55 protein-coding genes and 1 pseudogene (2 of these 56 running past the window's edge) are annotated in these 55,879 nt (G+C 62.3%); 28 read left to right on the top strand and 28 right to left on the bottom strand.

Annotated features, from left to right (window positions below; all coding sequences use genetic code 11):
* Together KVQ74_RS11780 and KVQ74_RS11785 are read right to left on the bottom strand one after the other, a co-directional pair.
* A protein-coding gene (locus tag KVQ74_RS11780; protein ID WP_217831244.1) for a NarK family nitrate/nitrite MFS transporter crosses the window boundary here: on the bottom strand, positions 1–400 show its beginning. 998 nt of this gene lie to the left of the window's left edge; only the first 400 of its 1,398 coding nucleotides appear in the window; it begins with the start codon at positions 398–400; the stop codon falls past the left edge of the window.
* On the bottom strand, positions 378–1,670 hold the full coding sequence (locus KVQ74_RS11785; RefSeq protein WP_217831245.1) for an MFS transporter: 1,293 nt from the start codon (positions 1,668–1,670) through the stop codon (positions 378–380). Before KVQ74_RS11785 ends, KVQ74_RS11780 begins: the two co-directional genes overlap by 23 nt.
* A 300-nt stretch (positions 1,671–1,970) precedes the next feature.
* Here KVQ74_RS11785 and KVQ74_RS11790 point away from each other — a divergent pair, with 300 nt between their 5' ends.
* The 3 genes from KVQ74_RS11790 to KVQ74_RS11800 all read left to right on the top strand — a co-directional run bounded on the left by KVQ74_RS11790 (position 1,971) and on the right by KVQ74_RS11800 (position 5,181).
* On the top strand, positions 1,971–3,773 hold the full coding sequence (locus tag KVQ74_RS11790) for a HAMP domain-containing protein (RefSeq protein WP_217831246.1): 1,803 nt from the start codon (positions 1,971–1,973) through the stop codon (positions 3,771–3,773).
* Positions 3,770–4,417 (top strand): two-component system response regulator NarL, encoded by a 648-nt coding sequence (gene narL, locus KVQ74_RS11795; RefSeq protein WP_217831247.1) that lies wholly within the window; start codon positions 3,770–3,772, stop codon positions 4,415–4,417. Before KVQ74_RS11790 ends, narL begins: the two co-directional genes overlap by 4 nt.
* Positions 4,418–4,503: 86 nt before the next feature.
* Entirely contained in the window at positions 4,504–5,181 is a 678-nt protein-coding gene (locus KVQ74_RS11800; protein ID WP_217831248.1) for a Crp/Fnr family transcriptional regulator, read from the top strand.
* Positions 5,182–5,210: 29 nt separating this feature from the next.
* Here the strand turns inward: KVQ74_RS11800 and KVQ74_RS11805 are convergent, their stop codons facing one another.
* Together KVQ74_RS11805 and KVQ74_RS11810 are read right to left on the bottom strand one after the other, a co-directional pair.
* Entirely contained in the window at positions 5,211–5,519 is a 309-nt protein-coding gene (locus tag KVQ74_RS11805; protein ID WP_217831249.1) for a cupredoxin domain-containing protein, read from the bottom strand.
* Positions 5,520–5,533: 14 nt separating this feature from the next.
* Complete coding sequence (locus KVQ74_RS11810) at positions 5,534–6,502, bottom strand: metallophosphoesterase family protein (RefSeq protein ID WP_217831250.1); 969 nt, start codon at positions 6,500–6,502, stop codon at positions 5,534–5,536.
* Positions 6,503–6,654: 152 nt separating this feature from the next.
* On the opposite strand from KVQ74_RS11810, the gene KVQ74_RS11815 reads away from it, so the two are divergent.
* The gene (locus tag KVQ74_RS11815) at positions 6,655–7,167 is read left to right on the top strand and encodes a sigma-70 family RNA polymerase sigma factor (protein ID WP_217831251.1); all 513 of its coding nucleotides are present in this window, start codon (positions 6,655–6,657) and stop codon (positions 7,165–7,167) included.
* Positions 7,160–7,903: an anti-sigma factor family protein gene (locus KVQ74_RS11820; protein WP_217831252.1), complete on the top strand. Its 744-nt coding sequence runs from the start codon at positions 7,160–7,162 to the stop codon at positions 7,901–7,903. Before KVQ74_RS11815 ends, KVQ74_RS11820 begins: the two co-directional genes overlap by 8 nt.
* A 6-nt stretch (positions 7,904–7,909) precedes the next feature.
* Here the strand turns inward: KVQ74_RS11820 and ubiT are convergent, their stop codons facing one another.
* The 7 genes from ubiT to norR form a co-directional block, all read right to left on the bottom strand.
* Positions 7,910–8,380 (bottom strand): ubiquinone anaerobic biosynthesis accessory factor UbiT, encoded by a 471-nt coding sequence (ubiT, locus tag KVQ74_RS11825; RefSeq protein ID WP_217831253.1) that lies wholly within the window; start codon positions 8,378–8,380, stop codon positions 7,910–7,912.
* Positions 8,374–9,264: a U32 family peptidase gene (locus KVQ74_RS11830; RefSeq protein ID WP_217831254.1), complete on the bottom strand. Its 891-nt coding sequence runs from the start codon at positions 9,262–9,264 to the stop codon at positions 8,374–8,376. The genes ubiT and KVQ74_RS11830 overlap by 7 nt, the downstream gene beginning before the upstream one ends.
* A gap of 10 nt (positions 9,265–9,274) precedes the next feature.
* The gene (gene ubiU / locus KVQ74_RS11835; RefSeq protein WP_217831255.1) at positions 9,275–10,270 is read right to left on the bottom strand and encodes a ubiquinone anaerobic biosynthesis protein UbiU; all 996 of its coding nucleotides are present in this window, start codon (positions 10,268–10,270) and stop codon (positions 9,275–9,277) included.
* 89 nt (positions 10,271–10,359) lie between these two features.
* Positions 10,360–11,595 carry a molybdopterin molybdotransferase MoeA gene (locus KVQ74_RS11840; RefSeq protein ID WP_217831256.1) on the bottom strand — a complete coding sequence of 412 codons (1,236 nt, stop codon included), beginning with the start codon at positions 11,593–11,595 and terminating at the stop codon, positions 10,360–10,362.
* The gene (gene moaB / locus KVQ74_RS11845) at positions 11,592–12,146 is read right to left on the bottom strand and encodes a molybdenum cofactor biosynthesis protein B (protein WP_217831257.1); all 555 of its coding nucleotides are present in this window, start codon (positions 12,144–12,146) and stop codon (positions 11,592–11,594) included. The genes KVQ74_RS11840 and moaB overlap by 4 nt, the downstream gene beginning before the upstream one ends.
* 98 nt (positions 12,147–12,244) lie before the next feature.
* Positions 12,245–12,892 carry a pyridoxamine 5'-phosphate oxidase gene (pdxH, locus tag KVQ74_RS11850; protein ID WP_217831258.1) on the bottom strand — a complete coding sequence of 216 codons (648 nt, stop codon included), beginning with the start codon at positions 12,890–12,892 and terminating at the stop codon, positions 12,245–12,247.
* Positions 12,893–12,971: 79 nt separating this feature from the next.
* On the bottom strand, positions 12,972–14,492 hold the full coding sequence (norR, locus tag KVQ74_RS11855) for a nitric oxide reductase transcriptional regulator NorR (protein WP_217831259.1): 1,521 nt from the start codon (positions 14,490–14,492) through the stop codon (positions 12,972–12,974).
* 155 nt (positions 14,493–14,647) lie between these two features.
* On the opposite strand from norR, the gene ytfE reads away from it, so the two are divergent.
* Positions 14,648–15,322 carry an iron-sulfur cluster repair protein YtfE gene (ytfE, locus tag KVQ74_RS11860; RefSeq protein ID WP_217831260.1) on the top strand — a complete coding sequence of 225 codons (675 nt, stop codon included), beginning with the start codon at positions 14,648–14,650 and terminating at the stop codon, positions 15,320–15,322.
* Positions 15,323–15,385: 63 nt separating this feature from the next.
* Here ytfE and KVQ74_RS11865 read toward each other — a convergent pair whose 3' ends face one another.
* Complete coding sequence (locus tag KVQ74_RS11865) at positions 15,386–15,823, bottom strand: hypothetical protein (RefSeq protein ID WP_217831261.1); 438 nt, start codon at positions 15,821–15,823, stop codon at positions 15,386–15,388.
* A 20-nt stretch (positions 15,824–15,843) separates the two neighbouring features.
* A complete protein-coding gene (locus tag KVQ74_RS11870; RefSeq protein ID WP_217831262.1) occupies positions 15,844–17,034 on the bottom strand; it encodes an NnrS family protein in 1,191 nt (396 codons plus the stop codon).
* 427 nt (positions 17,035–17,461) lie between these two features.
* On the opposite strand from KVQ74_RS11870, the gene KVQ74_RS11875 reads away from it, so the two are divergent.
* Positions 17,462–18,145 (top strand): Crp/Fnr family transcriptional regulator, encoded by a 684-nt coding sequence (locus KVQ74_RS11875; protein WP_217831263.1) that lies wholly within the window; start codon positions 17,462–17,464, stop codon positions 18,143–18,145.
* A 5-nt stretch (positions 18,146–18,150) separates the two neighbouring features.
* Complete coding sequence (locus tag KVQ74_RS11880) at positions 18,151–18,342, top strand: protein DnrP (protein ID WP_225929974.1); 192 nt, start codon at positions 18,151–18,153, stop codon at positions 18,340–18,342.
* A gap of 23 nt (positions 18,343–18,365) precedes the next feature.
* Here the strand turns inward: KVQ74_RS11880 and KVQ74_RS11885 are convergent, their stop codons facing one another.
* The 6 genes from KVQ74_RS11885 to KVQ74_RS11910 all read right to left on the bottom strand — a co-directional run bounded on the left by KVQ74_RS11885 (position 18,366) and on the right by KVQ74_RS11910 (position 23,872).
* On the bottom strand, positions 18,366–20,207 hold the full coding sequence (locus KVQ74_RS11885; protein ID WP_217831265.1) for a nitric oxide reductase activation protein NorD: 1,842 nt from the start codon (positions 20,205–20,207) through the stop codon (positions 18,366–18,368).
* Between the two features lie 79 nt (positions 20,208–20,286).
* On the bottom strand, positions 20,287–21,708 hold the full coding sequence (locus KVQ74_RS11890) for a cbb3-type cytochrome c oxidase subunit I (RefSeq protein ID WP_217831266.1): 1,422 nt from the start codon (positions 21,706–21,708) through the stop codon (positions 20,287–20,289).
* Between the two features lie 3 nt (positions 21,709–21,711).
* Positions 21,712–22,152, bottom strand: a complete 441-nt coding sequence (locus tag KVQ74_RS11895; RefSeq protein WP_217831267.1) for a c-type cytochrome — start codon at positions 22,150–22,152, stop codon at positions 21,712–21,714.
* A gap of 100 nt (positions 22,153–22,252) precedes the next feature.
* Positions 22,253–22,504: a cytochrome C oxidase subunit IV family protein gene (locus tag KVQ74_RS11900; RefSeq protein ID WP_217831268.1), complete on the bottom strand. Its 252-nt coding sequence runs from the start codon at positions 22,502–22,504 to the stop codon at positions 22,253–22,255.
* A gap of 11 nt (positions 22,505–22,515) precedes the next feature.
* A complete protein-coding gene (locus tag KVQ74_RS11905) occupies positions 22,516–23,103 on the bottom strand; it encodes a cytochrome c oxidase subunit 3 (protein WP_217831269.1) in 588 nt (195 codons plus the stop codon).
* The gene (locus tag KVQ74_RS11910) at positions 23,087–23,872 is read right to left on the bottom strand and encodes a CbbQ/NirQ/NorQ/GpvN family protein (protein WP_217831270.1); all 786 of its coding nucleotides are present in this window, start codon (positions 23,870–23,872) and stop codon (positions 23,087–23,089) included. The genes KVQ74_RS11905 and KVQ74_RS11910 overlap by 17 nt, the downstream gene beginning before the upstream one ends.
* 198 nt (positions 23,873–24,070) lie before the next feature.
* On the opposite strand from KVQ74_RS11910, the gene KVQ74_RS11915 reads away from it, so the two are divergent.
* The 11 genes and pseudogenes from KVQ74_RS11915 to KVQ74_RS11965 all read left to right on the top strand — a co-directional run bounded on the left by KVQ74_RS11915 (position 24,071) and on the right by KVQ74_RS11965 (position 33,083).
* Complete coding sequence (locus KVQ74_RS11915; RefSeq protein WP_217831271.1) at positions 24,071–25,756, top strand: nitrite reductase; 1,686 nt, start codon at positions 24,071–24,073, stop codon at positions 25,754–25,756.
* Positions 25,757–25,780: 24 nt separating this feature from the next.
* Positions 25,781–26,095: a c-type cytochrome gene (locus KVQ74_RS11920; protein WP_217831272.1), complete on the top strand. Its 315-nt coding sequence runs from the start codon at positions 25,781–25,783 to the stop codon at positions 26,093–26,095.
* Between the two features lie 16 nt (positions 26,096–26,111).
* A complete protein-coding gene (locus tag KVQ74_RS11925) occupies positions 26,112–26,438 on the top strand; it encodes a c-type cytochrome (RefSeq protein WP_217831273.1) in 327 nt (108 codons plus the stop codon).
* A complete protein-coding gene (locus KVQ74_RS11930) occupies positions 26,435–27,613 on the top strand; it encodes a cytochrome D1 domain-containing protein (RefSeq protein WP_217831274.1) in 1,179 nt (392 codons plus the stop codon). Before KVQ74_RS11925 ends, KVQ74_RS11930 begins: the two co-directional genes overlap by 4 nt.
* A gap of 1 nt (position 27,614) precedes the next feature.
* Positions 27,615–28,073 carry an Lrp/AsnC family transcriptional regulator gene (locus KVQ74_RS11935; RefSeq protein ID WP_217831275.1) on the top strand — a complete coding sequence of 153 codons (459 nt, stop codon included), beginning with the start codon at positions 27,615–27,617 and terminating at the stop codon, positions 28,071–28,073.
* Positions 28,070–28,573 (top strand): siroheme decarboxylase subunit beta, encoded by a 504-nt coding sequence (ahbB, locus tag KVQ74_RS11940; RefSeq protein WP_217831276.1) that lies wholly within the window; start codon positions 28,070–28,072, stop codon positions 28,571–28,573. The genes KVQ74_RS11935 and ahbB (KVQ74_RS11940) overlap by 4 nt, the downstream gene beginning before the upstream one ends.
* Entirely contained in the window at positions 28,566–29,009 is a 444-nt protein-coding gene (locus tag KVQ74_RS11945) for an Lrp/AsnC family transcriptional regulator (RefSeq protein WP_217831277.1), read from the top strand. The genes ahbB (KVQ74_RS11940) and KVQ74_RS11945 overlap by 8 nt, the downstream gene beginning before the upstream one ends.
* Positions 28,984–29,487: a siroheme decarboxylase subunit beta gene (gene ahbB / locus KVQ74_RS11950; protein ID WP_217831278.1), complete on the top strand. Its 504-nt coding sequence runs from the start codon at positions 28,984–28,986 to the stop codon at positions 29,485–29,487. The genes KVQ74_RS11945 and ahbB (KVQ74_RS11950) overlap by 26 nt, the downstream gene beginning before the upstream one ends.
* A gap of 23 nt (positions 29,488–29,510) precedes the next feature.
* Positions 29,511–30,689: a heme d1 biosynthesis radical SAM protein NirJ gene (gene nirJ / locus KVQ74_RS11955; RefSeq protein ID WP_217831279.1), complete on the top strand. Its 1,179-nt coding sequence runs from the start codon at positions 29,511–29,513 to the stop codon at positions 30,687–30,689.
* A 70-nt stretch (positions 30,690–30,759) separates the two neighbouring features.
* The gene (gene cobA / locus KVQ74_RS11960; RefSeq protein WP_217831280.1) at positions 30,760–31,599 is read left to right on the top strand and encodes a uroporphyrinogen-III C-methyltransferase; all 840 of its coding nucleotides are present in this window, start codon (positions 30,760–30,762) and stop codon (positions 31,597–31,599) included.
* Positions 31,596–33,083: pseudogene (locus KVQ74_RS11965) on the top strand (cytochrome D1 domain-containing protein). The gene cobA and the pseudogene KVQ74_RS11965 overlap by 4 nt, the downstream one beginning before the upstream one ends.
* 105 nt (positions 33,084–33,188) lie before the next feature.
* Here the strand turns inward: KVQ74_RS11965 and hemN are convergent.
* From hemN to KVQ74_RS11980, 3 genes are all read right to left on the bottom strand, one after another.
* Positions 33,189–34,577, bottom strand: coding sequence for an oxygen-independent coproporphyrinogen III oxidase (hemN, locus tag KVQ74_RS11970; protein WP_217831281.1), 1,389 nt, complete (start codon positions 34,575–34,577; stop codon positions 33,189–33,191).
* Between the two features lie 20 nt (positions 34,578–34,597).
* Entirely contained in the window at positions 34,598–35,914 is a 1,317-nt protein-coding gene (locus KVQ74_RS11975) for an oxygen-independent coproporphyrinogen III oxidase (protein ID WP_217831282.1), read from the bottom strand.
* A 108-nt stretch (positions 35,915–36,022) separates the two neighbouring features.
* Positions 36,023–36,466 carry a CopD family copper resistance protein gene (locus KVQ74_RS11980; RefSeq protein ID WP_217831283.1) on the bottom strand — a complete coding sequence of 148 codons (444 nt, stop codon included), beginning with the start codon at positions 36,464–36,466 and terminating at the stop codon, positions 36,023–36,025.
* Between the two features lie 249 nt (positions 36,467–36,715).
* On the opposite strand from KVQ74_RS11980, the gene KVQ74_RS11985 reads away from it, so the two are divergent.
* The 6 genes from KVQ74_RS11985 (at position 36,716) to KVQ74_RS12010 (ending at position 45,698) form a co-directional block, all read left to right on the top strand.
* The gene (locus tag KVQ74_RS11985; RefSeq protein WP_217831284.1) at positions 36,716–38,455 is read left to right on the top strand and encodes a dipeptidase; all 1,740 of its coding nucleotides are present in this window, start codon (positions 36,716–36,718) and stop codon (positions 38,453–38,455) included.
* 219 nt (positions 38,456–38,674) lie between these two features.
* Entirely contained in the window at positions 38,675–39,019 is a 345-nt protein-coding gene (locus tag KVQ74_RS11990) for a DUF4190 domain-containing protein (RefSeq protein WP_217831285.1), read from the top strand.
* A 19-nt stretch (positions 39,020–39,038) separates the two neighbouring features.
* A complete protein-coding gene (locus KVQ74_RS11995; protein WP_217831286.1) occupies positions 39,039–39,491 on the top strand; it encodes a DUF805 domain-containing protein in 453 nt (150 codons plus the stop codon).
* Between the two features lie 328 nt (positions 39,492–39,819).
* Positions 39,820–41,073 (top strand): multidrug efflux RND transporter periplasmic adaptor subunit MexE, encoded by a 1,254-nt coding sequence (gene mexE / locus KVQ74_RS12000; protein ID WP_217831287.1) that lies wholly within the window; start codon positions 39,820–39,822, stop codon positions 41,071–41,073.
* 15 nt (positions 41,074–41,088) lie between these two features.
* Complete coding sequence (locus KVQ74_RS12005) at positions 41,089–44,280, top strand: efflux RND transporter permease subunit (RefSeq protein WP_217831288.1); 3,192 nt, start codon at positions 41,089–41,091, stop codon at positions 44,278–44,280.
* Entirely contained in the window at positions 44,277–45,698 is a 1,422-nt protein-coding gene (locus KVQ74_RS12010; RefSeq protein ID WP_217831289.1) for an efflux transporter outer membrane subunit, read from the top strand. Before KVQ74_RS12005 ends, KVQ74_RS12010 begins: the two co-directional genes overlap by 4 nt.
* A 193-nt stretch (positions 45,699–45,891) precedes the next feature.
* Here the strand turns inward: KVQ74_RS12010 and KVQ74_RS12015 are convergent, their stop codons facing one another.
* Genes KVQ74_RS12015 through KVQ74_RS12025 form a run of 3 tightly spaced genes read right to left on the bottom strand, consistent with a single transcriptional unit; the run spans position 45,892 to position 49,169 of the window.
* Positions 45,892–46,839, bottom strand: a complete 948-nt coding sequence (locus KVQ74_RS12015) for an HlyD family efflux transporter periplasmic adaptor subunit (RefSeq protein WP_217831290.1) — start codon at positions 46,837–46,839, stop codon at positions 45,892–45,894.
* A 4-nt stretch (positions 46,840–46,843) separates the two neighbouring features.
* A complete protein-coding gene (locus tag KVQ74_RS12020; RefSeq protein ID WP_217831291.1) occupies positions 46,844–47,044 on the bottom strand; it encodes a DUF1656 domain-containing protein in 201 nt (66 codons plus the stop codon).
* Positions 47,034–49,169, bottom strand: a complete 2,136-nt coding sequence (locus KVQ74_RS12025; RefSeq protein WP_217831292.1) for an FUSC family protein — start codon at positions 49,167–49,169, stop codon at positions 47,034–47,036. The genes KVQ74_RS12020 and KVQ74_RS12025 overlap by 11 nt, the downstream gene beginning before the upstream one ends.
* 232 nt (positions 49,170–49,401) lie before the next feature.
* Between KVQ74_RS12025 and KVQ74_RS12030 the strand changes: the two genes are divergently transcribed.
* The 3 genes from KVQ74_RS12030 to KVQ74_RS12040 all read left to right on the top strand — a co-directional run bounded on the left by KVQ74_RS12030 (position 49,402) and on the right by KVQ74_RS12040 (position 53,766).
* Entirely contained in the window at positions 49,402–50,457 is a 1,056-nt protein-coding gene (locus tag KVQ74_RS12030) for a tetratricopeptide repeat protein (protein WP_217831293.1), read from the top strand.
* A gap of 139 nt (positions 50,458–50,596) precedes the next feature.
* Entirely contained in the window at positions 50,597–52,099 is a 1,503-nt protein-coding gene (locus tag KVQ74_RS12035; RefSeq protein ID WP_217831294.1) for an ATPase domain-containing protein, read from the top strand.
* Entirely contained in the window at positions 52,096–53,766 is a 1,671-nt protein-coding gene (locus KVQ74_RS12040) for an ATP-binding protein (protein WP_217831295.1), read from the top strand. Before KVQ74_RS12035 ends, KVQ74_RS12040 begins: the two co-directional genes overlap by 4 nt.
* 48 nt (positions 53,767–53,814) lie before the next feature.
* Here the strand turns inward: KVQ74_RS12040 and KVQ74_RS12045 are convergent, their stop codons facing one another.
* The 3 genes in view from KVQ74_RS12045 to KVQ74_RS12055 are tightly spaced (at most 44 nt apart) and all read right to left on the bottom strand, a layout consistent with a single transcriptional unit that may run on beyond the window.
* Positions 53,815–54,192, bottom strand: coding sequence for a response regulator (locus KVQ74_RS12045; RefSeq protein WP_217831296.1), 378 nt, complete (start codon positions 54,190–54,192; stop codon positions 53,815–53,817).
* A gap of 44 nt (positions 54,193–54,236) precedes the next feature.
* Positions 54,237–55,451, bottom strand: a complete 1,215-nt coding sequence (locus tag KVQ74_RS12050; protein ID WP_217831297.1) for a hybrid sensor histidine kinase/response regulator — start codon at positions 55,449–55,451, stop codon at positions 54,237–54,239.
* Positions 55,445–55,879 carry the 3' portion of a chemotaxis protein CheB gene (locus tag KVQ74_RS12055; RefSeq protein ID WP_217831298.1) on the bottom strand. It continues 159 nt past the right edge of the window, so the window shows 435 of its 594 coding nt (coding positions 160–594); its start codon lies off the right edge, out of view — the gene reads right to left on this strand; the stop codon is at positions 55,445–55,447. The genes KVQ74_RS12050 and KVQ74_RS12055 overlap by 7 nt, the downstream gene beginning before the upstream one ends.

Raw genomic sequence — 55,879 nt, forward strand, 5'->3', positions numbered from 1 at the left:
TCATCACGAACACGCTGTACGAAGTACTGGTGTCCTGCACGGCGAAGCCCATCCAGATCGACGGAATCAGCAACGACGCGGTGCTCAGCGCGGTCCAGCGGCGGCCGCCGAAGATCGGCACCATGAACGAATAGAAGACCCGGAACGTCGCCCCGGACAACCCCGGCAACGCCGCCAGCCAGAACAACTGGTCGGTGCTGAAGGTGAAGCCGATGGCATTCAGGCGCACGATCACCGTGCTCCAGACCATCCACACGGCGAAGGCCAGCAGCAGCGCGGGAATCGAGATCCACAGGTTGCGGGTGGCGGTCTGTTTGCCGCTACTGCCCCAGAACGCGGGGTCCTCGGGGCGCCAGTCATGAATGACCGGGCCTTGGTCAGGCTTTTGCAGAACGGACATGGTGTTCTCCTTGGGCAATGCTGGAATTCGGGGCCGGCGCTTTACCCAGCACCGGGCTTTTGCGGATCTCGCTGAAGTACATCCAGGCCAGGGACACCCAGACCACGCCGTACAGCAACATGAAGCAGGAGGAGCGCACGCCGGTCAGGTCGACCAGGGCGCCAAACAGGATCGGCAGGATGAAACCGCCCAGGCCACCGGCCAGGCCGACGATGCCCGACACCGCCCCCATGTTTTTCGGATAGTCATTGGCGATGTATTTGAAGACCGAGGCCTTGCCGAACGCGAAGGCGATGCCCATCACGAACAGCAGCACGGTGAACAGCGCAGGATTGAGGCCGATGTGGAAATCCACCGGGCCATTGATGGTCTGCACTTGCAGTTGGGTTTGCGGATACGAGAGCAGGAACAGGCAGATCCAGCTGACCCACAGCACCCACCAGGTCACGCTCTGCGCGCCCCAGCGATCCGACATCCAGCCGCCCACCGCGCGCAGCACGCCACCGGGCAGGGAAAAACAGGCCGCCAGCAGCGCTGCGCTTTGCAGGCTGAAGCCGTATTCCTGCACGTAGTATTTGGTCATCCACAGCGCCAGGGCCACGTAGCCGCCGAAGACGATCGAGTAGTACTGGCAGTAGCGCCACACCGCCGGGTCTTTCAGCGAACGCAGTTGCTCGCGCAGGCTGGCGCCCGATGCGCTGCGGTGGGCCTGGTTGTCGGCACTGAGGAACCAGAACAGCAATGCGGTGATGAACAGGATCGCACTGAAGACCTTTGGCACCAGTTGCCAGCTGCCGGCGGCAATCAGCGCCGGAGCGAGAAACTTGGTCACGGCCGACCCGGCGTTACCGGCGCCAAACACGCCCATGGCAAAACCCTGGCTGTCCTTGTCGAACCACTTGGCAACGTAGGCGATCCCCACCGAAAACGAGCCACCGGCCAGCCCGACGAACAGGCCCAGTACAAGGAATTGCCAGTAGGCGGTGGCGTGGCTGATCAGATAGAGGGGCGCGACGCAGGACAGCATCAGCACGAAGAACACGCTGCGACCGCCGAACCGGTCGGTCAGCAAACCCAGCGGCAGACGTGACAACGAGCCGGTCAACACCGGGGTGGCGGCCAGCAGGCCGAATTGGGTTTCGTTGAGCTGCAGCAGTTCCTTGATCGGCACGCCGAGCACCGCAAACATCATCCAGACCATGAAACAGACAGTGAAGGCCAGCGTGCTCATGCCCAGCACCAGGCCTTGGCGTACACGGGGTGTGGTCACAATGCTCTCCAGTCAGTTAGCCATGGCGGCAGACTAGAGAGAGCAACCGCGCAAAAACTTGATCCACATCAAAGAGGGCCAATGGGCCTCGGGCCTATGCTTGTGCTACCTACCTCCAAGGAGGTAGTCCGGAAAACCGCTGAAACCCTTTGTTTATCAGTGTTTTGGATTTTTCCGGCCAGTGTTCTGTCGACACGGAGCTGTCGGCAACTCTTTAGAGGTAGCGAGCCCGGGATAGGCCGTCATGCCGATCCTGGAGCCTTGCATGCCCGGTTTCCCTGTCTTTTGCGGAGCAGCCAGATGATTGGCTGGCTGCGCAGCTCCCTGCCCGCTCGCGCCGGGCTGGCAGTGATTCTGATCGCGATGCTGGCCCTCGCTAGTTCGCTGAGCGCCGGTCTGATCGCCTGGTTCAGTCAGGGCGATGCCGCTGCCATCAACACCGCAGGCTCGGTGCGCATGGAGACCTACCACCTGAGCTGGAGACTCGCCTCCGGCGCCGGCAACGAAGAAATCACAGAGATCGCCCACAGCCTGCAACGCCGCCTCGACAGCCAGTCCCTTAAAGCCGTGCTGGAGGATGGCCCGAGCGCCGCGCTGCAAGTCAGCTACGGGCAGATCCAGCAACAGTGGAGCGACGTCCTGCGTCCGGCACTGGAACGTGGCGATGCAACGGCGTTTCAGGCCCAGGCCCAGCCGTTCGTTGAGCAACTGAACCAGTTCGTCAGCCTGTTGCAGCGCCAGAGCGAACAAAAACAAGGCTGGCAGCAAGTGATTCAGGGCCTGGCCCTGTTCACCACCATGATTGTCTTGCTGATTGGCTTGTACGAATTGCAGTACGGGGTCATTGCGCCGCTCAAGGAACTGGTGGAGGCGACCCAGCGTTTTCGCCGTGGTGATTTCCAGGCGCGGGTCAACCACCAGTCCCAGGACGAGTTGGGTCAGTTGGCGATGAGCTTCAACGCCATGGCCGAGACCATCGAAGAATCCCATCGCACCCTGGAAAGCCAGGTCCAGCAGAAAACCCTCAACCTGCAACAGGCCAACGCCGCGCTGGAGCTGCTGTATCAAAGCAGCCGCAGCCTCGCCACGCGTCTGGCCAACGCCGAAGGACTGGACAAGTTGATCCAGCGCTTCCAGCAGCGTCTACCCGGCTTGCGCCTGTCGCTGTGCCTGCAAGGTCAGTTGCAGGCCCCCGCTCCCCAATTGCTCGCCCTGCACGGTGCCGACAGCCGCGATGTCTGTGCCAAAAGCGATTGCGCCAACTGCCAGCGGCATCACGGCAGCAGCTCGCAATCGTTCAGCATCAGCAACCAGGGCAGCGAGCTGGGTGAACTCAAGGCGCACTTTGTCGATGGCCACCCGCCGCAAGCCTGGGAAACCCAATTGATCCAGGCCCTGGCCAACCTGATCGGCACCTCGCTCTCGCTCAAGCGTCAGCGCGAGCAGGACCATCGCCTGCTGCTGCTCGAAGAGCGCGCGATCATCGCCCGCGAACTGCACGACTCGCTGGCCCAGGCGCTGTCCTACATGAAGCTGCAAGTCAGCCGCATGCAGACCCTGATGCGCCGGGGCGAACCGGTGCAGACCCTGGAATCGGTCACCGCCGAACTGCGCGAGGGCCTGAACAACGCCTACCGCCAGTTGCGCGAACTGCTGACCACCTTTCGCTTGCAGATTCACGATGCCGGCCTGGTGCAGGAACTCAAGGACACCGCCGCCGAGTTTTCCCGGCGCGGGGAGTTCCAGGTACACCTGCACGTCGACACCCTGGCCTTCGAGCTGTCGGCCAGCGAGCAGATCCACATTTTGCAGATCACCCGCGAAGCGCTCTCCAACTGCCTGCGCCATGCCCACGCGCAGAACGCCTGGCTGGAGCTGCGCCAGGACGGCGAGAACGTCCGGCTCACCGTCGAAGACGACGGGCGCGGTTTCAGCGGCAACGTCGATCAACGCGAACACCACGGCCTGAACATCATGGATGAACGGGCGCGCAGCCTGCGCGGCCAGTTGCAGATCGTTTCCCGGGAGCCTCAGGGCACCCTCGTCCACTTGCAATTCCACCCGGAATTTCTCGGGCGGCACACAGAAGGTAACGTCGCATGAACCCGTCCCCACAACATCGCATCTTGCTGGTCGACGACCATCCGATGATGCGGCGCGGCATCCGCCAGATGCTCGAACTCGAAGATGATTTTTTGATCGTCGGTGAAGCCAGTCATGGCGAAGAAGCCCTGAGCCTGATCGAACCGCTGCAACCGGACCTGCTGCTGCTCGACAACAACATGCCGCAGATGAACGGCATCGAAACCCTGCGTCGGCTGCGGGCCATGCACTTCACCGGCAAGGTATTGCTGTTCACCGTCTCGGACGCCGAAGACGATATTCGCGATGCCCTGCGCCTGGAGGCCGACGGCTATCTGCTCAAGGACATGGAGCCGGAACTGTTGATCCAGTACATTCGCGATGCCCTGAACGGTGCGCTGGTCATCAGCCCCGGCCTGACCCGCGTCATGGCCCAGGCGCTGCGCACGCCGCCGCGTCAGGCGGCCGTGGAACTGACCGAGCGCGAACGTCAGGTGCTCAAGACCATCGCCGCCGGCCTGAGCAACAAGGTCATCGGCCACAAACTGGGGATCACCGAAGGCACGGTCAAGGTTCACGTCAAGAACCTGCTGCACAAGCTCGGGCTGCGTTCGCGGGTCGAGGCGGCCGTGTGGGCCATGGAGCATCTGCGCAGCGCCGGCTGACACGCATGCCTCCTTGGAGGTAGGCCGGCAGAGGCATAGGTCTGGCCGCCCGCGCTCTTTACTATAAGCGTCAGCGGAGGTACGCCATGCTGACCCACCCTTCCATCGTTTTAACGTTGCGCCGTCATCACCTGTTCAGCCAGTTGCCGGAGAAGGTCTTCGAGGAAGTCTGTGCCCTGGCGGTGCTCAGGCGCCTGAGCTGTCATGGCACGCTGATGCATCAGGGCGATCCGGCCAAGCGCTTTTTCCTGCTGGTCAGCGGCCAGATCAAGTTGTACCGGCTGACCGGCGAAGGCCAGGAAAACCTGGTGGAGATCATCCAGCCCGGCCAGACCTTCGCCGAAGCCCTGCTGTTCAGCCAGGCCCGGCTGTACCCGGTGACGGCCACGGCACTCAAGGACAGCGTGCTGGTCAGCATCGAGGGCCATCACTACCGCAATGCCCTGGAGGATCAGCCGAAAGTCTGCCTGGCGATCCTCGCGAGCATGAGCGTTCACCTGCACCTGCGCCTGCGCGACATCGACACCCTGACCATCGCCAGCGCGAGCCGGCGGGTGGTCAACTTCCTGCTTCAGGAACGCCATCCCGTGACCGGGCAAATCGTCCTGCAAGTGTCCAAACGGCTGGTGGCGTCGAAGCTGGGAATCCAGCCGGAGACCTTTTCGCGGATTCTGCATCGGCTGGTGGAGTGCGGACTGATTGCGATGGAGCGGCGCAATATCCGCATCCTCGCCGACGAAGACGCGCTGGTGGCGTTTCAATAGACGAATGGGTCGTACAGGTCCGCGCAAAGCTATTGGGTCACCACGATCTTGCCGGTCATCTGCGGGTGCAGGACACAGAAATACTCGAACTCGCCGGGCTTATCGAATAACCAGGAAAAACTGTCATTCGTGTCTAATGCCCCGGAGCGAAACACCTTGCGGGTTTCCGCCACCGTATGCGGGATCTGATCGTCATTCACCCACGTCACTTTGGTGCCCACGGACACGTTCAGCACCACCGGCATGAACATGAACTCCTTGATATTGATCTTCACCTCCTCGGCCCACACCGGCATCGACAACATCAGGCACAACAGCGCCAACAGTCGCGTTTTCATCTGACCGCCCTCCCCTAGACCAATGTCGAATCAATCAGCGCCAGCGGGTGATCGCCCTGCGTCGCCCGCACATCGGTGATCCCCAGATAATTGCGCAACTGATCGGCCGCCACGGTCATCGGTCCCGGTGACGGTGCCGTGCCCGGCGCCGGTTGCGGATAGGCGGTGCCGCGTGCGGTGTGGAAGGTGATGTTGCCTTCGACCTTCTGGATGACCTGATGAATGTGCCCGTTCAGTACCGTCACCGAGCCGTACTTGCGCAGCATCGCAATGGCATGGTCGCCATCCTCGGTGCCCCAGCCCCACGGCTGATAAATCGTCCACAGCGGAATGTGGGTGAACACGACAATCGGCGTACTGCTCGATACCGCCCGCAGATCATCGGCCAGCCAGGCCAGCTGATCGGCGCCCAGACTGGCCTCATGGCCGGCTTGGAAGTTGAAGACATTGACCAGCGCGATGAAATGCACGCCGTGGTCATCGAAGCTGTACCAGCCGTTACCTCGGGTGCCCTTGCCATAACGTTCCAGGTAGAGCTTGCCGCCACCCTCATCGAGGGTGTCGTGCTCGCCCGGCACGTAATGCACGGTGGACGGCAGGCCCTTGAGCAACTGTGCCGCGGTGTCGAACTCTTCGGCCTTGGACAGGTGCGTGATGTCGCCGGTGTGCAGGATCAGCGATGGCCGTTGCGGCAGCGCGACGACCCTGTCGATCGCCACCTGCAGGGTTTTCACCGGTTCAGGGTTGGCTTCCTTGTTGAACCCGATGTGCGAGTCGCTGATCTGCACGAAATGAAAGCTGCTGGCCAATGCCCTGGGGTCGGCGACGTTGCCCGTCTCATCCAGGGCAAAGGCCCTGGGAATCCCGCCGCTCATGGCCCAGATCACCCCGGCCCCGGCCCACGCCGAGCACTTGAGCAGTGTCCGCCGATCAGGGTTGAGCAATTCGTCGGTGCGTTGCGGGCGTTTTGATCGAATGTCCATCGGTAGGTCCTCGCTGGCGAACTACAGTGATGTAGCGACACCAGGTAAACCTTGCGCGACGAGCGTTTATTCCGCGCCGCAAAATAAATTCTTTTCCGGGAATAAAACCGCACGCCTCGCAGTTACAGGAGTGTGACGCTGCGGAAATCACTATGAAGCGATTTGAGGAACTGATTGCGCCCCATCTGGACGCTGCCTACAACCTCGCGCGCTGGCTCACGGGCAATGACAGCGCCGCGCGCGACGTCGTGCAGGAAAGCGCCCTGCGCGCTTTCAGGTTCTTGCAGCGATTCGCCGACGGCAACCCCAGGGCCTGGTTCCTGACCATCGTGCGCAACGAAAGCTACACCTGGCTCAAAGCCTCGGTCGGACACCCTTGGGTGGCCATCGATGACGACATGGCTGATGACCACCCGACGCTGAGCCACAGCCAGACCCCGGAACTGCTGGCGATCCACACGGAAAACGCCGCGTTGCTCCAGCAAGCGCTGGGCGCCCTGCCCCCGGCGTTTCGGGAGGTGATCGTGCTCAAGGAACTCGAAGACATGCCGTACAAGGACATCGCTCTGGTGGTGGATATTCCCATTGGCACCGTGATGTCGAGGCTGGCCCGGGCGCGCACCATGCTCAGGCTCGAACTGATGAAGTTGCACGATCATGAATGAACTCGACTGCACGACTTGCCAGACCCGACTGCACGGTTACCTGGATCAGGAACTTGATCCAGCGATGGCGGCGGATGTCGCGACGCATCTGAGCGCGTGCGCCGAATGCGCGCGCCTGCATGCCGAAATGACGTTACTCAAGGGCAGCGTAAAGCGCTGTGCGCCGTATTACCCGGCGCCAGCGTCACTGGCGGCCGGCGTGTTTGCCGATGCGGCGCCCCGGCCACGGGTCTTTGAGCGCTGGCGCACGGTGTTCGCTCCAGCATTTTGTGCTGCGGCACTGGCCTTGTCGGTGGTGCTTTATGTCGCGACGCCCGGCAGCGAACAACCGTTGATGGACGAGGCCGTCTCCAGTCATGTGCGCTCGTTGATGGGCGAACACCTGAACGATGTGGTGTCCTCCGACCGCCATACCGTGAAACCCTGGTTCACCGGCAAACTCGACTTCTCGCCCCCCGTGCTCGACTACACGGCGCAGGGTTTTCCATTGCTCGGTGGACGGCTGGATTATCTGCAACATCAGACCACCGCAGCCCTGAGTTACGGCCGAGCCAAGCACATCATCAACGTGTTCATCCTGCCTACCGCACAAAGCGACAAGCCGAAACAGAGCCAGACGATTCGCGGCTTCAATGTGGTGTCCTGGCAGGCCAACCACATGCTTTTCGTGCTGGTTTCCGATGTGGAGAAAAGCGAGCTGGAGGCGTTCAGTCAGTTGCTCATGCACGGCACCTGACACGGGCTATCGAGTTGCCAGCCCCTTGCCCGCGCGCTCCAGATTGCGCCACAACCACACAGGCAGAACCTCGGGATCGAGGCTGTCGATCAGGTTTTTCAGGGCCAGGCCCAGTTCGGTGTCGCCTTCGATGACCAGGCGGCGGCGGAAGAACAACGTATCAGGATCTTCCTGGCGACTGGCGAGCAGCACGAACTCGCGCCAGTTGCCGCTGATGGTCACGTGCGCCGTCTCGCGCTCGGCAATCCGCAGGCCCTCGCGGTTGAGGGTCAGGAACCACGACAACCGCAGATCCGGAATCCGCAGGCACAACCAGCGCCCGCGCAGCATTTCAAACTCGCCAGCGCGTAGCGGCTCGGCGAGGCAACGGTTCAGTGCCTGTTGCAACGCCAGACGCTGCACGGCAAACGGCACGCGCCGCACCAGCGGCAGCAAGCGGTCGGCCCCTTTGAGCAACCATTTCTTTCGATTCAACACAGGCCAGCCTCCTCCACCCGCAGCATCCCGGCCTCGCCGTGCCAGTAGCCATTGCAGCCTTCCACATACAGCGGCGGCGTTTCCCCCGAACGCACCCGTTGATAGGCGGCGATGATCTCGGCCATGCCCTGGGCACGCGGACTCAGGCGCAACAGATCGGCGCCACAGGCCACCAGTCCCGAGTAATCGGCGAGCAGATTAGTCACCTCGGCAGACATGGTCTGAATCCCGTTGAGGGTGAACAGCGGCTGCCCTTCCTGACTGGTCAGGGCCAGTCCATCGGGGTAGTTGATGCAGCAGAACCGGCAATCGTCCTTCGGCCGGTTTTCCGCCCGCGCCGTGAAGCAGCGCGCGGAATACGCCAGCGGCAGATGGCCGTAGGCGAAGATTTCCACTTCCGGCACCTTGTGCCCCAGCGCTCGCACCTGCTCGATCACATCTCGGATCAGCGCTGCCGAACATTCCACCGGTGGCACCCAGCGGACCATGCCGCTGTCGAGCAACTGCGCCAGCGCATGGCCGTTGTACAGGTTCAGCGCCGGGCCGCCCACGAACGGCAACTTACGCTCGGCCAGAAACTGCACCGCGCCCAGGTCATTGGCTTCCACCAGCAACTGGCCGTTGTCGCACAGGCGCTTGAGGCTGGAGAGCTCGGACGCCGCTTCGATCAGGGTCAGGCTGGAAATCACCAGTTGCGCCTGGCTGCATTGCTGCAACTCGCGGCCCAGCCCCAGCCATTGATCGAGGGAAAACGCCCGGCGTTTCGAACACACGGTTTCCCCGAGGTAAATCACATCCAGAGGCAACGCCGACATCTCGGCGTAAAAATTGCCAAGTTGCGCCTTGTCCCAATAAAACAGGACCGGTCCCAGGCTGAGCTTCATGTTCCGTCCCTCATTGCCACGATCGATGATAAGCGCCCAGCGTGGTCTGGCTGCCCTCGGACAAACCGGCCAGCACCTGGCGCCATTCCTCCTTGACCCGAAAACTGCCCGGCGCGCCACGGTGGGCGTCCAGCGCCGCGCGCCAGACGCGGGTGACCTGTTCGACATACGCCGGGCTGCGCTGCCGGCCCTCGATCTTCACCGCTTCGACACCCATGGCCGAAAGCTCCGGAAGCAAGTCCAGGGTGTCGAGGCTGGTGGGTTCTTCGAGGGCATGGAAGCGTTTGCCGTCGACCAGAAAACGGCCCTTGCACAACGTCGGATAACCGGCGGGCTCGTCAGGGGTGTAGCGGTCGATCAGCACTTCGCTCAGGCGCGCGCTCAAGCCCTGGGCATCTTCGCTCCAGCGCACAGCCTTGGCCGGCGAGCAGACCCCGCACAGGTTCGGCGACTCGCCGGTAATGTAGGAAGACAGATGGCAGCGCCCCTCGGCCATGATGCACAGGCTGCCGAAACCGAAGACTTCGATCGGCACCGGGCTGCTCGCGGCCACCTGGCGCACCTGGGCCAGCGACAACACCCGAGGCAGCACCGCGCGGCGAATGCCGTAGCGCTGCGCATAAAATTCCAGCGCGGCGGCATGAGTCGCCGAGCCCTGCACCGACAGGTGCAACGTCAGCTGCGGATGACGCTGGCTGGCGTAATTGAGCACGCCCGGATCGGCGGCAATCAACGCATCCACGCCGAAATCGGCGGCGCGATCCACCGCCCGCTGCCAGCGCTCCCAGCCCTTGGGCTGCGGATAGGTGTTGACCGCAACGTAGAGTTTTCGCTGGTGCTGGCGGATGTGGGCGACGGCGGAGTCGAACTGTTTGTCGTCCATGTTCAGCCCGGCGAAATGCCGGGCATTGGTGTCATCGCGAAAACCGACATACACGGCATCGGCGCCTTGGCGCACCGCGGCTTTCAGCGCAGGCAGGTTCCCTGCCGGGCAGACCAGTTGCATGGTTGATCCTCATGAAAAAACGCCGTCCTGAAAGGCGCTGCCAGTCTAGCCAGACCGTCAGCCACAGCCTTGACGGCAATCAAGTGCCGTCACTGCATCAGGTCGGCGAAGGACAGGAACATCACGTTGTCGTGCCTGTGTACTTGCTGCTCACGCTCGACCACCGCCAATCCGTCGGCCCAACAGGCCGCCGTGAGCATCGCCGAGCTTTGCTGCGGGTGCAGTTCCACGCTCAACCGGCCGTCGACGGCGGCTGTCAACTTCGCCCGCAGGTACTGGCGCCGCTTGTTGCGCTGCAACCAGTCGAACCCTGCCGGCACGGCCAATGGTTTCGGCAACACGTCGGTCATGCCTTGTGCCCGCAGCAGAAACGGCCGCACCACCACCAACGCGGTAATCAGTGCCGCCGAGGGATTGCCCGGCATGCCGATCCAGGGTTTGCCGAGCACTTCACCAAAGGCCAGCGGCTTGCCGGGCTGAATCGCCAGCCGCCAGAAATCCACGCTGCCCAGTTCCTCGATGGCCTGTTTGAGATGGTCTTCCTCGCCGACCGACACGCCGCCGGAGCTGAGCAGCAAATCGCACTCCGAAGACGCCAGGCTCAGGGCATGGCGGCTGGCCGCCAGCTCATCGGCCATGACCCCGTAGTCGTGGACTTCAACACCCCAGCCCCGCAACAACGCGGCGATGCAATAACGATTGCTGTTGTAGATCTGCCCCGGCGCCAACGGATCACCCGGCTCACGCAGCTCATTGCCGCTGCTGAGCAGGCACACGCGCAGCGGTCGGTAGACCTCGACGCGGGCCACGCCGGCACCGGCGAGCAGCCCGAGTTCCTGGGCGCGCAGACGCTTGCCAGCCTTGAACAACAGATCACCCCGACGAACTTCTTCGCCTTCCTTGCGTACATGTTCGCCAAGATTCACGGGCGGCAACCAGACGCCCTCGCCCTCCACCCGGCAGCGCTCCTGCGGCACCACCGTGTCAGCGCCTTCGGGTAGCGGCGCGCCGGTAAAAATCTGCACCGCCTGCCCGGCGAACAACAGCGGCCCTGGCTGATCCCCCGCCGCGATGCGCCCGCCGATCGGCAGGTAACCACCGTCCGGGGACAGGTCAGCGGCGCTCAGCGCATAGCCGTCCATGGCGCTGTTGTCCCAGGCCGGCAGGTTCACCGGGGAATGAATGTCCGCCGCCAACACGCAGCCCATGGCCTGATCCAGTGGAATCACCTGCGCCGCTGGCGGCGGCGGTGCCTGATCGAGCAAGCGGCTGATGGCCTCGTCCACGGGCATCAGGTTGCCCAAGTCGCACACCCGGCCGGTCATGACCGGGTCCCGCAGGCATCGATGATTCGTTGCGCCAGGGGTTTGAGATGCGGGGCAAAGTTGCACGGGCCGGTGCGGCTGTCCAACTGCTCGACGAGGATCCTGTTCCAGGCCGTGCGGCAGGCGCCCGGCGAACCGGGCACGCAGCACACCAGCACGCCGTTACTCATCCCGGCCAGCGCCCGGGATTGCAGGCTGGACATGCCGATTTCCTCCAGCGACACCTGGCGGAACAACTCGCCGAAGCCTTCGACATGCTTGTCGAGCAACGGGATGACCGCTTGCGGCGTGTTGTCCCGCGCGGTGAAACCGGTGCCGCCGGTCATCAGCACCACTTGTACTGTTGGGTCGGCGATCCAGCGCGAGACACTGGCGCGGATCTGGTAGATGTCGTCCTTGACCAGATCGCGGTCGATCAACACATGCCCGGCGGTCTGCAGCAGATCCGCCAGGGTCTGTCCCGAGGTGTCGGTGTCAAACGTCCGCGTATCACTGATGGTCAGTACGGCAATGTTCAGGGGTTCAAACGTGCGTTGCGCCAGATGGGCCATATTCAAGCCTCCCGTAGCTGAGGGTATGCCCAAGCCTGAACCGGATTGACGACCCGGCCTATTCCTCCATGGAGGTATCTCCACCGGGTCAATGCGGCTCAAGGCGCCAGTCGGGTGCGACACCAGAGACCGTTTTGCCGGCGGTAATCGAGGCGATCGTGCAAGCGGTCGCTACGGCCCTGCCAGAATTCCACACGCTCGGGATGCAGGCTGTAGCCGCCCCAATGTTCAGGGCGCACAACGTGCTGTTCGGCGAAATGTTCAGTGGCATCGGCCAGCCGCCACTCCAGTTCTTCACGGTTGGCCAGCGGACGACTTTGCGGCGACGCCCAGGCACCCAGTCGGCTGGCGCGCGAGCGGGAATCGAAGTAGGCATCCGACAGGTGCGCATCGAGCTTCGACACCTGCCCTTCGATCCGCACCTGGCGCTCCAGTCCCGGCCAGAAAAACGTCATGGCCGCGTGAGGGTTGGCCGCCAGTTGCTGGCCCTTGTCGCTCTGGTAATTGCCGAAAAACGTGAAGCCGTCATCGCTCAAGCCCTTGAGCAACAGCACCCGGCAATGGGGCCGACCGTCGCTGTCGACGGTCGCGAGCAGCATGCTGTTGGCCTCGACCGGCGCGCGCTCGGTTTCGCGGGCCTGTTGCAGCCACTGACGGAACAGCGCCAGCGGATCGTCCGGCGCCTGAGTCTCTTGCAGGCCATCGAGGGTGTAGTTGCGGCGCATCTCAGCCAGGGAAAGCGGCATGACGGTGATCTCCTGTGGGTTTCAGCCAGTGTGCGAGGCCCCGCGCTCTGCCACCTTGATCGCCATCAACCCGCATCGCTTACTTGAGACGCAGACGCCGGGCCAGCTTGTGCAGGTTGCTCGGGTCGACCTGCAACAGCCGTGCGGCGCTGGCCCAGTTCTCCCCGCAAAGGCTCAGGGCCTGGACAATCCGTTGCCGCTGGCAATCGTCGACCGCGCTGCTCAGGGCCTGGAACGGTACGTCGGCAACCATCGCCTGCGGCCGCTCGACGAGCACCCCTTGCGTGCTGTCCAGGTCCAGAACCTGCTGCTCCAGGGTGATGATCGACGCCCGATTCACGCCGCGACTCAGCGCCTTCAACGCAGCACGACTGATGACATGCTCCAGCTCGCGCACATTGCCCGGCCAGGCATACGCCAACAGCGCCCGCTCGGCTGCCGGCGACAGACGCAAGCCTCGCAGCCCGAGCCGCGCCCGATTCAGTTCAAGGAAATGCCCGGCCAGCAGCAACACGTCGTTGCCGCGCTCGCGCAAGGCCGGGATCGGCACCGGGTACACCGAGAGCCGGTGATACAGATCGGCGCGAAACAGACCGTCGCGGATGCTGTCCGGCAAGTGCCGGTTGGTGGCGGCGATGATCCGCACGTCGACGTGCAGCGGCTTGTCGGCACCCAGGCGCTGGATCTCACCGTTCTGCAAGGTGCGCAGCAGCTTCGCCTGCACGCTCAAGGGCAACTCGCCGACCTCATCGAGAAACAGCGTGCCGCCATTGGCCGCGTCAAAGCGCCCGGCGCGGTCACTGGTCGCGCCGGAAAACGCACCTTTGACATGCCCGAACAACTCGCTTTCCGCCAGCGACTCCGGCAACGCGGCGCAGTTGACTTGAATCAGCGGCTTGTGGCTGCGCCGCGACAGACGATGCAGACGCCGGGCGAACAGTTCCTTGCCGACGCCTGTCTCACCGAGCAGCAACACCGGCAGGTCAGCGTCGGCCAGCACGTCCAGTTCGTTGAGCAAATGCTCCAGCACCTCACTCTGGCCGAGGATCTCGCCGTCCTCGAGCGGCCTGCGCAAATCCTGCGGATCGCTGCGCGACAGGCGCAGGCTGCGGTTTTCCTGCTCCAGACGGGTGACCCGCACGGCGGCTTCGATCTGCAAGGTGCAGCGTTTGAGTTCCTCCCGCGCGCGGCTGTCGAAGGTGCCGGCGCGCAGCGCATCGAGCGTGATCGCGCCCCAGATCCGCCCTTCCACGTACAGGCTCACGCCCATGCAGTCATGCACCGGCAGCGAGTCGCCGACGTGGTTGTCGAGCAAGCCGTCGTAAGGGTCCGGCAAACGGCTGTCGGGCTCGAACCAGGTCGGCTCCCGCGAGGCCATGATCGCCGCCAGACGCGGATGCTGCGCGATGACGAACCGACGGCCCAGGGCTTCATGCACCAGGCCGACCGTCGCCACCGGTCTGAGGCTGTCTTCATCCAGACGCAGCAAACCCACGGCGCCGCTGTTGAAGTATTCGCGCAAGGTCTGGACCAGTCGTTGCAACCGCACGGCATTGGGCAACTCGACAATCAGGTCGGCCGCCAGGCTTTCACGCAACATGGTAGTTATCACCCTCCAGGGTTGAATTCACCCCGACATTTCAGGGTGGTTGTGACCACAAGCGACCAACAGTCCTTGTTTATCAGGCCCCGGGCGCTGGCATGGCGGATGCAATGAGCCAGGGGAACCGTTGTCATCCCAACAAGGAACCCCCGATGAGCCAGAACCTGCTGGAACAAAGCCTTGGCCAATTGGCCTGCGACATTCCCGGTGCCACCCGGATCTTTCACTCGTTCAAACTGGACTTCTGCTGTGGCGGGCACAAAAGCCTGCGTGACGCCGCCCTCGGCAAGGAGCTCGATCCGGTGCAGATCGCCGAGGCCCTGCACAGCCTGCAAGACAGTGGCGAAACCCAACCCGACTGGCGCAACGAACCGGCGCAACAGTTGATCGCCCACCTGCTGACCCGCTACCACGCCCGTCACCGCGAGCAACTGCCGGAGCTGATCCGTCTGGCCCGGCGTGTCGAGCATGTCCACGGCGCGCGCAGCAGTTGCCCCAATGGCCTCGCCGATTTGCTGACCGACCTGCAACAGGAACTCGAAGGCCACATGCTCAAGGAAGAGCAAGTGCTGTTCCCGCTGCTGCAACACGGCGTCGGCCCACAGGCGGCGCCGCCGATCCAGGTGTTGCGTTTCGAGCACGATCAACACGGCGAAGCCCTGGAAAAACTGCTCACCCTGACCAACCACATCACCCCGCCGGCCGACGCCTGTAACACCTGGCGCGCCCTGTATCGCGGGCTGCTGGAATTTCGCGACGACCTGATGCAGCACATCCATCTGGAGAACAACGTGCTGTTCATCAACGCCCTCAAACCCCGGCACTGATCGACGACCCGCCCGACAAAACCCGCCTCAGTGCGGGTTTTGTCGGTCAGTGCGTGTTCGCTTTCAAAACGACCAATAGAACATGGCCTTGGCGAGGATCACGATCAACAGCATGTGCCCGAGGATGCTGCGGCGAATCCAGCTCGCGCGGCGCTCGCTCAGGCGACCGTGGGTCAGCCAATAGGCCAGTAACAAGTAGTGGCCGATGATGCTCAGGGCCAGCAGGATCTTCAGGCTCAGCAAGGTGCCGAAACTGCTGGCGAGCGGCTGACTCAAGGCGCTCCGGTGCTGCCACGCCAGGCCGATGCCGGCGCCGTAGAGCAACACCACCACGCCATGCAGGACTTTGCGCGAACGCCCGGCAATCGCCTGATCCGCACCCGATTGCGCGGTGTCCGGCAACTGCTGGCGGGCGCGATACCAGATCACCACTTCGAAAAACAGCGTGCCGATAAAGGCGATGGCCGCCAGCAGATGGGTCACCAACAGAACGAGATACATCAACGACTACCTCCATGGGCTCAGCCCGGATGACCATCCACCCGCGCCCGCAGCAACATCGGGCCGTAGCGCCAGGCGTATAACCCGAAACCGAGCGCCCAGCACACACCGGCCAGCCACAACGCCGGCAACGGGAACAGCAGAATCAATCCGACGCGACTGAGGCAGGCCAGATTGAGCAGAATGAATGCCAGGGTCATTCCCGCTGGCGGCTCCAGTTTCCGACCGGTATGCCCGAGGCTGACCCGCGCAATCATCGCCAACACCAGGCCGCCCATGGCGCCGATAGTCAGGCAATGCACCGCCAGGCTCGGGTTGATCGACACACCGAAATGCCACAGCGCCATGCCCAGGCACGCCAGCGCCAGCCAGCCGTACGCCAGGTGCAGCGACCACAACAGCGGCACGCGCCACATGGCCCGATCATGCCAGCGCAACAGGCGTACCAGATGCCCCGCGCCCAGCACCGCGAACAGCGCACCCACCCCGACATTGGGACTGAGCGCAGGTCCGATGGCGTACAACAGCGCCACCAGCGGCGAGCCGATCAACAGCAGCCAGTCCAGCCACGCCCATGGCGCGACGGCCTCTTTGCGCCCGAGGCCGCGCTGGGTAAAGAACGGAATCACCCGTCCACCGATCAGCCCCATCATCGCCGCCACCAGCCAGATACCACTCAACACACCCTGACGCTGCCAGCCTTCATGCCCTTCAAGCAGACCGTACAACGACAAACCGTCAGCGGCGGCCAGCAACAGCAGGACCACCACAATCGGGTAGTTACGCTTCTGCCGCACCTTCCACAGGGTAAAACCCATCAACCCCGCCACCGCCAGCGGGAACGCCAGTTCGAGTACCGCGAGCACAGGCCACGGCGCGTTGACCAACCACGCCACCCGCGCCAACAACCACACCAGCGCCAGCGCGGCCAATGGCTTGCCGCTGAGACCGGGGCGACTGGTCCAGGTCTGCACGGCGGTCAGCAGAAACCCGGCAATGATCGCCAGACCGAAGCCGAACAGCAGTTCATGTCGATGCCAGCCCAGCCAGCCACCGGCCGGTTGCCAGTTGGCCACCGCGCCGCTGAATGCCGCCAGCCACAGCGGAATCGCCACCACCGCCAACAGACAGCCGGCGAGGAAAAACGGCCGAAACGCCAGCCGCAACAGCGGCGGGATCGCCAACGCCTTACTGCGCTCAAGCACTTGCATGAAGCCACTCCTCTGCATTTGCGGGTTCGATCATCCGGTATCGGTGAGCGAACGCCTTTGTCACAGATCAAGAGTGCAAGGGCCGTGCCTCCACGGCACGACCCGAGGGCGCGTGGCTTGTGTGGAAAAGGCGTCGGGCTTATCAGGGTCAAAATGACCCTTTGTGGTCACTTTGACCCCTTATGGAATGGTCATTTTAACCACACAGATTGATGAGGTCCGCGTAGACAAGGCCTTTCAGGCATGGCCCGTGTCTTGCTGAGCAGGCTCAGTCCTTGCCCCTTTCGATTAGCGGAGTCGTCATGAAAAAAGTCATCCAGCCATTGGCCTGGTTCGTGGTGTTGAGTTCGGTCGTGGCCGTGGCCAGCAGCCTCTCCCTGGGCCTGGTCTGACAGGTTCCTGATCAATTTTTTAAGGATGAATGTTCATGGTGCTGCATCGTGTCCACCACCAGATTCTGCGCAGTCATCATTTGTTCGAGCCGCTGAACGACGAACAGATGGATGAACTGATGAGTACCGGCCACTTGTTGAGCATCGACAAGGGCGAACCGTTGTTCCGCCAGGGTGAGCCGGCGGATGCGTTCTATTTCGTCATCGCCGGGGCGGTGAAGATCTACCGGTTGACGCCCGACGGGCAGGAGAAAGTGTTCGAAGTCATCGGCGACCGGCAGACCTTCGCCGAAGCGATGATGCTGATGGACACCCCCAATTACGTGGCCTCGGCGGAAGCCGTCTGCCCGACGCAGCTGTACCGGTTGTCCAACCACACTTACATGCGCCTGCTGCAAAACAACAGCCGCCTGACCTTTGCCTTGCTCGCCAAGCTCAGTGTTCGTCTGCACCAGCGGGTCAACGAAATCGAAACCCTGTCGCTGAAAAACGCCACCCACCGCGTGGTGCGCTACCTGCTGACGCAATTGGTGCGCCAGCAAACCGTGGACAGCCAGTTCGAATTGCCCATGGCCAAACAACTGATTGCCGGGCACTTGTCGATCCAGCCGGAAACCTTCTCGCGGATCATCCGCCGCCTGATCGATGAAAACATCATCACCCAGGACGGCCGGCAGATCGCGATTCTCGATCGGCTGCGCCTGGAACAGTTCGAGTGAATGCCATGCCTATCTGCCTGTATTGCCAACATGCCAACCCGGATGACGAAACCGAATGCAGTCAATGCGGCATGCCCCTGCCCACGCTCGCTGCACGCGCCGGGGAACGGCGCCAGCGACGGTTCATGGGGTTCTGCATCGGATTGACGCTGTTTTGCGTGGTCATGTTTTTCTGGCTGCCACGCGGCATCGTTTGATGCCACGTGGTGGGTGCCCGGCCTCAAGCCTGGGTCAACTGCCGGTATAGCTGCGGCAAGCGCAGCGGCAGTTGTTCGGGCTGGCGGATCAGGGTGTAGCCGTTGGCGCCGAACATGTATGGCAGATAAGCCCCGGCCTCGCGATCGATGGTGATGCAGAACGGCGTCAGGCCTTGCCGCCGTGCTTCGCGCACCGCTTCGCGGGTGTCTTCGACGCCGTAGCGCCCCTCGTACACATCCAGATCATTCGGTTTGCCATCGGTCAGCAGCAACAGCAATTTGCTGCGCCGTTTGCTCTGCCCGAGCAGTTGCGTGGCCTGGCGGATCGCGGCGCCCATGCGCGTGTAATAGCCGGGTTTGAGCCCCTGAATGCGGCCGCGTGTCTCATCGCCATAGCGCTGGGTGAACGCCTTGAGTTCCTGCATCCGCACCTGCTGGCGGCGCAACGACGAAAACCCGTAGAGGGCGAAATCATCCCCCAGCCCCGACAGGGTTTCGCCGAACAGCAGCAGGCTGTCGCGAATGACGTCGATCACCCGATGCTCATCGTTCAGGTGAGCATCGGTGGACATCGACACATCCGCCAGCAGCAGACACGCCAGGTCGCGGCGAGTCTGCCGCCGCTCCATGAACAGGCCTCGTTCGGCGCATTGCCCCTGTTCGCGTTCAACGTGAAAATCCAGCCAGGCCGACAGGTCCAGTTCCGACCCCTGGGGCTGCTGACGCAACCACTGCCGGTCATTGCGCAAATGCTCGAACTGACGCCGCAAACGCAGCGCCGAGGCCTTGAGCCGCACCGGCAGCGCCTGCGCCGCGCAGTCCCGCGGCAGCATCATTTGCAGATTGACGAAACCGGCCTGCATTTGCTGTTTGCGGTAATCCCACTCCGGCAACTTGATCCCCTCGCCCAGCGGCACGTCATCGACATCCACGGGCGGCAGATCCAGATGCAATTTGAGGCCGCCGCCCTTGCGCAACCGGGTGCGCGACAGGGTCAGCTCGTCGAGATCGTCAGCCACTCGGGCGGCGTCCGGATCTTCGCTGTCGTCCGACCAGCGATCCAGATCGACGTGTTCTGTCCAACTGAACAGATTCTCCAGACGCACCACCAACAGTCCGCCCTCGCGGGTGCTGTCATCGATACGCCGGGCACGCTTGCGCCCGGCCTTTTGCTCACCGGACGGCGTGGTCAGCGACTCTTCGGATTCATCGCCCAGATCCGCCGCCTGCGGACTGGCGAGGTTCTGCGGCGGGTACAACCACAGCGGCAACGGCCACGCCGCGCGCTCGCTACGGGGGAAATGCTCGACGCTGCCGGGTTCGCGCAGCGCCTGACACAACGCCCGCTCCAGCGCCGCTTCGCTGTGGCTCAACGCAGCCGGATCGGGGCGCAACGCCAGATGCGCCGCCACCAGCCGCTCATACCGGGCGCGCAACGCCGGATAGCGCTGCAGCAGTTGTTGCGTCCAGCGCTGATTGTCCCGTCCCCAGTGACGCATGCGCCCGGCCTGCGCCGCCAGCAGCGCGAGCCAGCGATAGAGTTCTTCATTCAGCGCAATCTCGGGAAACACCGCCAGGCTCGACGGCAGCCGCAGACTGGCCGCGTCACACCACGCCAGCGGCACTTGCTTGCAGGTCCCGGCGATCTGCTGCAACACATTGCGCCGTAACAGCAGATCGCGGTCGCTGGCGGCTTCGACACCGATGCCACTGGCGCCGCCCATGGCGCGGAACAGCAGCCCCAGCGAACGTTGCTGACGGCTCAGTTCGACCCGCGCCTCGGGGAAATCCGGACTGGCGCGGCGGGTGATGAAGCGGTGCCAGGCACTGCCTACCCACTCTTCCAGTTCCACGGTGAAAGCCATGCAATCCGCCCCTTTTTCAAAACAAAAAAACGGCCCGCTGTCTCAGCCGGGCCGACCTTTTTCTAACCGTGGCGCAGGCTCACGAGGGCACCACCGGCGCCGGTGCGCGCAAAGCGGCGCGACCACGCTGGCGGAAACTGAGCAAGTAGCAGAGCAGTCCGGCGAAGAAGCCCAGACCGGCTCCCAGCCGCGCCCAGAACAGCACTTGCAGATGCTCGACCGTGCCCATGAACGGCAGTGGCTCGACCTGCCAGCGTTGCAGATAGACCTGCACCGCACCGGCGGCGGTGAGGAACAGCGTGATCGCCACCATCGACAGGGTCATCAGCCAGAAACCCCAGATTTCCAGGCTCTGCGAGCGCTCGTCACCGGCCTCACCCAGGCCACGCAAGCGCGGCATGGCGTAACTGATCAGCGTCATGACGATCATTGCGTAAGCGCCGTAGAACGCCAGGTGACCGTGGGCCGCCGTCAATTGCGTGCCGTGGGTGTAGAAGTTGACCGGTGCCAGGGTGTGCAGGAAACCCCAGACGCCCGCGCCAAAGAACGCGGTGACCGTGGTGCCCTTGGCCCACAGCGTGGCGGCACGGTTCGGGTGCTGGCGGCGACGCTTCTTCACCATGCTGAAGGCGAACATCACCATCGCCAGGAACGGCAGCGGTTCCATCGCCGAGAAGATCGAGCCGACCCACAGCCAGACCTCCGGCGCACCGATCCAGAAGAAGTGGTGACCGGTGCCGATGATCCCGGTAATCAGCGCCATGGCGATGATCACGTACAGCCACTTCTCCACCACTTCGCGGTCGACCCCGGTGATCTTGATCAGGACGAAGGCCAACATCGAACCCATGATCAGTTCCCACACACCTTCCACCCACAGATGCACCACCCACCACCAGTAGAACTTGTCGCGGGCCAGGTTGCCGGGGTTGTAGAAGGAGAACAGGAAGAACACCGCGAGGCCGATCAACCCGGTCATCATCACCATGCTGACCGTGGTCTTGCGCCCTTTGAGCAGGGTCATGCCGATGTTGTAGAGAAAACCCAGGCACACCACCACGATGCCCATCTTGGTGATGGTCGGCTGCTCAAGGAACTCCCGGCCCATGGTCGGCAGCAGTTCGTTGTGGGTCAGCCGGGCCAGGCCGGCGTAAGGCACCAGCAGATAGCCGAGGATCGTCAGCACCCCGGCGGCGGCGAACACCCAGAACAGCACAATCGCCAGTTTCGGGCTGTGCAGCTCACGGTCGGCCTCTTCCGGAACCAGGTAGTAGGCGGCGCCCATGAAGCCGAACAGCAGCCAGACAATCAACAGGTTGGTGTGCACCATCCGCGCCACGTTGAACGGGATGACCGGGAACAGGAAGTCGCCGATCACGTATTGCAGGCCCATGATCAAACCGAACAGCACCTGGCCGAGAAACAGCATCAGGGCAAACACGAAGTACGGTTTGGCGACGGCTTGCGAGGCGAATTTCAGATGTGGATTAGCCATGCTCATCTCTCAGCCCTCCTTGTTTGGCGGCCAGCCATTGGTGTTGATTTTCGAGCTCCACTTGAGGAATTCGGCGATGTCGTCGACCTCCTGCTCGCTCAAGTTGAACTGCGGCATCGCGCGCCGCCCCGGGACGCCCAGCGGCTGCATCTTCATCCAGGCATGCAGGAACGGCTTGAAGCCCTCCTCGCCGCCGCGCCGCTGCACCACGTTGCCCAGCTCAGGCGCAAAGTAAGCGCCCTCGCCCAGCAGCGTGTGGCAGCCGATGCAGTTGTTCTGCTCCCAGACGCTCTTGCCGCGAATCACTGCATCGGTGAGTTGCGCTTCGTTGCTGCGTTGGGGAAAGGTCTGTTCGGTGTGATAGGTCAAAGCCAGGAATATCAGGAAGAAAAAGATGCTTCCCCCGAAGTAGATGTTCCTGGCCATGCCTTTGGTGAAGGTCTCTGACATCGTCGCTTCCTCTTGGCTTGGCCCGTCCATGATAGGAAGCGCGGGGGCGAAATCCGCTTGATGGCAATCAAGAAAGTCAGATGGTTTTACTCAGGTTTTCCTAGCGCGAAAGCACCAGCGCAACCCCCACCAGCATCGCCAGCACCAACGCCCAGCTCAGCATCAACCGACGCCACAGACGTGGCGCACGGCGCAGCTCCATGAAGCCGTCGGCGATCAGCCAGGCCTTGCCGACCGCCACCAGCAAAATCGCTATCGACAGCGACGCACCGGCATGCGCCAGCAACACCGTGCAGACGCTCAGCGTCACCAGCGCAGCCCAGCAAAGAATCAGCAATCTGGAAACCGGCATGACGCCTCCCGTCAATCGAGCACGTAGACCAGCGGAAACAGGACCACCCAGACCAGATCGACCATGTGCCAATACAGCACACCGGACTCCAGACCACTGCGCTTGTCCGCGTCGAACCCGCCACGACGACAACGCTCGGCCAGCCATCCAAGGATGACCATGCCCAGCAGGACGTGGAGAAAATGAAACCCGGTGAGGATCCAGTAGAGGGTGAAAAACGTGTTGTGCTCAAGGCCCAGCCCCGACGCCAGCAAGTGCCGGTACTCGCTGAGTTTCAACACCACGTAGACACTGGCCGCGAGCAACGCCCCCAGCAACAGCGCCGCGCCGCGACGGGGCCGTGAGTGCCTGACCTGCTCCAGGGCCAGCGCGGCGAACAGGCCGGCGGTGAGCAAACCGAGGGTCATCGCCAGGCCGGTGGAGGTGTCCAGCAACAAGCGACTGTCGCTGAACATCTGCGGTTTGATCGCCTGGGTCACGGCGAACGCCAGAATCAACAGGGCGAACACCGACAGCTCGGCGAGCATGAAAAACCACATCGCCAGATCGCCCGGCAAGTGGCCGGGCGCAGCCGCTGCGGACTCAGCCGAAGTGGACATCGACCACGTCCATCAGCGCCGCAACGGTCTGCTGATCGTCGCTCAATGGTTCGGCCAGACAGGCCATGCAGGCCTCACGCGGGGTCATGCCGGAGCGGATCATCCGCGCGGTGAAAATCAGCAACCGGGTCGAAGCGACCTCTTCCAGATCATGTTGATCGAGCCGCCGCAACGCCTGCCCGAGCCTGACCACTTGCGTCGCCAGCGCCGTGTCCACCTGCGCCTCCCGGGCGACGATGCGCACCTCTTCGTCTTGCGGCGGATAGTCGAAACGCATCGCCACGAAGCGCTGGCGGGTGCTGGGTTTCATGCCCTTGAGCAGGTTCTGGTAACCGGGGTTGTACGACACCACCAGCATGAAACCCGGCGGTGCCTTGAGCACTTCGCCGGTGCGTTCGAGGAACAGCTCGCGGCGATCATCGGCCAGCGGATGCAGCACCACCACGGTGTCCTGGCGCGCTTCGACCACTTCGTCGAGGTAGCAGATCCCGCCCTCGCGCACCGCACGGGTCAGCGGCCCGTCCTGCCACCACGTGCCCTGGGCACCGATCAGATGTCGGCCTATCAGGTCGGCCGCGCTCAAATCGTCGTGGCAGGCCACGGTGTACAGCGGCCGCTTCAGACGATGAGCCATGTGCTGGACAAAACGGGTCTTGCCACACCCGGTCGGCCCCTTGATCAGCACCGGCATGCCATGGCGCCAGGCCTGCTCGAACAGCGCCTGCTCGTTGGCCTGGGGTTGGTAGAAGGGTTCGTTCACAAGCTCCATGGGACACCTGATTCGGCAGCGGGATTGAAAATCACGCTACTGACCCCTGCGACAAACTGGCAAGTGGCACGGCCGGCAAACTTGATCGCCGTCAAGCCGCCATCGACCTTCCCGGGCATAGCCTTGCAACGCACTAAGAACCTGCGTCCCGTGCTGCCGCGTGGCACGTCGCAAAGGTCTTGCCTGAGGAGAAATGGAATGCTGATCAGCAACAGAAAAACGTTTGCCCTGACTGTCGCCACACTCTGTTCGACGCTGGTGATGAGCCACGCCACCGGGGCCGAGGAGCCTGCCCCGGCGACGGCCGGCCCGGCACTGATGAAAACCGTCGGCGCCCCCGACATGAGCCAGGCCGAGTTCGACTCGTCCAAGGAAATCTACTTCCAGCGTTGCGCCGGTTGCCACGGTGTTCTGCGCAAGGGCGCGACCGGCAAGCCGCTGACGCCGGACATCACCCAGTCGCGCGGCCAGGCCTATCTGGAAGCCCTGATTACCTACGGCTCACCGGCAGGCATGCCGAACTGGGGAACGTCCAATGCGCTGACCAAAGAACAGATCACGGCCATGGCCAAGTTCATTCAACACACGCCGCCGACACCGCCGGAATGGGGCATGGCCGAAACCCTGAAGACCTGGAAAGTGCTGGTCAAACCCGAAGACCGGCCGAAAAAGCAGCTAAGCAAACTCAACCTGCCCAACCTGTTCTCGGTGACCCTGCGCGACGACGGCAAGATTGCCCTGATCGACGGCGATAGCAAGAAAATCGTCAAGCTGATCGAAACCGGTTACGCGGTGCACATCTCGCGGATTTCCGCCTCGGGTCGCTACCTGCTGGTGATCGGCCGTGATGCACGGATCGACATGATCGACCTCTGGCCGGTGGAGCCAACCAAAGTCGCCGAGGTCAAGGTCGGCATCGAGGCGCGCTCGGTGGAAACCTCCAAGTTCAAGGGCTACGAGGACAAATACACCATCGCCGGCTCCTACTGGCCGCCGCAGTTCACCCTCATGGACGGCGAAACCCTGGAGCCGAAGCAGATCGTCTCGACCCGTGGCATGACCGTCGACAAGCAGGAATACCACCCGGAACCGCGCGTCGCGGCGATCATCGCCTCCCACGAATGGCCGGAGTTCATCGTCAACGTCAAGGAAACCGGCAAGGTCATGCTGGTCAATTATCAGGACATCAAGAACCTCAGCATCACCTACATCGACGCCGCGCCGTTCCTGCATGACGGCGGCTGGGACAGCACCCACCGCTACTTCATGACGGCCGCCAACAACTCCAACAAGGTCGCCGTGATCGATTCCAGGGATCGCAAGCTGACCGCATTGGTGGACGTCGGCAAAACCCCGCATCCAGGGCGCGGCGCCAACTTCGAGCACCCGACCTACGGCCCGGTGTGGGCTACCAGTCACCTCGGCGATGACGGCATCTCGCTGATCGGCACCGACCCGCTCAAACACCCGCAATACGCCTGGAAACAGGTCGCCTCGATCAAGGGCCAGGGCGGCGGCTCGCTGTTCATCAAGACCCACCCCGACTCCCGTCACCTGTACGTCGATACCACCCTCAACCCGGATGCAAAACTCAGTCAGTCGGTGGCGGTGTTCGACATCGACAAGCTCGACGCCGGCTACACCGTGCTGCCGATTGCCGAATACGCGGGGATCAAAAAAGGCGCGATGCGCGTGGTGCAACCGGAATACAACAAGGCCGGCGACGAGGTCTGGTTCTCGGTGTGGAGCGGTCAGGAAGACGAGTCTGCACTGGTGGTGATCGACGACAAGACCCTGAAGCTCAAGACCGTGATCAAGGACCCGCGCCTGATTACCCCGACCGGCAAATTCAACGTCTACAACACCCAACACGACATCTATTGAGCTTCATCAATACAAGGACGCGTCATGAAAAATACTCTGTTTTCACTGTTCGCCCTGGGCACTGCACTGAGCGTGCAGCCGGCCATGGCCCAGGACGGGCTGGAACTGTTCAAGAGCAAACCCTGCGCCGCCTGCCATGCCATCGACGCCAAACTGGTCGGTCCGGCACTCAAGGAAGTGGCGGCGAAAAATGCCGGTGTTGCCGGCGCCGCAGACACCCTGGCCGGGCATATCAAGAACGGTACGCAAGGCAATTGGGGACCGATCCCGATGCCGGCCAACCCGGTGACGGATGACGAAGCGAAGACGCTTGCGACCTGGGTCCTGAGCCTCAAATAGCCAACTGGAGGGCGCCATGACGATCCATCGACACGCTGTCGTTCTGGCGACCCTCCTCCTTTTTTGCGCAACCTCGGTGGCCGCGCCGGACGCCACGCGTCAGGCGCAACTCGAACACCTGCTGGCCCAGGACTGCGGCGCCTGCCACGGCCTGCACATGACCGGCGGGCTCGGTCCCGAACTGACCCGCGCGGCGCTGGCCGGCAAGTCCCGGGACAGCCTGATCGCCACCGTCACCTTCGGCCGTCCCGGCACCGCGATGCCGCCCTGGGCCCCGCTGCTCGCCCCGGATGACATCCGCTGGCTGGTCGACCTTCTTCTCAAGGGATACCCCGCCTCATGATCCGATCCATTCTGCTGACTGCGGCGACCGGCCTGTTCCTGTCCGCCTGCGCCCAGCCGCCCTTGCGCGGCACCGGTGACCTCGGCGTGGTGATCGAACGCGCCAGCGGCAGCGTGCAAATCATCGAAAGCGACACCCATACCGCACTGGCCCGCCTCGAAGGCCTGGGGGATCTGTCCCATGCCTCAGTGGTGTATTCCCGCGACCAGCGTTACGCCTACGTGTTCGGCCGCGACGGTGGGCTGAGCAAGATCGACCTGCTGAGCCAACGCATCGACCGGCGGGTGATCCAGGGCGGCAACAGCATCGGCGGCGCCATCAGCCAGGACGGCAAACTGATCGCCGTGTCCAACTACGTGCCCGGCGGGGTCAAGGTGTTCGATGCCCATAGCCTGCGACAAGTGGCGGATATTCCAGCCACGCCGCTGGCCGATGGCAGCAAGCGTTCGCGGGTCGTCGGCCTGGTGGACGCGCCAGGCCAGCGCTTCGTGTTCAGCCTGTTCGATACCGGCGAGATCTGGAGCGCCGACTTCAGCCAGGGCGCGTCGCCGAAAATCAATCGTTTCAACAATATCGGCCAGCAGCCCTACGACGCACTGATTACCCCCGACGGTCGCTATTACATGGCCGGGCTGTTCGGTGAAGACGGCATGGCGCAACTTGACCTCTGGCATCCCGAGCGCGGGGTGAAACGCGTGCTCGGCGATTACGGACGCGGTCAGGAAAAATTGCCGGTGTACAAGATGCCTCACCTGGAAGGTTGGGCGGTGGCCGACAACCAGGCCTTCGTGCCGGCGGTCGGTCGCCATCAGGTGCTGGTGATGGATGCGCGCACCTGGCGACAGACCGCTGCGATCCCAGTGGCCGGGCAACCGGTGTTCGTCACCTCACGGCCGGACGGTCGGCAGGTATGGGTCAATTTCGCCTACCCGGACAACGATCGGGTGCAGGTGATCGACACGGAAACCCATGCCGTGGTCGCCGATCTGCGACCGGGACCGGCGGTGCTGCACATGGAATTCACCGCCCGGGGCGATCAGTTGTGGCTGTCGCTGCGCGATGGCGATCAGGTGCAGGTCTGGGACCCGTACAGCCTGAAGCCGGTCAGCACCCTTCCCGCTGCCGCGCCGAGCGGTATTTTCTTCAGCAGTCGCGCGCAGAAAACGGGTTATTGAAATGGACCTCGACCTGCTCAGCCGGCAACTGATCGACCGCTTCCAGCACGGCATGCCGCTGTGCGCCGAACCTTATCTGGAGATGGCCCGGGTCCTGAGTTGCAGCGAGGCGCAGGTGCTGGCCTGCCTGCAACGCCTGGAACTGGCCGGCGCCCTGTCGCGGGTCGGCCCGGTGTTCGAACACAGCCGCGCCGGGGCCAGCACGCTCGCCGCCCTCGCCGTGCCCGCCGAGCGCCTGCATCAGGTGGCCGAACGCGTCAGCCAATACCCCGAGGTCAATCACAACTACGGGCGCGAGCATCACTACAACCTGTGGTTTGTGCTGACCGGGCCTGATCGCCGGCACATCGAGCGTGTCCTTGAGGAACTGGAGCGCGACACCGGTCTTGCGCCGCTGGACCTGCCGATGTTGACCGCCTACCGCATCGACCTCGGTTTCGCCTTGGGAGAAAACCCATGACAGCCGCGCAGGCGCTGGCCCTGCGTCGCCTTCTGGAGCAAGGATTGCCGCGCGTTTCGCGGCCCTATCAGGCGCTCGCCGAGCAGATCGGCACGGACGAAACCCAGGTGCTCGGGCAAATGCGCCAATGGCATGCGCAAGGCCTGTTCCGCCGGATCGGCCTGGTGCTCAACCACCGCGCACTGGGCTTCACCGCCAACGCCATGCTGGTGCTGGATGTGCCGGACGCGCTGATCGATGAAGTCGGCCAGCGTCTGGGCCACGCGCCCGGCATCAGCCTTTGTTATCAGCGCCCGCGACGCTTGCCGCAGTGGCGTTACAACCTGTTCTGCATGGTGCATGGCCGGCAACGTGAGCGGGTCGAGGCGCAGATTCGGCAAATGCTGGAAGCCCATCTGCTCAGCGACCTGCCGCACCAACTGCTGTTCAGCAGCCACGCCTTCAAACAATGCGGCGGGCGTTTCGCCCCGCTGCCGAGCGGAGTGCCCGCCCATGGATGACCTCGACCGTCGCCTGATCAATCGCCTGCAACTGGGTCTGCCGCTGGTGCGCCATCCGTGGCAGGTGCTGGCCGATGAGCTGCAAAGCAGCGCCCGCGAACTGCTCGACCGCGTCCACAACCTGCTGGAAGACGGCGTACTGACCCGTTTCGGCCCGATGTTCGATATCGAGCGGCTGGGCGGCGCCTTCACCCTCGCCGCGCTGAGCGTGCCCGAAGTGCGTTTCGACGAGGTCGCCGGGCAACTGCATGCCTTGCCGGAGGTGGCGCACAACTATCGCCGCGAACATCCGTGGAACATGTGGTTCGTCCTCGGCTGTGCCTCTGAACAGGACCTGAGCGACACGCTACAGCGCATCGAGACCCTGACCGGTCTGCCGGTGCTCAATCTGCCCAAGGAGGAGACTTACCATGTCGGTCTGTATTTCCCGGTCTGAATCATCGCTCGCCCAACGTCTGGTGGTACTGACCCAGGCCGGTTTGCCGCTGGTGGAAGATCCCTGGGCCTGGCTCGCCGGAGAACTGGAGCTGAGCGTCGAATCCACCCTGGATCTGCTCAAGCGCTTGCAGGCCGAAGGCGCGATCCGCCGGATCGCCGCCGTCCCCAACCACTATCGCCTGGGCTATTGCCACAACGGCATGACCGTATGGGACGTGCGCGACACCGACATGCCGCGCCTCGGCGCCCTGCTCGGCGCGCAGCCCTTCGTCAGTCATTGCTATCGGCGCCCGCGTCGGCCGGGATGGCGCTACAACCTGTTTGCCATGGTTCACGGCCGCAGCCGCGAGGAAATCGACAGTTATCGCGAACACCTGCGTTACCTGCTGGGCGATGCCTGTGCCGCCGACGACATGCTGGTGAGCAGCCGCATCCTGAAAAAAACCGGGCTGCGCCTGTCACCCGCCGCACGCTGAACACACTGCACAAGGAGAGTGGCATGTTGAGGATCAGCCAATACCTGAAAGCCCTGGCCGGCCAGGCTCCGGCACCGAGAACCAGCCCGCCGGGCAGCCTGCGCCCGCCAGTGGTGATCTGGAATCTGTTGCGGCGCTGCAACCTGACCTGCAAACACTGTTATGCGACCTCGGCCGACAGCGTGTTTCGCGATGAGCTGGATACCTCGGCGGCACTGATGGTGATCGATGACTTGCACGACGCTGGCGTCAAGGTACTGATTCTTTCCGGCGGTGAACCGTTGCTGCGTGATGACCTGTTTGTGTTGAGCGCCCACGCCCGCGCCAAGGGTTTCTTCGTCGCCTTGTCCACCAATGGCACGCTGATCGGCTCGCACAACATCGCGCAGATACATGCTGCGAACTTCGATTATGTGGGGATCAGCATCGATGGCCTGGAAGCCACCCATGACGCGTTCCGCCAGCTCAAGGGCAGTTTCGCCAGCTCCATGCAGGCGATCCGTTTGTGTCGCGAGCACGGTATCCGCGTCGGCCTGCGCACCACGCTGACTCAGGAGAATCATGCGCAACTCCCGCAGTTGCTGGGGCTGATGCACGAATACGACGTGCAGAAGTTTTACCTGTCGCACCTCAATTACAGCGGTCGTGGCAAGCGCAGCCGCAAACTCGACGCCCGGCAACAGATGAGCCGCGATGCGATGAGGCTAATCTTCGAGCGTGCCTGGGACGATGTAATGCTGGGCCGCGACAGCGATTTCGTCAGCGGCAACAACGATGCCGATGCGGTTCTGCTACTGCAATGGGTCAACGAACATCTACCCGAACACGCTGCGCAACTGGAACACATGCTGCGCGCCTGGGGTGGCAATGCCTCGGGCAGCGGCATCGCCAACATCGACAACACCGGTGAAGTCCACCCGGACACTTATTGGTGGCAGCACTCGGTGGGCAACGTGCGGCGCACGCCGTTTCGGACCCTGTGGCTGGAGCAGCCCGACGCCCTGCTCCAGCAACTGCGCGCCCATCCCCGCGCGGTCGGCGGCCGTTGCGGTGAATGCCGCTGGTTGAGCCTCTGCAACGGCAATACGCGCACCCGCGCCTGGGCCGAGGGCAACCTCTGGGGCCAGGACCCCGGTTGCCACCTCAGCGACGAAGAAATCGGCCTGCCGCCGCTCGCCACCATTGCTTGCGTCACGCACTGAACTGCCCGTCCGGCCACCCCTGTGAAAAATGCGGGAGCCGGTCAACCTGATGAAGCCCCAAGGACGTCCCATGCCTCCATCGATTGTTCTTCCGTCCACTCTCGAATCCCCGTTCCGTCCCGGCGAAGTCGCCCTGGTCGGCGCCGGCCCCGGTGATCCGCGCCTGTTGACCCTGCGCGCCTGGAGTCTGTTGATGCAGGCCGATGCCGTGGTCTACGACCGTCTTGTCAGCCCTGAACTGCTGACACTGATCCCGCTGACCTGCGCCCGGCACTATGTCGGCAAGGCCAGTGGTTGCCACAGCCTGCCGCAGGAGCAGATCAACGAACTGCTCGCCGACCTCGCCGATCAGGGCCAGCGCGTGGTGCGGCTCAAGGGTGGCGACCCGTTCATTTTCGGCCGTGGCGCCGAGGAGCTGGAGTATCTTCTGCGCCGCAACATCGATTGCCAGGTCGTACCGGGCATCACCGCTGCCTCCGGGTGCAGCGCCTACGCCGGCATCCCGCTGACCCACCGCGACCTGGTCAACTCCTGCCGATTCGTCACCGGCCATCTGCAACATGACGGCGAGTTGAAACTGCCCTGGCACGATCTCGCCGACAGCAGCCAGACCCTGGTGTTCTACATGGGTTTGTCGAACCTGGGGATCATCGCCCAGCGCCTGATCGAGGCCGGACTGTCGGCCGACACGCCGGCAGCGCTGGTCAGCAACGGTACGCGGGTCGATCAGCATGTTGTGCGTGGTTTCCTGCATCAGTTGCCGACCCTGGCGCTGGAATGCCCGCCGGGCATTCCGACGCTGACGGTGATCGGCAAAGTCGTGGGTCTGTTCGCCGCGCAGCCGATGGAATTCCCGGCGCGCTTCTACCCGACGCAGGCGCTGCAACGCCACGGCAAGGTGGCGGTATGAAACGGGTGATGCTTGTCCCGCTGTTGTGGGTGGCCGCGCATGCCGGCGCGGCGACCTCTCTTGAAGAGGCGGCGAACAACTACCGGCAGCATTGCCAGAGCTGCCACGGCGCCAACCGTTTCGGTGCGAGCGGGCCGGCGTTGCTGCCGGAGAGCCTGAGCCGGATCAAGCCGGATGAAATTCGCAATGTGATCCGCGACGGTCGCCCCGCGAGCCAGATGGCCGGGTTTGCCACGCTATTGAGCCCGGCGCAAATCGACGGGTTAGCGGACTACCTCTAGCAACCGCCCGCCACCCCGCCGACCTGGAGTGATGACGAGATTCGCGGCAGCCATGCGCTGCTCGCCGATATCGGCAAACTGCCCGCCACACCCCAGCATGGCGCCGATCCGCTGAATCTGTTCGTGGTGGTGGAAGCCGGGGATCACCACATCGACATTCTCGACGGTGATCGCTTTGAGGTGCTGGCGCGGTTCAAGTCGCACTTTGCGGTGCATGGCGGGCCGAAGTTTTCGCCTGACGGGCGCTTTGTCTATGTAGCATCGCGCGACGGCTGGATCAGCCTCTACGACCTGCACAACCTGAAACTGATCGCCGAAGTTCGTGCCGGTCTCAACACCCGCAATCTGGCGGTGAGCAAGGATGGGCGCTGGGTGCTGGTGGGCAATTATCTGCCGGGCAGTCTGGTGGTGCTGGATGCGCGGGATCTGTCGCTGGTCAAGACCATTCCCGCTGTTGGTCTGGACGGCAGCGCATCGCGGGTCAGCGCGGTCTACACCGCACCGCCACGGGACAGTTTCATCGTCGCCCTCAAGGACGTGAAGGAAGTCTGGGAGTTGTCGAGCGCCGGGATACCGGACTTCGAACCCCGGCGAATCCAGGCCGGAGACAGGCTCGACGACTTCTCGTTTTCACCGGATTACCGGCAGCTCCTGGCCACCTCGCGCAAAGCCAAGGGAGGTCAGGTGATCGATCTGGACAGCGGCAAGGTCGTCACCGACATACCACTGCCAGGCATGCCGCACCTGGGTTCCGGGACATACTGGAAACGCAACGGCCAGTGGGTGTTCGCCACGCCGAACATCAGCAAGGGGCTGATTTCGGTGATCGACTTCAAGACCTGGAAACTGATCAAGGAGATCCCGACGCTGGGGCCGGGATTCTTCATGCGCAGCCACGCCAACTCACGCTATGCCTGGAGCGACGTGTTCTTCGGCCCCGACAATGATGCGATCCACCTGATCGACAAACAGACCCTGGAAATCGCCCACACCCTGCGCCCGATGCCGGGCAAAACCGCCGCCCACGTCGAATTCACCCGAGACGGACGCCACCTGCTGTTGAGCATCTGGGCCAGCGACGGCGCGCTGATCGTCTACGACAGCAACACCCTCCAGGAGATCAAACGCATCCCGATGAACAAACCGTCGGGCAAATACAACGTCGGCAACAAGATCGAATTCGCCGAGGGGACGTCGCACTAGCCCCGCCTCCTGTGGGGCTTGGCCATGCCGGCCCCTTCGTGGGCAAGCCGCCGGGGCGTCGGGAAAGTGGCCGGGTGGCAGGCGTTTGCCGAGGTTATCGGCGACTCAAACCGTGCGGGAAAACCGTCCGTTTTGCTCGGCCCCCAGATAGGCATCGAACGCCATCGCGACGCTGCGCATCAGCAAATGCCCCTGGGGCAACAGACGCAATTGGTCGCGGTGAATTTCCAGCAGGCCGTCACCCACAGGCTCATTCAATGCCGCCAGCGCCCCGGCAAAGTACTCGCTGAAACAGATGCCATGACGCGCCTCGAACTTGCCGAAGTCGATCCGCCCATGACACATCAGGTCGCTGATGACCTCGCGGCGCAACCGGTCATCCGCGCTCAAACGGTAACCCCGATGCACCGGCAACAAGCCCTGATCGATGCGCGCGTAATACTGCGAAAGTTCCTTGACGCTCTGGCTGTAGCTGTCGCCGACCTTGCCGATCGCCGACACGCCCAAACCGATCAGATCGCAATCGGCATGGGTCGAGTAACCCTGAAAGTTGCGCTGCAAGGTGCCGTTGGCCCGGGCCAGCGCCAGCTCATCGTCCGGCAAGGCAAAGTGATCCATGCCGATGTACACATAACCGGCCTCGGTCAGGCGGAGAATGGTCAGTTCGAGCAATTCCAGTTTGCGCTCCGGCGGTGGCATGTCTTCGGGGCGAATCAGGCGTTGCGCGCGCACCAACTCGGGCAAATGCGCATAGCTATAGGCCGCGATGCGGTGCGGGCGCAGGGCAATGATCTTGCCGAGGGTGACGTCGAAGCTGTCCACTGTCTGCAGCGGCAGGCCGTAAATCAGGTCGACACTGATTGACTTGAACTGCGCCTCCCTGGCTGCCGCAACCAGCGCGTAGATCTGCTCTTCACTCTGCTGACGGTTGACTGCCGCCTGCACCTGCGGATCAAAGTCCTGCACACCGAAACTCAGCCGGTTGAAGCCCAGATGGCGCAACGACTGGATCTGTCCGGCGCTGATGGTGCGCGGATCGACCTCGATGGAAAATTCGTGGTTATCGCTGTCGTCCATGTCGAACGACTGGTGCAGACAAGTCATCAGGTCAGCCAGTTGTTCGTCGGTCAGATACGTCGGGGTGCCGCCGCCAAGGTGCAATTGCGTGAGCCGGCGCGAGCTGTCGAACAAGGACGCCTGCATGGCGATTTCACGCTTGAGGTAGCTCAGGTATTCCACGGCACGATGGGTCTTCTGGGTGATGATTTTGTTGCAGGCGCAGTAGTAACAAAGGCTTTTGCAGAACGGGATGTGGATGTACACCGACAACGGTTTCGGCACCGCGACCTGGTTGCTGTCGCGGGCGGCACGCTGATAGTCATCGACGGCAAACGCCTGATGAAACTGCGGGGCGGTCGGGTAAGAGGTGTAGCGCGGCCCCGGGCGGTCGTATTTTTCGACCAGGGCTCGATCGAAATCGCAGGCAGGCTTCATGATCAATTCACTCAAAAATGTTAATGCCGCGCACTGCCCGATTCCTTTTCAAACAGACTGCAAATGGCGTCCACTTCCTGCCGGCCGGCGGGAAGAATGCTGATAAAGCGCTCCGACAGCTCGATCAATCCGTCGCGGTTCAACTGCTCCAGCACCGGCCAGACCGATGAGAAATAGCGGTGGAACATCAGCCCATAGCGGCGCTCGACGGCGCGGATATCCAGCTCCTGATCGCACGCCAGGCGCTCCATTACCATGTGCCTGATCTGCTCGCCCTCCTCGAAACGCCAGCCACGGCAGGTCGGCAACTGATCGCAGTCCAGTTGCTGCTGATAGTGCTCGATCACTTCCGCGTTTTGCGTATACAGGTCGTCGATCTGACTGATCGCACCGACGCCCAGGCCGATGTGATCGCAGTAGCCGTGACGGGTGAAGCCTTCGCAGGTGCGACGTAACCGGCCCCGCTCCTGGGCGATCGCCAGGTCATCATCGGGCCGGACGAACTGGCCCAGGCCGATGTAGTGATAGCCCGCCGCATTCAAATCCTCGAAGCAGATCCGACGCATCGCGGCTTTGTCGTCCTGACTGCACAACGCCCTGCCCGTGCCACCAATCATCGACCGGTAACGGCGTGGTGGCCGTGCGTAATCGAATACCGTCAGCCTGTCCGGCTCCAGCTCGATGATGGTCTGCAGCTTCAGCGCGAAGCTCTCCGGCGTCTGCCAGCCGTGGCCGAAACCCAGATCGACGTTGACCGAGCGATAGCCGAACGTACGCGCGGCATCGATCAGCGAATTGATCGGTGCCGGGTTCTGGTAGCAGGCCACCGACATCCCGCAGTCGCTGTCGATGTCCGGAACGCCGATGCTGACGTGGTTGAACCCCTGCTCGCGCAATGCACCCATGGTCGACCAGTCGGTGTGATGCAGATCGACCTCGATGCCGAAGTCGCCGCCGTCATGTTCCAGAAAACGGAACCGGCTGCGCAGATGGCCCATCAATCGCTGCAGGTGGCCGATGGAAGGTGTCCCACCGCCAAGCTGAAACTGCTCGACCCGCTGCTCCGGGTGCAAATGACAGCCGACCAGATCGATTTCATGCTCCAGTCGCTGAAGGTAGTGCTCGACGTTGCAGAAGGCCGGGGTGAGGTTCGAAGGCAGGCGCACGCTCAGCGACAGCGGCCGACGTTTCTGTCGACTGACGCGCAGGCCACGCAGCAAATCCAGGGAGCCGATCCCGGCGTGAAATTTTCGCGTGTCGACATGACAGTTGGGGTCGAGGATGCCCTGATCGCACCGCGCGATCGGCTCGCCGGGACTGTGAAAGAAATTGAGCATGGCGCTCTCCGAGACTGGCTGCGGGTGATCAGTGTCCGGAATTGGCGAGGGGCGCTCCTTGATTTGCATCAAGCGCAAACCGAGTGTCTGCGCGGGCCGGACCATCGGTCACCACGTCAGGTAAAACATTCCCTTGGCCAGCAACACAATGGCGACCATGTGACAAAACACACTGGCGTGGATGAAGTTTTGATAGCGAGCGCTCATGCGTCCGCTTTTGAACAGCAACATGGCCGCCAGAAAATGCACGAGCACACTCACGGCCAAGGCGATTTTCAGCGTCAACAGCGTCCCAAACGACGAGGCCAGCGGCTGGGCCAGCACCGGCACATAACGCAGCCAGACCATGCCCGCCCCCGCGCCGAACAGCACCAGCAACACCCACGGCATCAGCGTCCTGGCCCGACGACCGACACCCTGCTCCACCAGCAGCATCACCCTGGCGGGCAGTTGCTTGCGGATGTGCTCCAGAAACAGGACTTCGAAGAACACCGTGCCGATGAAGATCAGCGCGGCAAACAGATGCAAGGTCAGACACAGCAGATAGAGCATGGGCTTGGCGCTCTCGGTTTGCTCCCAGACTACCGGCCCGGCCCCATCATGCAGTTGATATCAATCAAGAAACGCTCAACACGGCGAGGCGAGTGCCACTGTCGAAAAACAGTCACTTTTGCCGGACTGTGCGACAGATCCCGTTTCAGGGCTCCCGCTTCGCGGTCTTGCGGTGTTAGTTTGTAAGTGCATGTGTCTCAGTACTGAAACACTTCTTATCAACTGCCTTGCAAAGGAATGCCATTACCCATGGACTTTTCCCTCAAACAGCTCGCCGTCACTACCCTGATGCTGGCTGGCCTTTCGACCTTCGCGATCAATGCTGAAGCCAATGTCACCGCGCAGCAGAACGCGGCGATCATCAAGACGTTCAGTGACACTCCGGTTACCGATTTCCGCCAATTTCTGGGAAGCCTGGCCAAGAGCGATCTGGCGAAAACCGCCGACATCGGCCCGGCCATCAGCGCGTTCCTTGATAACAAAACCCTGACCGCCGAGCAGCAGAACGAGATCAATCGCCTGCTTGGCGTTTATGCGCGGGTGAAATACGGCGCAGCGGCGAAAGAAACCCTGCGTGAACTGGTGGAAATCCCGACCTATCGCAAGGAAGGCGTTGCCCAGCACGACAACCCGGAATTCATCAGGATCGCCGAAAAGATCAAGAGCCTGGCGCAATCCTTCAATCTGAACTTCCGCAACATCGACAACCGCGTCTACGAGATTTCCCTCGACGGCAGCGGCAAGGAAGTCGTGGGGATCCACGCCCACGCCGACGTGGTGCCGGTGACGCCGGAAAACTGGGTACTCGAGGACGGCACTCGCCTCGATCCGTTCAAGATCACGCTGATCGGCGACCGCATGTACGGCCGAGGCACTGAAGATGACAAGAACGGCATCGTGGTCACCCTGTACGCGATGAAAGTGATCAAGGAAGAAAAACTGCCGCTGGCGCGTCATTTCAAACTGCTGGTGGACACCACCGAAGAAACCACCGGCGACGCCATCCCGTATTACTTCGAACGCAACCCGACCCCGGAATACAACCTGGCGCTCGACGGCGGATACCCGGTGGTGATTGCCGAAAAAGGCTACGGCACGATCATGGCCAACTTCCCCAAGCGCAAGGCTGAAGGCAAAGGCGCACAAATCATCTCGTTGACCGGCGGTCTCGCCGCCAACCAGATCCCGTCGGCATCGGTCGCCACCCTGATCACCAACAAACCCGCCGAACTGGCGGCCAGCCTGCAAAAGGCCGGCACCGAGTTTGCCAACAACAACGGCGGCGATTTCTCGGTCAGCGCCAAGGTTGACGGCAAAGACGTGAAACTGACGGTGACCGGGGTTTCCGCGCACTCCTCCGAACCCGAATCCGGGGTCAATCCGGTCGCACGGATGCTGGTCTTCATCAATAGCATTGATGGAAAGGTGGCGCTCAAGCACAACCAGATCACCGACGCCGCGCGTTATACCGCCGACAACTGGGGCCTGGATTACCTCGGCAACACACTCGGCGTAGGTTTTTCCGACGCCTTCATGGGGCCTCTGACCACCTCCCCGACTTACGTGGGCGAAGACGACAAAACCTTCAAACTCGCCGTGAACCTGCGCGTACCGAAAGGCAAGTCGCCAGAAGTGCTCAAGGCCGAAATCGCTGAAAAGCTCGCGGCCTGGAGCAAGAAAAACCACGTCGCTGCGGTGTTCAACTACTCGATCGCCGAACCGATGTATCGCAATCCCGAGGGCGAGTGGGTCAAGGCGCTGCTGGCCGTCGCCACCGAGAACCTGGGCATGAAACACGAATTCGGCACCTCGGCCGGCGCCACCTCGGTGCATGAACTACCGAACGGCGTGCAATTCGGCCTGGCGATGCCTGACGTGAAATACACCGGCCACACCGACGGCGAATTCAAGACAGTGGAACAATTCATGCTGGACTTGCAGGTCGTCACCGAGATGATGGGCCGGATCGGGCAGTTGCCGAAGCTGTAAGCACCCTGTCAGATCTGTGGTGGTGGAGCTTGCTCCATCGCCACTTTCTCCAGCGTTCTCTTCTCAGTGTTACGCTCCCTCATCTGTCATCTTTCGCTATCAACAGCGAAGAACGCCTGATGGCAAAGTGCTTAATGACATTTTTTGTAATACAGATTAAATTACCCCCGCGCTGACCGGAGCAGGGTCGGCGCGTCTTGCATTCAGTTAAGGATAACGATGGCAATGGTCTATTGTCGTGCTTGCGCCAGGGAGCTTCACGAAACGGCGCTCACTTGCCCCCAATGCGGGGCGCCCCAACAGGCCTCAGCGCCCTCCTCGCAAGTCGACTCACCCTGGCTGGCCATCGTTTCGTTGAGCATCGGCATCATCTCGGCACTCACGCTGTTTGATGATTCCGAATGGGACAGGGAAACAATCGCCGGTGTCGGTATTTTCGCGCTTGCAGGTCTGGCCTGCGGCATTGTCAGCCTCAACCAAAAACACCCGGGCAAGAATCTCGCCATCGCCGGCATCGTTTTGTCAGGCATTGTCGCGTTCCTGATGTCCGTCTCCATCGAATAAACAATTTTAGGGAAAAAATATGAACATGGTTTTCTGCCGCGGTTGCGCCAAGGAGATTCACAGCACAGCGGTGGCTTGCCCACAGTGCGGCGCGCCTCAAGCGACCCAGCAATCCTTCGCATCCGGCCCTGCCATTGCGACGGGCAACGCCTATGTGGAAGCCTTGAAGAACTACGCCGTATTCAAAGGCCGCGCCACTCGCCGTGAATACTGGATGTTCGTGCTGATCAACCTGGGTGTCGCCATTGTCTTCGGCGTTCTCGATGCACTGCTGAACGCCCAAGGCATCCTTGCCAATCTCTACAGCCTGGCGGTGTTCCTGCCGAGCATTGCCGTCGGTGCGCGTCGGATGCACGACACCGATCGCAGCGGCTGGTGGTTGTTGCTGCCAATCGTCAACCTGGTGTTCCTGGTGCAGGACAGCCAGCCGGGCGACAACCGTTTCGGGCCTAACCGTAAAGGCATCAACTGATACACCCGGCAGACTGCTGATCGAGACGGCCGCCATGGCCGTCTCTTTGTTTGTGTGCCCCCCGCATGGCCACATTTGCCAGCATTGCATGGCGTTTTTAATCGCCAGATAATCCCGCCCGCTCAACGTCAGCCCCACTGTTGCGCTCTACGCAAGACACCATTGCCTCCGGGCTGATTGATAGCCACCTAACGAAAGGTGCATGCTAGAGGGCTCGCTCGAGCCTTATATCATTCCGAATGATAGTTACCTTCGTATCATTCGATTCGTTTGCCTTTACCCTCCCGAGCATCATCCGCCCATCTTCAATACATTGGCGGATGCATTCATGGAACAGTCATTCAAACATTTGCGCTTCCCGTTGGGCCTTCTGGCCGTAATGGTGATGAGCGCCTGCGGCAAGGCTCCGGAGACTGCAGCCGCGATGCCTGCTGCGCAGGTCAGCGTGGCCAAGGTGCTGGAACAACCCGTCAACGAGTGGGACGAATTCACCGGCCGCCTCGAAGCGCCGGAAACCGTCGAAATCCGTCCACGGGTTTCCGGCCAGATCGATGAGGTGGCCTTCACCGAAGGTGCTCTGGTCAAGAAAGGCGACCTGCTGTTCCAGATTGACCCGCGTCCGTTCCAGGCTGAAGTGCGCCGCCTCGAAGCACTGGTCGCCCAGGCCCGTGCCAGCGCCACCCGCAGTGAAAACGAAGCCGTGCGCGGCGAACGTCTGCGTACCAGCAACGCCATCTCCGCCGAACTGGCCGACTCGCGTACCAGCGCCGCACAGGAAGCCCGTGCCGCCGTCGGTGCACTGCAAGCGCAACTGGACCTGGCCAAACTGAACCTGAGCTTCACCCGTGTCACCGCACCGATCAGCGGCCGTGTCAGCCGTGCCGAGATCACCGCCGGCAACCTGGTGACCGCCGATACCACCGCGCTGACCAGCGTCGTTTCGACCGACAAGGTCTACGCCTACTTCGACGCCGACGAACGTGTGTTCCTCAAATACACCCAGCTCGCCCGTCAGGGCCAACGTGGCGCCACCACGCCGGTGTACATGGGCCTGTCCAATGAGGACGGCAACCCGCACCTGGGCCAGATGAACTTCGTCGACAACCAGGTCAACCCGAAAACCGGCACGATCCGTGGTCGCGCAGTGTTCGACAACAGCGACGGCTCCTACACCCCGGGTCTGTACGCCCGCCTGAAACTGGTCGGCAGCGGCACCTACAACGCCATGCTGATCAACGACGAAGCGGTCGGCACAGACCTCGGCAAGAAGTTCGTACTGGTGATGGATGGCGACAACAAGACCGCCTACCGCGCCGTTGAACTGGGACCGAAGATCGAAGGCCTGCGCATCGTGCGCACCGGCCTGAACAAGGACGACACGATCATCGTCAAGGGCCTGCAACGGGTACGTCCTGGCTCGCCGGTCACCCCTGAAGTGGTGCCGATGGCCAGCGAACAGACCCTCGCGGCACTCGCTCAACAACGCCAGGCGCTGGAAGCCAGCAACCTGCCCAAAGTCGCCCCCGCCAAGAGCGTGGCCGGCTCGGTGGTGAAACTGGCTGCTACGACCCCACGCGGTTAAGGGACACTGACTCCGATGAATTTTTCCCAATTCTTCATTTCACGGCCGATCTTCGCAGCGGTGCTATCGCTGCTGATCCTGATCGCCGGCGCGATCTCGCTGTTCCAGTTGCCGATCAGCGAATACCCGGAAGTCGTTCCGCCCACCGTGGTGGTACGTGCCAACTTCCCTGGCGCCAACCCAAAAGTCATCGGTGAAACCGTGGCGGCTCCGCTGGAGCAAGCCATCACCGGCGTCGAGAACATGCTGTACATGTCCTCGCAGTCCACCGCTGACGGCAAGATCACCCTGACCATCACCTTCGCCCTGGGTACTGACCTGGACAACGCGCAGGTGCAGGTGCAGAACCGGGTGACCCGTACCGAGCCGAAACTTCCCGAGGAAGTGACGCGCATTGGTATCACCGTCGACAAGGCTTCGCCCGACCTGACCATGGTTGTGCACTTGACCTCGCCGGACAAACGCTACGACATGCTGTACCTGTCCAACTACGCGATCCTCAACATCAAGGATGAGCTCGCGCGTCTGGGCGGTGTCGGTGACGTGCAGTTGTTCGGTATGGGCGACTACTCGCTGCGGGTATGGCTCGATCCGAACAAGACCGCTTCGCGCAACCTGACCGCTACCGATGTCGTCAGCGCCATCCGCGAACAGAACCGTCAGGTCGCTGCCGGTCAATTGGGTGCGCCTCCGGCCCCGAATGCCCAGAGCTTCCAGCTGTCGATCAATACCCAGGGCCGTCTGGTAACCGAGGAAGAGTTCGAGAACATCATCATTCGCGCAGGCGACAATGGTGAAATCACTCGCCTCAAGGACATCGCCCGCGTCGAACTGGGTTCCAGCCAATACGCCCTGCGTTCGCTGCTGAACAACCAGCCGGCCGTGGCCATCCCGATCTTCCAGCGTCCAGGCTCCAACGCCATCGAAATCTCCAACGAGGTTCGGGCGAAAATGGATGAGCTGAAGAAAAACTTCCCGCAAGGCATGGACTACAGCATCGTCTATGACCCGACGATCTTCGTGCGCGGCTCCATCGAGGCGGTGGTTCACACCCTCTTCGAAGCGCTGATCCTCGTGGTACTGGTGGTGATCCTGTTCCTGCAGACCTGGCGCGCCTCGATCATTCCGTTGGTGGCGGTGCCGGTATCGTTGATCGGTACGTTTGCGGTGATGCACCTGTTCGGTTTCTCGCTCAACGCGCTGTCGCTGTTCGGTCTGGTACTGGCGATCGGTATCGTGGTGGACGACGCCATCGTGGTGGTGGAAAACGTCGAGCGGAACATCGAGCTTGGGCTCAATCCGTTCGATGCGACCAAGCGTGCCATGGGTGAAGTAACCGGCCCGATCATTGCCACGGCGCTTGTGCTGTGTGCGGTATTCGTACCGGCGGCGTTCATCTCCGGCCTCACCGGTCAGTTCTACAAGCAGTTTGCCTTGACCATCGCGATCTCGACCGTGATCTCGGCATTCAACTCGCTGACCCTGTCGCCAGCGCTGGCGGCCGTATTGCTCAAGGGTCACGACGTACCGAAAGACCGCTTCTCCCGTGTACTGGACAAACTGTTGGGTGGCTGGCTGTTCCGTCCGTTCAACCGTTTCTTCGAAAAAGCCAGCCATGGCTACGTCGGCACCGTACGCCGGGTCATCCGTAGCAGCGGCATCGCCCTGCTGTTGTACGCAGGCCTGATGGTGCTGACCTTTTTCGGTTTCTCCAGCACGCCGACCGGTTTCGTACCCGGCCAGGACAAGCAATACCTGGTGGCCTTCGCGCAACTGCCGGATGCCGCGAGCCTGGACCGCACCGAAGACGTGATCAAGCGCATGTCCGACCTGGCACTGAAACAGCCTGGCGTGGAAAGTGCCGTAGCGTTCCCTGGCCTGTCGATCAACGGTTTCACCAACAGCCCGAACGCGGGCATCGTGTTCGTGACCCTGAAACCGTTCGACGAGCGCAAGGACCCAAGCATGTCCGCCGGTGCGATCGCCGGTGCCCTGAACGGCAAATATGCCGGGATCCAGGAAGCCTACATGGCGATCTTCCCGCCACCGCCGGTACAGGGTCTGGGCACCATTGGTGGTTTCCGTCTGCAAATCGAAGACCGGGGCAACCTGGGCTACGAAGAGCTGTACAAGCAAACCATGAACATCATTGCCAAGAGCCATAACGTTCCGGAACTGGCCAACCTGTTCACCAGCTACACCGTGAACGTGCCGCAGGTCGATGCCGCCATCGACCGGGAAAAAGCCAAGACTCACGGCGTGGCCGTCAGCGACATCTTCGACACCCTGCAGATCTATCTGGGTTCGCTGTATGCCAACGACTTCAACCGCTTCGGCCGCACCTATCAGGTCAACGTCCAGGCTGAGCAGCAGTTCCGCCTCGAGTCCGATCAGATCGGTCAGCTGAAAGTACGCAACAACAAGGGCGAAATGATCCCGCTGGCGACCTTCATCAAGGTCAGCGACACCTCGGGTCCGGATCGCGTGATGCACTACAACGGCTTCATCACCGCTGAAATCAACGGTGCGGCAGCCCCCGGCTACAGCTCCGGCCAGGCCGAGGCCGCCATCGAGAAACTGCTCAAGGAAGAACTTCCGAACGGCATGACCTACGAGTGGACCGACCTGACCTACCAGCAGATTCTGTCCGGCAACACCGCGCTGTTCGTGTTCCCGCTCTGCGTACTGCTGGCGTTCCTGGTGCTCGCCGCTCAATACGAAAGCTGGAGCCTGCCACTGGCGGTGATCCTGATCGTACCGATGACCCTGCTGTCAGCCATTACCGGGGTGATTGCTTCCGGTGGCGACAACAACATCTTCACCCAGATCGGCCTGATCGTACTGGTGGGCCTGGCCTGTAAGAACGCGATCCTGATCGTCGAGTTCGCCAAGGATAAACAGCAGGAAGGCCTCAGCCCGCTGGCTGCGGTACTGGAAGCCTGCCGTCTGCGTCTGCGGCCGATTCTGATGACCTCCGTCGCATTCATCATGGGTGTAGTGCCACTGGTGTTCTCCAGCGGTGCCGGTGCCGAGATGCGTCACGCCATGGGTGTGGCGGTGTTCTCCGGGATGCTCGGGGTGACCTTCTTCGGTCTGCTGCTGACGCCAGTGTTCTACGTACTGATTCGTAACTTTGTCGAACGCGGTGAAGCCCGCAAAGCGGCCAAGACGCCGAAACCGGGCACGCAACTGGAGGCGCAACAATGAGTCTGAAAGTCTTCCTGCCGAGCCTGCTGGTACTGGCCCTGAGTGCCTGTGCCGTCGGCCCCGACTACAAGACCCCGGAGACGGAGGCGGCCAACATCACCACCGCCACCGACGGCGCTGCCGGTCAGAAGAACTTTGACCGCTCCAGGTTCGAAGGCATCTGGTGGCAGCAGTTCGACGACCCGACCCTCAACCAGTTGGTGACTCAATCGCTGCAAGGCAACCGTGATCTGCGCGTGGCGTTCGCTCGCTGGAAAGCCGCCCGGGCGATCCGCGACGACGCCAGCAACGACGCCATGCCGACCATCACCAGCCGGGCCAGCAGTGACCTGGGCAAAGGGCAGATTCCAGGCCAGACCACCCAGCGGGTCAACAGCGAGCGTTACGACCTGGGGCTAGACATGGCCTGGGAAGTGGATCTGTTCGGACGCATCCAGCGCAATCTGGAAGCCAGCGAAGCTGACCAGCAGGCAGCCGAAGCCGATCTGTACCAGCTGCAAGTCACCATGATTGCCGAGCTGGTGGACGCCTACGGTCAACTGCGCGGCGCCCAGTTGCGAGAAAAGATTGCCCTGGCCAACCTGGAAAACCAGCGTGAGTCGCGCACCATCACCGTCAGCCTGCGGGACGCCGGTGTTGGCGACCAGCTCGATGTGGAACGCGCCGATGCGCGCCTGGCTTCGGTCGAAGCCAGCGTTCCGCAGCTGCAGGCCGAGCAGGTTCGACAGAAGAACCGTATCGCCACCCTGTTGGGCGAGCGTCCGGACAAGCTGACCGTCGACCTGAGTCCCAAAGACCTGCCGGCGATTGCCAAGGCCCTGCCGATCGGCAACCCGGGGGATTTGCTGCAACGTCGTCCGGACATTCTCAGCGCCGAACGCAAGCTGGCCTCGGCTACCGCGCGTATCGGTGTGGCGAAGGCAGACCTGTTCCCTCGGGTCAGTCTCAGCGGTTTCCTCGGCTGGACTGCCGGGCGTGGTTCGCAGATCGGTTCCTCGGCGGCCAACGCCTGGGCACTGGGTCCGAGCATCACCTGGGCAGCGTTTGACCTGGGCAGCGTGCGCGCCCGTCTGCGCGGTGCCGATGCAGATGCCGAAGGCGCCCTGGCGACCTACGAGCAACAAGTACTGCTGGCCCTGGAAGAATCGGAAAACGCCTTCAGCGACTACGGCAAGCGTCAGCAACGCCTGATCTCGCTGATCCGTCAGAGCGAATCGAGCCGCAAGGCCGCCGACCTCGCCGAGATTCGCTATCGCGAGGGCACCGCAGACTTCCTCGTCCTGCTCGACGCCCAGCGTGAGCGTCTGGCGGCCGAAGACAGCCAGGCCCAGGCCGAAGTTGATCTGTATCGCGGCATCGTCGCGATCTACAAGGCCCTGGGTGGCGGCTGGCAGCCAGAAACGGTCGCCAGCAAGTAACAGGTTTTTAAAGAGCTCCTTTGGTTGGCCGCAACCAACCAAATTCCTTTGCCCCGCGTATCATTCGGTCGCGGGGCTTTTTTTTGCCTGGCCGAAAGCCTTGAACTCCCTTCTACGCCACTGTCTCGGCCATCCCACTCGGCCGCCTTCGTGGGCAAGCCCACGCCCACAAAAGCAACACCCGCCCGGAACGTCAGCGATGCTCCTGAACAGTCACCGTCGCAGTCGTCCCCGCGCGCAATCGGCCTTTGCCGGCATAATCGGCATCGATACCAATCCGCACCGGCACCCGTTGTGCCAGTTTGACCCAGGTGTAACTGGGGTTGATGTTGGCCAGCAGACGGCTGCCCTGTGAGTTTTCCCGGTCAGCAATGGCGAAAGCGATGCTCTGCACCGTGCCGCCAAAGGTCTCGCCGCTCATCAACTCGATCCGCACCCGGTCGCCCTCCCCGATCCGTGGCAACTTGGTTTCCTCGAAATACCCACTGACATAGAACGAATCGCTGTCGACCAGAGCCAGCATGGCATTGCCAGCCACTGCATAATCGCCCTGCCGGGTCAGCAGATTGGTCACATACCCGGTAACCGGCGACTCCACCCGGGTACGCTGCAAATCCAGTTCCGCCTGGGTCAGTGCGGCAATCGCCAGTTGCACGTTGGCCTCGGCGAGGCCGAGATTGGCCTGATTACGCAGCAGATCAGCTTGTGCCACGGCGACATCGGTACTGGACTTCTCCCATTCCTCCCCGGAAATCGCAAAGCCCTGTTTCAAGGTGCGTCGCCGACGCTCTTCACTTTCACGCTGTTTAAGTAACGCTTCGCTGGCAACGATGGTGGCCTTTGACTGACCTAGCGTGGCCTTCGCCACCTCCACCGAACGCCGCGCATGCTCCACCGCGAGGCTGTAGCGCGCGGGGTCGATCTCCAGCAGCAACTGGCCCTTGGTGACATGCTGGTTGTCCTGCACCGCGAGCGTGACAATGCGCCCCGAGACATCCGCCGACAGCGTCACCACATCCGCCCTCACCCGCGCATCGCGCGTCCATGGCGCGCGGGTGTAATGCTCCCAGGCAAACCAGCCCAGCACGATCGCCAGCACCACCACGGCGAGAGTTGTCAGTCGGGAAAGCAATTTATTCAAGGCTTCAGGCTCCCATCAGCAAAATCAGCGTGGCGCACACGCAGACGTACAAGGCGCCCTCGAACAGCGCTTCATGCCAGACAAAACGCAGCAGTCCCACACGCCGCAAGCCCCAGTCCAGCAACATGAAAACAGGAATGGCCAGCAACAGGGCCTGGGCAATCGGCGGCAGGTAAACCCCGCCAATCTCGAAATCAATGGGCAAGGGCCGGCACTCCTTCAGGGGTGGTCTGTTGCAGATGCTCCCCGTGGCGCTCGAGAAACGACACCACGATCAGCAACGCAACCCGCATGCGAAACACAGACCACAGGTGCTCATGGCTGGCGACATGCAAGTCATCCAGTTCATCACCCAGGGCGTGAAGCGTGGCGAGCAGTGGACTCAATGGGGCATCGGGCCGACCGGCGACGAAGCGTCCGGTCTGACGCAGGGCAGCCAACAACGTCTGGCTGAAGGTGTCACTGAGCAACCTGTTGTTTTGTACCTGCTGACGCAACTGGTGCATCGCCACACCCAGTGCCACACAGCCGAGGCTGACTTCGTACAATTGCTGCATCGCCCGGTCATTGGCCGCCGGCAGCAGGCCGAGCATCGTGGTCAGGCGGTCGACCATGCGACTCTCGAAGGCGAATTGCTGCTCATCGGTCGCCGGTGTCTTCGTCAGGCTGTACACCTGTTCGCGCGCCTCGTTATACAGGCGGCGAATCCGCAATACCGGACGGAACGGGAAGATCCAGGCATAAACGATCAGCGCCAGCACCGCCGCGCTGATGTAGGCCCCGGCGAATTCGAACCATTGGATGGCGCTGTTCTGGCCGGTGCCGACATTCTGGGGCCCGAGCAGCAGGAAACTCGTCAATCCCAGCCCCATGCCGATGCCGGCAGTCGCCGGACTGGCGAGGCCTACCGCGATCACATAGAGCAACGGCGCGAGCAGCAACGCCAGCAACTCGAAGTCGCTGATCGCCGGCACCAGCATGAATTGATAGAACGCCGAGACCACCAATGCCACCCCCAGGCCCCGGGCGTAACTTTGCGCGGCCATGAGCGGTCGGGGAAACGTCGCCATCAGCGAACAAAGGATGCCCACCAGGATCATCCCGCCCCGGGCGCCGTCCCAGGCGGTTTCGATCCAGATCAGCCCGGCCGCCAGCAGTGCGGTAAAGGCGCGAATCGCGTTCATGGTCGCCAGGGTGAAGTCCAGGTGCAGCGGATTGGATTGGCCGCGAAACATGCAACTGGCCTCACGGCCCTCCTGAATCGCATCGCTCAGTTCCAGAATCTGCTCAAGCTGCTGCAGCAAGCGCGCCTGCTCCCAGCGTAAGGCCCACGCCAGCGAGCGCAAGGTCGCACTCATGTCTTCGGTCAGTTGCTCGACCTCGTAGGCCAATTCGTCGAATTGCTGTTGCAGGGTCACGAAGTGATGCCGCGCGTCGGCCGATAACGCCCGCCCCTGTTGCGCCAGTTGATCGAGGAACGCCAGCTCCTCGGCGCGCAAACGCTGGATGTCCAGCGGCAAATCACCCTTCCAGCGCTCGGTCAGCAATTGCCGCTGATGGCGCAAGGCAGTCAGCCGGGAGGTCAGCAACATCAATTGATTGCCCAGCAACAGCACCAGATTGTTGGCACTGCGCAAACGCGGGGCATCGAAGTACAAATGCCGACGCAGGCCTTCCAGGGCGCTGATTTCGCCGAGCAGTTGCATTTGCCGACGCTGAAAGTCGACCTCGCTTTCTTCGGTGCGGATCACGGCGGCGGCGTGGGTGGCGGCCAGTTTGATGACCTGATCGACCTTGGCGAAGTAACCTTTCGCCACCGCTTCCGGGCGTGCGGTCAGCAGGCTGACGACGCAGACGCACGCCACCGCCAGCAGGGTTTCGGTGACCCGCGTCACCGCCAGCAGAAATGTACCGTCCTGATCCGGGATCGCCAGCAACGCCACGACCACGGCGGTGTAGCCGCTGAGCACGAACGCCTGGGAGCTGGTGTAGCGCAACAGGGTGCCACCAGCGGTACACAGCGCGAGCCACAAGGCCAGGGTGGCAATGAACGGCAACGGCGCCTGCGGAAAAATCGCCATGATCAGCACCGCCACCGCCGCGCCCAGCGTGGTGCCAATGATCTGGCCAAAGCTGCGCGCCAGTGCCATCCCGGCCAGCGGCTGACTGACAATCACCACGGCCATGATTGACCACTTGGGCTGATCCAGATCGAACACGAATGCCAGATACAGCGTCAGCAGTCCGGCGGCAATGGTTCGCAGGGCAAACAGCAGCACTGCCTGACCGGGATGGATCACGGCTTTGAAGTAATTGAACAGGGCTTGCATGGGCACACTCATCGAAACAACTTCTGCAAGCGTAGACACTGGTTCGAAGCCCCGACAGGTTATGTGGGTCGACGCAGGTTGTAGGGCGATTCGGCGCTACGCCGACGCTCTGTAACGCGCCAATCGCCAAATCGGGGCGCCATTCACATTCGGCGGACACAGGGTTTGACTCATGGCGCGAGCTGGTCGAAGCTTGCCGCTCTGCTTCAGTTCGACAGCTTCGGATACTTGCATGCCTCAGTCCCGCCGCTACTTGCTTATCAGCCTTGGCCTCGTGCTGGTGCTCGTCGTTGCCTGGTTGTCCTTGCGCAGCACCGCGCCGGTGGTGCCCGAAGCCATCAAGCATGGCTACAGCGAAGCCTTGTCCGCCACTCGCGCCGGGCAGCCGGGTGCGGCGCGGGTGCTGTACCAGCAATTGGGCCGTCCGGATCTGTCGGTCAAGCGCCGCGTCTGGCTGCACGCCGAATTGCCCAACTACCCGAGTCCGCAGGCCCTGAAACTGGCGGACGCCGATCTGCAGAACGAAGCGGTCGACGTGCGACTGGCGGCAATCAAGAGCGTGGTCGGACTGGTGCCGGGCGGTCCGCGCAGTCTGTTGCTCGGGCCATTGCTCGACGATGAGGACCAGGGCGTGCGGTTTGCCGCCATCAATGCCCTGCTCGGCTTGTCACCTGACGAGCTCGGGCTGTATTTCGCGCCGCTGCAACAAGCCATCGACGGCTGGGAGCAAGTGTTGAAGAGTCAGCCGCCCAGCGCGGCGAACTTCGCCCAACTGGCACGATTGCACCTGCATAATGCTGAGTTCCAGCAGGCGCAGGAAGCGCTGGATCAAACCCTGAGTCTGGAGCCCGGCAACCTGCCGGCGCTGGTGATGCAGATCGATGTGCTCGACCGACAGGGTCAGAGCGATGCCGCCCGCCAGTTACTGGCCAAGCAACTGAAGGCCCAGCCCGACTCGGCCTATCTGCAACATGCCCTCGGTCTCTGGCTGTTGCACCATGACCAGCGCGAATACGCCCTGCTCGGCCTGTCGAAAGCCGTCGAGCTGGAGCCTGACAACAAGGATTACCGCTACGACCTCGCCACCACCTTGCACGATGCAGAGGAACTGGAAGCGGCGCAGAAGCAGTTGCAGGAAATCGTCCAGCGCCATCCGGCTGACCGCAAGGCGCGGGTGCTGCTGATCAATTACTGGAAGGAAAGCGGCCAGTTGCAGAACGTGCAGATTCTCCTGGCCCAGCTTGAGCAAATGAATCCGGACGACCCGGCGCTGCAACAGGGACTTTGAGCACTTTCGACAGCCTTCCCGACACATCCGCGAAGAAACAGCGGAACCGTCATCTCGGCCAAGGGTCAAGTGAACAGGCAACCCGACTCAGCGTTTGCCGTCCGTTGCCTCGACTCCCTGGTCATGAGAGGGCCATTTTTTGACGACATCCAATGTGTTCAACAGTGAAAAAGCCAGTACCGGCATCGAAGGTCTGGACGACATTCTGGCCGGAGGCCTGTCGCGCGGTCATGTGTTTTTACTGGAGGGCGAACCCGGCACCGGCAAAACCACCATCGCGTTGCAATTCCTTCAGGCTGGCGCCCGAGCCGGCGAACGCTCGCTGTACATCACGCTGTCGGAAACCGAGCGCGAATTGCGTCAGGGCGCGGCGTCCCACGGCTGGGAGCTGGACAACAACATCGAGATCTTCGAGCTGACGCCGCCGGAAAGTCTGCTCGACGCCGAACATCAGCAAAGCCTGCTGTATTCGTCCGACCTGGAACTGGGCGAAGCGACCAAACAGATTTTCGAGGTGGTCGAGCGTTTCAAGCCGACCCGGGTCATTCTCGACAGCCTGTCGGAAATTCGCCTGCTGGCGCAAAGCTCCCTGCGCTACCGCCGACAGATCCTGGCGATCAAGCATTACTTCTCGCGCTACGAAGCCACCGTCCTGCTGCTCGACGACCTGACCACCGAGTTGCTGGACAAGACCGTCCACAGCGTCGCCCATGGGGTGATCCGCCTCGAAGAACTGACACCGAATTACGGCGCCGAGCGTCGGCGAGTCCGGGTGATCAAGTATCGCGGCCAGAAATATCGTGGCGGCTACCATGACTTCACCATCCTGGCAGGTGGCGTCCAGGTGTTCCCGCGACTGATCGCGGCGGAACACCGTGGTGAATATGCGCGCGTGCAGATGAAGAGCGGCATCGCGGAAATGGATGCCCTCCTGGGCGGCGGCATCGAGACCGGTTCCAGCACATTGATTCTCGGCCCGGCGGGGACCGGGAAATCGCTGATTTCGATGATTTTCGCCACCGCCGCCGTGGCGCGCGGGGAAAAAGCCGCGTTGTTCGTCTTCGACGAGGAACTGGGGCTGCTGTTCGAACGCATGAAGAATATCGGCATCGACCTCAAGGCCCTGCTCGACACCGGCAATCTGCTGATCGAACAAGTGGACGCGGCGGAACTGACCCCCGGCGAGTTCTCGCACCGGGTACGGCGTGCCGTCGACGAAGGGCAGATCTCGACCGTGGTTATCGACAGTCTCAACGGCTATCAGGCAGCCATGCCGGAGGAAAACGCGCTGGTGCTGCACATGCACGAACTGCTGCTGTACCTCAATCGCAAGGGCGCTGCGACCTTCATGACGGTCGCCCAGCACGGTCTGGTCGGCGACATGATGGCCCCGGTCGACATCACTTATCTGGCCGACACGGTGATTCTGCTGCGCTACTTCGAGGCGCTGGGCAAAGTGCGCCGGGCGATTTCGATCATCAAGAAGCGCACCGGCAGCCACGAATCGACCATCCGCGAATACCGCATTTCCGCGCAAGGCATGACCATCGGTGAACCGCTGGAAACCTTCCAGGGCGTGTTGCGCGGAGTACCGACCTATCTCGGTGCCAGCAGCCCGCTGCTCAAGGACGAAGGCCTGTGAGTGTCAGCGTGCCGCTGTCTGAAAGGGCACTGATCCTCGCGCCCCTGGGTCGTGACAGCCAGATTGCCCAGATGATTCTGGGTGAAGCGGGCTACGGCGGGGTGATTACCCGCGACCTCGGTGGTCTGTGCAATGAGCTCGCGCCCGGCGCGGGGCTGCTGCTGATCGCGGCGGAGGCGCTCAACGGTCCGGATCTGGAAACCCTGTTGCTGTACCTGGAACAACAACCAGCGTGGTCGGATCTGCCGATTGTGTTGCTGACCCACCATGGCGGCACCGAGCAAGGTCCCTCTTCCAAACTCAGCAAATCCTTGGGCAACGTGACCTTTCTCGAGCGCCCTTTCCACCCGGCAACCCTCGTCAGCCTGGTGTCGACGGCCCTGCGTGGTCGACGACGGCAGTACGAAGCGCGCGACCGGCTGATCGACCTGAGCGAAAGCGAACGGCGCCTGCAATCGACGCTGGAAACTCTCGAACAACAGGTCGAAGAACGTACCGCGCAACTGCGGCACAACGAAGAAGCCCTGCGCCAGTCGCAGAAAATGGAAGCGGTCGGTCAGCTCACCGGCGGTATCGCCCACGACTTCAACAACATGCTGACCGGGATCATCGGCAGCCTCGAACTGTTGCGTCGACGCCTGGCCCGTGGCCGTACCGACGACCTCGACAGCCTGATCGATCTCGGCGTGACCTCAGCCAACCGCGCCGCCGGCCTGACCCATCGCTTGCTGGCGTTTTCCCGCCGGCAGTCGCTGGACTCCAAAGCCGTGCAGATGAACACCCTGGTCCTGTCGATGGGTGAATTGCTGCAACGCAGCCTCAACGAAAGCATTCGGCTGGACATGCAACTGGACGACAATCTGTGGGTCGCCGAGGCAGACCCCAATCAACTGGAAAGCGCCCTGCTCAACCTGGTAATCAATGCCCGGGACGCCATGCCCGACGGCGGCAGGCTGAAAGTGGCGACTGCCAATCAGGTACTCGATCCAGTCTTCACCGAGGCCTACAGCAACCTCGAACCTGGCGACTACGTGGTGCTCAGCGTCAGCGACAGCGGTTGCGGCATGCCGCAGAGCGTGATCAACCGCGCGTTCGACCCGTTTTTCACCACCAAACCCATCGGCCAGGGCACCGGCCTGGGCCTGTCGATGATCTACGGTTTCAGCAAACAGTCCGGCGGGCATGTGTCGATCGACAGCGAAATCGATCAGGGCACCACGGTCAAACTGTACTTGCCGCGTTTTCGCGGTGAAGAGCTGCCTGACACGCCTATCGACAGCCAGCAAAGCCCCGACGCACTGGATGGCGAAACCGTGTTGATCGTCGAAGACGACCCGGCCGTGCGGGTGCTGGTGAGCGCAGTGTTGAGTGAGTTGGGTTATGCGTTTGTAGAAGCGAGTGACGCCGATGGCGCCGTGCCGATACTGGAGTCAGCGCAGCGCATCGACCTGTTGATCAGTGACGTCGGCCTGCCGGGAATGAACGGGCGGCAACTGGCGGAAATCGGCCGGCAACACCGGCCTGAGCTGAAAGTGCTGTTCATCACCGGTTACGCCGAACACGCGGCGGTACGCGGTGGCTTCCTCGATCCGGGGATGCAGATGATCACCAAGCCGTTCACCTTCGATTTGCTGACCGCCAAGGTGCGGGAAATGATCAAAACCTGAAGTAACGTATCGATCCCACGCTATTCGTGGGATCGATACGGCAGTGAGTCACGCCAGCAGTTCCTGAATCTTTTCCTGCAACACGTCCAGATCGAACGGTTTTTCCAGAATCGGCGCCCTGCGGGTGATCGGGCTGCCGGTCTCGCGGATTTCCTGCGGATAGCCGCTGATGAAGATCACTTTGAGGTCGGGGCGCAACTTGACGGCGGGTTCGGCGATCTGCACGCCGGAGATGCCGCCAGGCAGTCGAAAATCGGTGATCAACATGTCCAGGTGCGGCTTGCTGGCGAGAATCTCGAAAGCCTGTTCACCGTTTTCCGCCTGCAGCACGCGATATCCCTGCCCCGACAGGAAATCCGCCAGCACCATCAAGATAACCGGTTCGTCCTCGACGATGAGTACTACATCTTGTGCATCTACGCTCATGGGAAGCCTTTGTTCGGTCAATAGCTGCTGATACGACCGTGCGGTCAATCAGAGGTTGCGTTTGTTTCGCCGATTTCCTGGAGCGGCAGACAAACGCGAAACAGGGCGCCCTCGTTGATCCTGCTTTCGACGACGATGGAGCCGCCATGGGCGGCCACGATCTGCTCGGAAATGAACAGACCCAGCCCGAGTCCGGCGACCACCGTCTTGGCGGAAACCCGTTCGAACTGTTGAAAAATACGCTTCTGGTTTTCCTCGCTGATGCCGATGCCACGATCCTGGACCTCGACCCGCGCCTCCTCTCCTGCGCAATACACCCGCACCTGGATCGGACTCTTGCCGCCGTAGCGCAGGGCGTTGGTCAACAGGTTAGTCACCACCTGCTCAATGCGGAACTCGTCCCAATGCCCATATACCGGCTCCGGCGCGCTGAAGCTGACCTCGGTTTCGGCGGCCTCGATCTGCTGCGCGAAATTCTGCAACAGATGCTCCACCAGTTGCGTCAGGTCGAAACGGCTCGGGCGGATCGACAGCTTGCCGGTGCGGATCCGCGACACATCGAGCATGTCCTCGATCAGCCGAATCAGGCTTTTGATCTGCCGCTCGTCGCGGTCGACCATGGCCTGCATTTTGTCGAGGGTGAACGCCGCGGCGTTGTCCCGGGCCAGATGCATCTTGCGCAGCTGAGTTTCGAGGATAAGGCCGTTGAGCGGCGTGCGCACTTCATGGGCGACGATCGACATGAAATCGTCGCGCATGCGCACCGCCTGCTCCAGCTCAAGTTGAGTGCTCTGTAACTTCTGCAGCAGCGCTTCCTGCTCGCGGCGACTCTGCTCCAGGGCCTCGACCTGCTGTTTCATGGCCTTGCTCTGGCGATACAGGTCGACAAAGACGTTGACCTTGCTTTTCACCGCATGGATATCCAGCGGTTTGTGCAGGAAATCCACCGCGCCGCTTTCGTAGCCCTTGAACGCGTAGTTCAGCTCACGGCCGGCGGCGCTGACGAAAATGATCGGAATGTTCTTGGTTTTCTCGGTGCCGCGCATCAACTCGGCCAGTTCGAAGCCGTTCATGCCGGGCATCTGCACATCGAGAATGGCCATGGCGAATTCGTGTTGCAGCAGCAGCGAGAGCGCTTCGTCCGCCGACAGCGCCTTGTAGACCGTGCGGTCCTCACGCTTGATCAGCGCTTCGAGGGCCAGCAGGTTCTCGGGCAGATCGTCGACGATCAGCAGTTTGGCTTGGATATTACTCAGCATGCGATTCGTTCCAGCTCGACAAGCAGACGGCCGATGCCGTGAATGGGAAGAATGTGATCCGGTTGATGCATCTTCAGGGCCGCCGTCGGCATGGTCGAAACCTGGGCATCGGCGGGGTCCTGGACGATGGTCAGCCCACCCAGTCGTTTGACCTGCGCCAGGCCTCGGGCGCCGTCGTGATTGGCGCCGGTCAGCAGCACGGCGGCCAGCGCCGGGCCATAGACATCGGCGGCGGACTCGAACAGGTAATCGATCGAAGGACGGGAATGATGCAGGCGATCTTCAAGGCTCAGCGACAGGCTGCGATCCTGCTCCACCGACAGGTGATAGCCCGGTGTGGCGAAGTACACCGTACCAGCGCTGATGTCCTGTTTGTCGACCGCCTCGACCACCGGCAGCGCCAGGCGCCGGGTAAACACCTCGGCCAA

Origin of the sequence: Pseudomonas botevensis (assembly GCF_019145475.1) — a bacterium.
In the GTDB taxonomy this organism is placed as follows: Bacteria; Pseudomonadota; Gammaproteobacteria; order Pseudomonadales; family Pseudomonadaceae; genus Aquipseudomonas; species Aquipseudomonas botevensis.

Excerpts from the sequence above, each read along its gene's own strand:
- hemN (WP_217831281.1), bottom strand. The coding sequence starts at position 34,577 with ATGAAGCCTGCCTGCGATTTCGATCGAGCCCTGGTCGAAAAATACGAC.
- KVQ74_RS11980 (WP_217831283.1), bottom strand. The coding sequence starts at position 36,466 with ATGCTCTATCTGCTGTGTCTGACCTTGCATCTGTTTGCCGCGCTGATC.
- KVQ74_RS12050 (WP_217831297.1), bottom strand. The coding sequence starts at position 55,451 with ATGCTGAGTAATATCCAAGCCAAACTGCTGATCGTCGACGATCTGCCC.
- KVQ74_RS11895 (WP_217831267.1), bottom strand. The coding sequence starts at position 22,152 with ATGTCAGAGACCTTCACCAAAGGCATGGCCAGGAACATCTACTTCGGG.
- KVQ74_RS11995 (WP_217831286.1), top strand. The coding sequence starts at position 39,039 with ATGAACATGGTTTTCTGCCGCGGTTGCGCCAAGGAGATTCACAGCACA.
- KVQ74_RS11815 (WP_217831251.1), top strand. The coding sequence starts at position 6,655 with ATGAAGCGATTTGAGGAACTGATTGCGCCCCATCTGGACGCTGCCTAC.
- KVQ74_RS11875 (WP_217831263.1), top strand. The coding sequence starts at position 17,462 with ATGGTGCTGCATCGTGTCCACCACCAGATTCTGCGCAGTCATCATTTG.
- KVQ74_RS11975 (WP_217831282.1), bottom strand. The coding sequence starts at position 35,914 with ATGCTCAATTTCTTTCACAGTCCCGGCGAGCCGATCGCGCGGTGCGAT.
- KVQ74_RS11830 (WP_217831254.1), bottom strand. The coding sequence starts at position 9,264 with ATGAAGCTCAGCCTGGGACCGGTCCTGTTTTATTGGGACAAGGCGCAA.
- KVQ74_RS11930 (WP_217831274.1), top strand. The coding sequence starts at position 26,435 with ATGATCCGATCCATTCTGCTGACTGCGGCGACCGGCCTGTTCCTGTCC.
- ubiU (WP_217831255.1), bottom strand. The coding sequence starts at position 10,270 with ATGCAACTGGTCTGCCCGGCAGGGAACCTGCCTGCGCTGAAAGCCGCG.
- KVQ74_RS11805 (WP_217831249.1), bottom strand. The coding sequence starts at position 5,519 with ATGAAAACGCGACTGTTGGCGCTGTTGTGCCTGATGTTGTCGATGCCG.
- KVQ74_RS11800 (WP_217831248.1), top strand. The coding sequence starts at position 4,504 with ATGCTGACCCACCCTTCCATCGTTTTAACGTTGCGCCGTCATCACCTG.
- KVQ74_RS11990 (WP_217831285.1), top strand. The coding sequence starts at position 38,675 with ATGGCAATGGTCTATTGTCGTGCTTGCGCCAGGGAGCTTCACGAAACG.
- KVQ74_RS12005 (WP_217831288.1), top strand. The coding sequence starts at position 41,089 with ATGAATTTTTCCCAATTCTTCATTTCACGGCCGATCTTCGCAGCGGTG.
- KVQ74_RS11900 (WP_217831268.1), bottom strand. The coding sequence starts at position 22,504 with ATGCCGGTTTCCAGATTGCTGATTCTTTGCTGGGCTGCGCTGGTGACG.
- KVQ74_RS11945 (WP_217831277.1), top strand. The coding sequence starts at position 28,566 with ATGGATGACCTCGACCGTCGCCTGATCAATCGCCTGCAACTGGGTCTG.
- KVQ74_RS11925 (WP_217831273.1), top strand. The coding sequence starts at position 26,112 with ATGACGATCCATCGACACGCTGTCGTTCTGGCGACCCTCCTCCTTTTT.
- ahbB (WP_217831276.1), top strand. The coding sequence starts at position 28,070 with ATGACAGCCGCGCAGGCGCTGGCCCTGCGTCGCCTTCTGGAGCAAGGA.
- KVQ74_RS12025 (WP_217831292.1), bottom strand. The coding sequence starts at position 49,169 with ATGCAAGCCCTGTTCAATTACTTCAAAGCCGTGATCCATCCCGGTCAG.
- mexE (WP_217831287.1), top strand. The coding sequence starts at position 39,820 with ATGGAACAGTCATTCAAACATTTGCGCTTCCCGTTGGGCCTTCTGGCC.
- nirJ (WP_217831279.1), top strand. The coding sequence starts at position 29,511 with ATGTTGAGGATCAGCCAATACCTGAAAGCCCTGGCCGGCCAGGCTCCG.
- KVQ74_RS11880 (WP_225929974.1), top strand. The coding sequence starts at position 18,151 with ATGCCTATCTGCCTGTATTGCCAACATGCCAACCCGGATGACGAAACC.
- KVQ74_RS11910 (WP_217831270.1), bottom strand. The coding sequence starts at position 23,872 with ATGGAGCTTGTGAACGAACCCTTCTACCAACCCCAGGCCAACGAGCAG.
- KVQ74_RS11820 (WP_217831252.1), top strand. The coding sequence starts at position 7,160 with ATGAATGAACTCGACTGCACGACTTGCCAGACCCGACTGCACGGTTAC.
- KVQ74_RS11870 (WP_217831262.1), bottom strand. The coding sequence starts at position 17,034 with ATGCAAGTGCTTGAGCGCAGTAAGGCGTTGGCGATCCCGCCGCTGTTG.
- KVQ74_RS12010 (WP_217831289.1), top strand. The coding sequence starts at position 44,277 with ATGAGTCTGAAAGTCTTCCTGCCGAGCCTGCTGGTACTGGCCCTGAGT.
- pdxH (WP_217831258.1), bottom strand. The coding sequence starts at position 12,892 with ATGCCGCTTTCCCTGGCTGAGATGCGCCGCAACTACACCCTCGATGGC.
- ytfE (WP_217831260.1), top strand. The coding sequence starts at position 14,648 with ATGAGCCAGAACCTGCTGGAACAAAGCCTTGGCCAATTGGCCTGCGAC.
- KVQ74_RS11865 (WP_217831261.1), bottom strand. The coding sequence starts at position 15,823 with ATGTATCTCGTTCTGTTGGTGACCCATCTGCTGGCGGCCATCGCCTTT.
- ahbB (WP_217831278.1), top strand. The coding sequence starts at position 28,984 with ATGTCGGTCTGTATTTCCCGGTCTGAATCATCGCTCGCCCAACGTCTG.
- KVQ74_RS11985 (WP_217831284.1), top strand. The coding sequence starts at position 36,716 with ATGGACTTTTCCCTCAAACAGCTCGCCGTCACTACCCTGATGCTGGCT.
- moaB (WP_217831257.1), bottom strand. The coding sequence starts at position 12,146 with ATGGCCCATCTGGCGCAACGCACGTTTGAACCCCTGAACATTGCCGTA.
- KVQ74_RS11915 (WP_217831271.1), top strand. The coding sequence starts at position 24,071 with ATGCTGATCAGCAACAGAAAAACGTTTGCCCTGACTGTCGCCACACTC.
- KVQ74_RS11810 (WP_217831250.1), bottom strand. The coding sequence starts at position 6,502 with ATGGACATTCGATCAAAACGCCCGCAACGCACCGACGAATTGCTCAAC.
- KVQ74_RS12045 (WP_217831296.1), bottom strand. The coding sequence starts at position 54,192 with ATGAGCGTAGATGCACAAGATGTAGTACTCATCGTCGAGGACGAACCG.
- KVQ74_RS11840 (WP_217831256.1), bottom strand. The coding sequence starts at position 11,595 with ATGACCGGCCGGGTGTGCGACTTGGGCAACCTGATGCCCGTGGACGAG.
- KVQ74_RS11790 (WP_217831246.1), top strand. The coding sequence starts at position 1,971 with ATGATTGGCTGGCTGCGCAGCTCCCTGCCCGCTCGCGCCGGGCTGGCA.
- norR (WP_217831259.1), bottom strand. The coding sequence starts at position 14,492 with ATGTTGCGTGAAAGCCTGGCGGCCGACCTGATTGTCGAGTTGCCCAAT.
- KVQ74_RS11905 (WP_217831269.1), bottom strand. The coding sequence starts at position 23,103 with ATGTCCACTTCGGCTGAGTCCGCAGCGGCTGCGCCCGGCCACTTGCCG.
- KVQ74_RS11890 (WP_217831266.1), bottom strand. The coding sequence starts at position 21,708 with ATGAGCATGGCTAATCCACATCTGAAATTCGCCTCGCAAGCCGTCGCC.
- KVQ74_RS11885 (WP_217831265.1), bottom strand. The coding sequence starts at position 20,207 with ATGGCTTTCACCGTGGAACTGGAAGAGTGGGTAGGCAGTGCCTGGCAC.
- KVQ74_RS11935 (WP_217831275.1), top strand. The coding sequence starts at position 27,615 with ATGGACCTCGACCTGCTCAGCCGGCAACTGATCGACCGCTTCCAGCAC.
- KVQ74_RS11920 (WP_217831272.1), top strand. The coding sequence starts at position 25,781 with ATGAAAAATACTCTGTTTTCACTGTTCGCCCTGGGCACTGCACTGAGC.
- cobA (WP_217831280.1), top strand. The coding sequence starts at position 30,760 with ATGCCTCCATCGATTGTTCTTCCGTCCACTCTCGAATCCCCGTTCCGT.
- narL (WP_217831247.1), top strand. The coding sequence starts at position 3,770 with ATGAACCCGTCCCCACAACATCGCATCTTGCTGGTCGACGACCATCCG.
- KVQ74_RS12030 (WP_217831293.1), top strand. The coding sequence starts at position 49,402 with ATGCCTCAGTCCCGCCGCTACTTGCTTATCAGCCTTGGCCTCGTGCTG.